The 57671-nt window shown below is 42.2% G+C and carries 58 protein-coding genes (2 of these 58 running past the window's edge); 31 read left to right on the forward strand and 27 right to left on the reverse strand.

The window, feature by feature from the left end:
- The 5 genes from asd to MST18_RS15115 all read right to left on the reverse strand — a co-directional run.
- On the reverse strand, positions 1-587 hold the 5' portion of the coding sequence (asd, locus tag MST18_RS15095) for an archaetidylserine decarboxylase (RefSeq protein ID WP_078193251.1). It extends 265 nt beyond the left edge of the window; the window shows 587 of its 852 coding nt (coding positions 1-587); its start codon is at positions 585-587; its stop codon lies off the left edge, out of view.
- Positions 584-1432, reverse strand: a complete 849-nt coding sequence (locus MST18_RS15100; protein WP_180132856.1) for a sulfurtransferase — start codon at positions 1430-1432, stop codon at positions 584-586. Before MST18_RS15100 ends, asd begins: the two co-directional genes overlap by 4 nt.
- A 153-nt stretch (positions 1433-1585) precedes the next feature.
- On the reverse strand, positions 1586-2794 hold the full coding sequence (pncB, locus tag MST18_RS15105; protein ID WP_180042294.1) for a nicotinate phosphoribosyltransferase: 1209 nt from the start codon (positions 2792-2794) through the stop codon (positions 1586-1588).
- Between the two features lie 147 nt (positions 2795-2941).
- The gene (locus tag MST18_RS15110) at positions 2942-3442 is read right to left on the reverse strand and encodes an ankyrin repeat domain-containing protein (RefSeq protein ID WP_078193253.1); all 501 of its coding nucleotides are present in this window, start codon (positions 3440-3442) and stop codon (positions 2942-2944) included.
- A 181-nt stretch (positions 3443-3623) separates the two neighbouring features.
- Positions 3624-5141, reverse strand: a complete 1518-nt coding sequence (locus tag MST18_RS15115) for a catalase (protein WP_180132817.1) — start codon at positions 5139-5141, stop codon at positions 3624-3626.
- 229 nt (positions 5142-5370) lie between these two features.
- Here MST18_RS15115 and dtd point away from each other — a divergent pair, with 229 nt between their 5' ends.
- Positions 5371-5811: a D-aminoacyl-tRNA deacylase gene (dtd, locus tag MST18_RS15120; RefSeq protein ID WP_180132818.1), complete on the forward strand. Its 441-nt coding sequence runs from the start codon at positions 5371-5373 to the stop codon at positions 5809-5811.
- A gap of 60 nt (positions 5812-5871) precedes the next feature.
- On the opposite strand, the gene MST18_RS15125 is transcribed toward dtd, so the two are convergent.
- The 4 genes from MST18_RS15125 to serB form a co-directional block, all read right to left on the reverse strand.
- Positions 5872-6381, reverse strand: coding sequence for a hypothetical protein (locus MST18_RS15125; protein WP_180132819.1), 510 nt, complete (start codon positions 6379-6381; stop codon positions 5872-5874).
- A 67-nt stretch (positions 6382-6448) separates the two neighbouring features.
- A complete protein-coding gene (locus MST18_RS15130; protein ID WP_078190615.1) occupies positions 6449-6928 on the reverse strand; it encodes an SCP2 sterol-binding domain-containing protein in 480 nt (159 codons plus the stop codon).
- A gap of 156 nt (positions 6929-7084) precedes the next feature.
- Positions 7085-7417, reverse strand: coding sequence for an AciT family ciprofloxacin tolerance protein (gene aciT / locus MST18_RS15135; protein WP_078190616.1), 333 nt, complete (start codon positions 7415-7417; stop codon positions 7085-7087).
- A 414-nt stretch (positions 7418-7831) separates the two neighbouring features.
- On the reverse strand, positions 7832-9052 hold the full coding sequence (gene serB / locus MST18_RS15140; protein WP_078193257.1) for a phosphoserine phosphatase SerB: 1221 nt from the start codon (positions 9050-9052) through the stop codon (positions 7832-7834).
- Positions 9053-9129: 77 nt separating this feature from the next.
- On the opposite strand from serB, the gene MST18_RS15145 reads away from it, so the two are divergent.
- The gene (locus tag MST18_RS15145; protein WP_078190618.1) at positions 9130-10386 is read left to right on the forward strand and encodes a hypothetical protein; all 1257 of its coding nucleotides are present in this window, start codon (positions 9130-9132) and stop codon (positions 10384-10386) included.
- A gap of 49 nt (positions 10387-10435) precedes the next feature.
- Here MST18_RS15145 and ppk1 read toward each other — a convergent pair whose 3' ends face one another.
- The 5 genes from ppk1 to mhpT all read right to left on the reverse strand — a co-directional run bounded on the left by ppk1 (position 10436) and on the right by mhpT (position 16216).
- Positions 10436-12499 (reverse strand): polyphosphate kinase 1, encoded by a 2064-nt coding sequence (gene ppk1 / locus MST18_RS15150; RefSeq protein ID WP_180132820.1) that lies wholly within the window; start codon positions 12497-12499, stop codon positions 10436-10438.
- A 201-nt stretch (positions 12500-12700) separates the two neighbouring features.
- Complete coding sequence (locus MST18_RS15155; protein ID WP_111885107.1) at positions 12701-13669, reverse strand: bile acid:sodium symporter family protein; 969 nt, start codon at positions 13667-13669, stop codon at positions 12701-12703.
- A 73-nt stretch (positions 13670-13742) separates the two neighbouring features.
- Positions 13743-14393: a bifunctional nicotinamidase/pyrazinamidase gene (gene pncA / locus MST18_RS15160; RefSeq protein ID WP_078193259.1), complete on the reverse strand. Its 651-nt coding sequence runs from the start codon at positions 14391-14393 to the stop codon at positions 13743-13745.
- A 70-nt stretch (positions 14394-14463) separates the two neighbouring features.
- Positions 14464-14853, reverse strand: coding sequence for a hypothetical protein (locus MST18_RS15165; protein WP_180132821.1), 390 nt, complete (start codon positions 14851-14853; stop codon positions 14464-14466).
- Positions 14854-15004: 151 nt separating this feature from the next.
- Positions 15005-16216: a 3-(3-hydroxy-phenyl)propionate transporter MhpT gene (gene mhpT, locus MST18_RS15170; protein ID WP_078193261.1), complete on the reverse strand. Its 1212-nt coding sequence runs from the start codon at positions 16214-16216 to the stop codon at positions 15005-15007.
- Positions 16217-16939: 723 nt separating this feature from the next.
- Between mhpT and dapA the strand changes: the two genes are divergently transcribed.
- From dapA to purC, 3 genes are read left to right on the forward strand one after another with little or no spacing between them, the layout of a single operon-like run.
- Positions 16940-17839, forward strand: coding sequence for a 4-hydroxy-tetrahydrodipicolinate synthase (gene dapA / locus MST18_RS15175; protein ID WP_078193262.1), 900 nt, complete (start codon positions 16940-16942; stop codon positions 17837-17839).
- 15 nt (positions 17840-17854) lie between these two features.
- Positions 17855-18460 (forward strand): lipoprotein-34 precursor (NlpB), encoded by a 606-nt coding sequence (locus MST18_RS15180; RefSeq protein WP_078193263.1) that lies wholly within the window; start codon positions 17855-17857, stop codon positions 18458-18460.
- Positions 18461-18496: 36 nt separating this feature from the next.
- On the forward strand, positions 18497-19216 hold the full coding sequence (gene purC, locus MST18_RS15185) for a phosphoribosylaminoimidazolesuccinocarboxamide synthase (protein ID WP_078190626.1): 720 nt from the start codon (positions 18497-18499) through the stop codon (positions 19214-19216).
- A gap of 336 nt (positions 19217-19552) precedes the next feature.
- Here purC and MST18_RS15190 read toward each other — a convergent pair whose 3' ends face one another.
- Positions 19553-20824 (reverse strand): replication-associated recombination protein A, encoded by a 1272-nt coding sequence (locus MST18_RS15190; protein WP_180132822.1) that lies wholly within the window; start codon positions 20822-20824, stop codon positions 19553-19555.
- 252 nt (positions 20825-21076) lie between these two features.
- Here MST18_RS15190 and MST18_RS15195 point away from each other — a divergent pair, with 252 nt between their 5' ends.
- Together MST18_RS15195 and MST18_RS15200 are read left to right on the forward strand one after the other, a co-directional pair.
- The gene (locus tag MST18_RS15195; RefSeq protein WP_180132823.1) at positions 21077-22873 is read left to right on the forward strand and encodes an EAL domain-containing protein; all 1797 of its coding nucleotides are present in this window, start codon (positions 21077-21079) and stop codon (positions 22871-22873) included.
- Between the two features lie 20 nt (positions 22874-22893).
- On the forward strand, positions 22894-23370 hold the full coding sequence (locus tag MST18_RS15200) for a DUF523 domain-containing protein (RefSeq protein ID WP_078193265.1): 477 nt from the start codon (positions 22894-22896) through the stop codon (positions 23368-23370).
- Positions 23371-23397: 27 nt separating this feature from the next.
- On the opposite strand, the gene MST18_RS15205 is transcribed toward MST18_RS15200, so the two are convergent.
- On the reverse strand, positions 23398-23850 hold the full coding sequence (locus MST18_RS15205) for a YcgN family cysteine cluster protein (RefSeq protein ID WP_180036044.1): 453 nt from the start codon (positions 23848-23850) through the stop codon (positions 23398-23400).
- 167 nt (positions 23851-24017) lie between these two features.
- Between MST18_RS15205 and MST18_RS15210 the strand changes: the two genes are divergently transcribed.
- On the forward strand, positions 24018-24176 hold the full coding sequence (locus MST18_RS15210; RefSeq protein ID WP_005006601.1) for a DUF1328 domain-containing protein: 159 nt from the start codon (positions 24018-24020) through the stop codon (positions 24174-24176).
- Positions 24177-24343: 167 nt separating this feature from the next.
- On the opposite strand, the gene murJ is transcribed toward MST18_RS15210, so the two are convergent.
- Positions 24344-25885, reverse strand: a complete 1542-nt coding sequence (gene murJ / locus MST18_RS15215) for a murein biosynthesis integral membrane protein MurJ (protein WP_180092649.1) — start codon at positions 25883-25885, stop codon at positions 24344-24346.
- Between the two features lie 86 nt (positions 25886-25971).
- The gene (gene ampD / locus MST18_RS15220) at positions 25972-26544 is read right to left on the reverse strand and encodes a 1,6-anhydro-N-acetylmuramyl-L-alanine amidase AmpD (protein WP_180132824.1); all 573 of its coding nucleotides are present in this window, start codon (positions 26542-26544) and stop codon (positions 25972-25974) included.
- A gap of 198 nt (positions 26545-26742) precedes the next feature.
- On the opposite strand from ampD, the gene nadC reads away from it, so the two are divergent.
- Positions 26743-27588 carry a carboxylating nicotinate-nucleotide diphosphorylase gene (nadC, locus tag MST18_RS15225; protein ID WP_180132825.1) on the forward strand — a complete coding sequence of 282 codons (846 nt, stop codon included), beginning with the start codon at positions 26743-26745 and terminating at the stop codon, positions 27586-27588.
- A 72-nt stretch (positions 27589-27660) separates the two neighbouring features.
- On the opposite strand, the gene MST18_RS15230 is transcribed toward nadC, so the two are convergent.
- Positions 27661-27906 (reverse strand): hypothetical protein, encoded by a 246-nt coding sequence (locus MST18_RS15230; protein ID WP_180132826.1) that lies wholly within the window; start codon positions 27904-27906, stop codon positions 27661-27663.
- Positions 27907-28056: 150 nt separating this feature from the next.
- Positions 28057-28773, reverse strand: a complete 717-nt coding sequence (gene rph, locus MST18_RS15235; RefSeq protein WP_111885099.1) for a ribonuclease PH — start codon at positions 28771-28773, stop codon at positions 28057-28059.
- A 176-nt stretch (positions 28774-28949) separates the two neighbouring features.
- Between rph and MST18_RS15240 the strand changes: the two genes are divergently transcribed.
- On the forward strand, positions 28950-29627 hold the full coding sequence (locus MST18_RS15240) for a TetR family transcriptional regulator (RefSeq protein ID WP_180004330.1): 678 nt from the start codon (positions 28950-28952) through the stop codon (positions 29625-29627).
- A gap of 37 nt (positions 29628-29664) precedes the next feature.
- Here MST18_RS15240 and MST18_RS15245 read toward each other — a convergent pair whose 3' ends face one another.
- A complete protein-coding gene (locus tag MST18_RS15245; RefSeq protein WP_180132827.1) occupies positions 29665-30282 on the reverse strand; it encodes a thiol:disulfide interchange protein DsbA/DsbL in 618 nt (205 codons plus the stop codon).
- A gap of 182 nt (positions 30283-30464) precedes the next feature.
- Between MST18_RS15245 and ubiG the strand changes: the two genes are divergently transcribed.
- The 15 genes from ubiG to MST18_RS15320 all read left to right on the forward strand — a co-directional run bounded on the left by ubiG (position 30465) and on the right by MST18_RS15320 (position 43813).
- Positions 30465-31175 (forward strand): bifunctional 2-polyprenyl-6-hydroxyphenol methylase/3-demethylubiquinol 3-O-methyltransferase UbiG, encoded by a 711-nt coding sequence (gene ubiG / locus MST18_RS15250; RefSeq protein WP_078190637.1) that lies wholly within the window; start codon positions 30465-30467, stop codon positions 31173-31175.
- Positions 31175-31873, forward strand: coding sequence for an HAD family hydrolase (locus MST18_RS15255; protein WP_078193272.1), 699 nt, complete (start codon positions 31175-31177; stop codon positions 31871-31873). The genes ubiG and MST18_RS15255 overlap by 1 nt, the downstream gene beginning before the upstream one ends.
- Positions 31874-31909: 36 nt before the next feature.
- Entirely contained in the window at positions 31910-32659 is a 750-nt protein-coding gene (locus MST18_RS15260; RefSeq protein ID WP_078190639.1) for a YciK family oxidoreductase, read from the forward strand.
- Between the two features lie 169 nt (positions 32660-32828).
- Entirely contained in the window at positions 32829-33248 is a 420-nt protein-coding gene (locus MST18_RS15265) for a hypothetical protein (protein ID WP_180036039.1), read from the forward strand.
- Positions 33249-33480: 232 nt separating this feature from the next.
- On the forward strand, positions 33481-33636 hold the full coding sequence (locus MST18_RS15270) for a hypothetical protein (protein ID WP_180036040.1): 156 nt from the start codon (positions 33481-33483) through the stop codon (positions 33634-33636).
- 310 nt (positions 33637-33946) lie between these two features.
- The gene (locus tag MST18_RS15275; RefSeq protein ID WP_078193274.1) at positions 33947-34357 is read left to right on the forward strand and encodes an RcnB family protein; all 411 of its coding nucleotides are present in this window, start codon (positions 33947-33949) and stop codon (positions 34355-34357) included.
- A 239-nt stretch (positions 34358-34596) separates the two neighbouring features.
- Complete coding sequence (locus MST18_RS15280; protein ID WP_168379728.1) at positions 34597-35007, forward strand: RcnB family protein; 411 nt, start codon at positions 34597-34599, stop codon at positions 35005-35007.
- Between the two features lie 178 nt (positions 35008-35185).
- The gene (locus tag MST18_RS15285; RefSeq protein WP_180107836.1) at positions 35186-36247 is read left to right on the forward strand and encodes an RNA-guided endonuclease TnpB family protein; all 1062 of its coding nucleotides are present in this window, start codon (positions 35186-35188) and stop codon (positions 36245-36247) included.
- A gap of 86 nt (positions 36248-36333) precedes the next feature.
- Positions 36334-37686 carry an amino-acid N-acetyltransferase gene (argA, locus tag MST18_RS15290; protein ID WP_078193276.1) on the forward strand — a complete coding sequence of 451 codons (1353 nt, stop codon included), beginning with the start codon at positions 36334-36336 and terminating at the stop codon, positions 37684-37686.
- Between the two features lie 405 nt (positions 37687-38091).
- The gene (locus MST18_RS15295) at positions 38092-38988 is read left to right on the forward strand and encodes a sulfonate ABC transporter substrate-binding protein (protein ID WP_373686662.1); all 897 of its coding nucleotides are present in this window, start codon (positions 38092-38094) and stop codon (positions 38986-38988) included.
- A gap of 26 nt (positions 38989-39014) precedes the next feature.
- On the forward strand, positions 39015-40004 hold the full coding sequence (locus tag MST18_RS15300) for an aliphatic sulfonate ABC transporter substrate-binding protein (RefSeq protein WP_180132829.1): 990 nt from the start codon (positions 39015-39017) through the stop codon (positions 40002-40004).
- Positions 40005-40037: 33 nt separating this feature from the next.
- The gene (gene ssuD, locus MST18_RS15305; RefSeq protein ID WP_180132830.1) at positions 40038-41213 is read left to right on the forward strand and encodes an FMNH2-dependent alkanesulfonate monooxygenase; all 1176 of its coding nucleotides are present in this window, start codon (positions 40038-40040) and stop codon (positions 41211-41213) included.
- Entirely contained in the window at positions 41213-42028 is an 816-nt protein-coding gene (gene ssuC, locus MST18_RS15310) for an aliphatic sulfonate ABC transporter permease SsuC (RefSeq protein WP_078190647.1), read from the forward strand. The genes ssuD and ssuC overlap by 1 nt, the downstream gene beginning before the upstream one ends.
- A 10-nt stretch (positions 42029-42038) precedes the next feature.
- The gene (locus tag MST18_RS15315; RefSeq protein WP_180036115.1) at positions 42039-42845 is read left to right on the forward strand and encodes an ABC transporter ATP-binding protein; all 807 of its coding nucleotides are present in this window, start codon (positions 42039-42041) and stop codon (positions 42843-42845) included.
- A gap of 347 nt (positions 42846-43192) precedes the next feature.
- On the forward strand, positions 43193-43813 hold the full coding sequence (locus MST18_RS15320) for a TetR/AcrR family transcriptional regulator (RefSeq protein ID WP_078190649.1): 621 nt from the start codon (positions 43193-43195) through the stop codon (positions 43811-43813).
- Between the two features lie 69 nt (positions 43814-43882).
- Here MST18_RS15320 and MST18_RS15325 read toward each other — a convergent pair whose 3' ends face one another.
- The 3 genes from MST18_RS15325 to MST18_RS15335 form a co-directional block, all read right to left on the reverse strand.
- A complete protein-coding gene (locus MST18_RS15325) occupies positions 43883-44449 on the reverse strand; it encodes a 5'-nucleosidase (RefSeq protein ID WP_180024672.1) in 567 nt (188 codons plus the stop codon).
- A gap of 118 nt (positions 44450-44567) precedes the next feature.
- The gene (locus MST18_RS15330; protein WP_180132831.1) at positions 44568-45644 is read right to left on the reverse strand and encodes an aromatic ring-hydroxylating dioxygenase subunit alpha; all 1077 of its coding nucleotides are present in this window, start codon (positions 45642-45644) and stop codon (positions 44568-44570) included.
- A gap of 258 nt (positions 45645-45902) precedes the next feature.
- Positions 45903-47051 (reverse strand): TDT family transporter, encoded by a 1149-nt coding sequence (locus MST18_RS15335; protein ID WP_180132832.1) that lies wholly within the window; start codon positions 47049-47051, stop codon positions 45903-45905.
- 207 nt (positions 47052-47258) lie between these two features.
- Between MST18_RS15335 and ribF the strand changes: the two genes are divergently transcribed.
- The 5 genes from ribF (at position 47259) to MST18_RS15360 (ending at position 52864) form a co-directional block, all read left to right on the forward strand.
- Positions 47259-48260: a riboflavin biosynthesis protein RibF gene (gene ribF, locus MST18_RS15340; protein WP_111886018.1), complete on the forward strand. Its 1002-nt coding sequence runs from the start codon at positions 47259-47261 to the stop codon at positions 48258-48260.
- Positions 48261-48323: 63 nt separating this feature from the next.
- Positions 48324-51170 (forward strand): isoleucine--tRNA ligase, encoded by a 2847-nt coding sequence (gene ileS, locus MST18_RS15345; protein WP_180132833.1) that lies wholly within the window; start codon positions 48324-48326, stop codon positions 51168-51170.
- Positions 51163-51702, forward strand: a complete 540-nt coding sequence (lspA, locus tag MST18_RS15350; protein ID WP_180084480.1) for a signal peptidase II — start codon at positions 51163-51165, stop codon at positions 51700-51702. The genes ileS and lspA overlap by 8 nt, the downstream gene beginning before the upstream one ends.
- Positions 51695-52177 (forward strand): peptidylprolyl isomerase, encoded by a 483-nt coding sequence (locus MST18_RS15355; protein WP_180132834.1) that lies wholly within the window; start codon positions 51695-51697, stop codon positions 52175-52177. The genes lspA and MST18_RS15355 overlap by 8 nt, the downstream gene beginning before the upstream one ends.
- Before the next feature lie 144 nt (positions 52178-52321).
- Entirely contained in the window at positions 52322-52864 is a 543-nt protein-coding gene (locus MST18_RS15360) for an NADPH-dependent FMN reductase (protein WP_180132835.1), read from the forward strand.
- A 285-nt stretch (positions 52865-53149) separates the two neighbouring features.
- Here MST18_RS15360 and MST18_RS15365 read toward each other — a convergent pair whose 3' ends face one another.
- Positions 53150-54442, reverse strand: a complete 1293-nt coding sequence (locus MST18_RS15365) for a glutamate carboxypeptidase (protein WP_180132836.1) — start codon at positions 54440-54442, stop codon at positions 53150-53152.
- Between the two features lie 489 nt (positions 54443-54931).
- Complete coding sequence (locus MST18_RS15370) at positions 54932-55327, reverse strand: tautomerase family protein (protein WP_180132837.1); 396 nt, start codon at positions 55325-55327, stop codon at positions 54932-54934.
- Between the two features lie 471 nt (positions 55328-55798).
- Here MST18_RS15370 and MST18_RS15375 point away from each other — a divergent pair, with 471 nt between their 5' ends.
- Positions 55799-56839: a TauD/TfdA family dioxygenase gene (locus MST18_RS15375; protein WP_180107844.1), complete on the forward strand. Its 1041-nt coding sequence runs from the start codon at positions 55799-55801 to the stop codon at positions 56837-56839.
- Positions 56840-56931: 92 nt separating this feature from the next.
- Here the strand turns inward: MST18_RS15375 and MST18_RS15380 are convergent, their stop codons facing one another.
- A protein-coding gene (locus tag MST18_RS15380; protein WP_180132838.1) for a PQQ-dependent sugar dehydrogenase crosses the window boundary here: on the reverse strand, positions 56932-57671 show its 3' portion. 436 nt of this gene lie beyond the right edge of the window; the window shows 740 of its 1176 coding nt (coding positions 437-1176); the start codon falls outside the window, past its right edge; the stop codon is at positions 56932-56934.

Raw genomic sequence — 57671 nt, forward strand, 5'->3', positions numbered from 1 at the left:
GTATCAAATAAGCAGACCATGCGTTCATTACGAGCGAATAAACCCGGAATATTTTCAGCAGTGGTCTGGTTTACTGAGAACAATTCACCCGGTACATACAGGGTTTCTGTCAATGTTCCTGCAAATGGCATATGTACACGGTGGTAGTCTTTTGGTGACAAATAAACCGTAGCAAACTGCCCATTTTTAAACGGCTCTGCCAATTGTGGATCGGCAATCAGGTTTTCAACGGTGAACTTCTGCCCTTTGGCCTGAAATACGTCACCATTTTCAATTTTACCTAGTTGTGAAATCGCACCATCTGCGGGTGAAACAACACTGTTGGCATTTGCATCAACTACACGTACACCTTCTTTTAAAGAACGAGTGAAAAATTCATTGAATGATTTAAATTTCAGGGCATTACTTTGCTCAGCAATCGACATGTCGATGCCATACTGTGCTTTAAATGCGGTAATCACAGCATTTTTCACCACAGGGTTTTCACTCGCAGCCAATTTACCGACGATACGTGATAATTTGTGCTGTGGAACAACACGCTGAGCTTGAATAAAAATTTGTTTTTTTAACTGAGATGTAAGGCTCAAGACGGCAACTCTCCGGTGATCACAGGACTATCGAGTCGGTTGCCCCACTCGCTCCACGCACCATCATAAGCTCGAATATTCCAACCGAGTAAACGTCCCAGTATATAAGCTAGGCCCGACCGATGATGGGACTGACAATATACCACCACAGGTTCGTTTAAATTGAATCCCAATTGTTCTAAGCGTTGTTGTGTGCGTTCTAAAGGATGCAATTTTAAATGATTTTCTCGGTTAAGGGCAGTACTCCATTCGAAATGTCGTGCTCCCGGAATGTGACCGCCGCGTCGCGCTGCTAAACGTAAGCCTGTATATTCATCTTCGGTACGGCAGTCCCATACTTGGATCTGCTCCTGCTGTACACGAGCCAATAGCTCATCATAATTTGTTTGATACTGAGCACGCGCCTCCGCACTTACTTCAACCAACGGGCTCACGGGTTCAAATTGCTCAATTTCAGACGAGGTCGGTAAGCCTGCCCCAAGCCAAGCATGGATGCCACCATTGAGGAGACTGGTATTTTCAAAACCGAGGCAATGTAAGTTCCAAATCAGTCGACCAGCCCATGCCCCACCTTCATCGTCATACACTACTACATGATGTTCTGGACTGATATTCAGATAGCTGATGAGCTGTTCTAAACCGGCTTGGTCAGGTAAAAGCCCCATCGCTTGTTCTTCTTGGCGCACTAACAGTTTCGGCTGCACATGCAGTGCATGTGGAATATGCAATTGGTCATAAACCGAACGACGACTCAAATCGACGATCCGTAGTTTTTCATTACCAAGATGTGGAACCAATTCTTCCGCTTCAATCAGCAGACCAAAATTCAGTGTAGATACTGTCATCGTTGTTCGTGTTGTATTTTGTGCGATTAAATTCGATCTTAGCATAAGTCATTTTCACTATTATTCTGAATTTTTGCATTCCTTTAGCAATATTTTAGATATAAAAAAGCCGAATCATTGATTCGGCTTTTTTATTTTTATCTAATGCTGTGTTTAAGCGCTAACTTCAGAGATGTCAAACACCTGACGTAGATACGCTAAGAAAGTATCATTATCCGTCATGGTTTTACCCGGACTATCTGAAATTTTTGCCACAGATTGACCATTACATTCAACCAGTTTCAGTACGATGTTCAGCGCAGTTTGCCCCATATCATTGGTCAAGTTGGTGCCAATACCAAAGCTAACTTGGAAACGGTCTTTGAAGTAATTATGCAAATCCCACGCTTTTTCGATATTTAGACCATCACTAAAGGTCAGCATTTTACTTTTGCTATCGACTTTAAGCTTTTTGTAATGTGCATAGGCTTTATCGCCCCATTCATACGGGTCGCCACTGTCATGACGTAAACCGTCGAATAGTTTGGCAAAGTACAAATCGAAGTCACGTAGGAACGCATCCATACCGACAACGTCCGTTAAGGCTATTCCTAAGTCACCGCGGTATTCCTGCACCCATGTTTCTAGCGCAGACTTCTGGAAGTTACGTAGACGAACATCAAGCGCTTGGAATGCTTGTAGGAACTCATGCGCCATCGTACCAATTGGAGTAATGTTCAAGTCTTTGGCAATCAGAACATTACTTGTACCGCGGAAAATATACGGTGAAGCCTGATTTAATTCTTCAATTACATGCTTTTGCCATGCATAACTATAACGACGACGCGTGCCAAAATCAGAGACCAAGAATGGTGGATCATTTGGATTTTGCCGTGCTTCATACTGCTTCAGCAAGGCAATCTTATGTTGCAAACGGCGCTCACCTTCGGCTAAAACTTCGGGTGTACGAATACGTTGGAAATATAATTCATTGACGATGGCTAAAACAAAGATTTCAAACATCATCGCTTGAACCATTGGGCCTTCTACCCAAATGTCGAGTCGACCTTCATCATCAATACCCGCTTTAATAAAACGGCGTTTAAGCTGAAATAATTCAAGATAATCAACAAAATCGCTTTTAATAAAACGTAAACTGCGTAAATACTGCAATTCATCATCTTTAAACTTCAACTGACAAAGCATGTCGAGCTGCATGTTTAAATCATCCAAAATTTCAACCAGTGGATAGGCTGTATCATCCAAGTTACGGCAACGAAAGTGATACACACTATGGGTTTGCGGAAATTTGTGTAACACCACCTGAAGCATGGTGAATTTATACAGATCTGTGTCTAATAAGGATTGGATGATTGGAGACATAAAGACTTTCAGTTTTTTATCAACTCTTTGCATTAAAGCATACTTTATTGATAAAAAGCCGATTGATTTAGTGGAATAACTTATAAATCACCGCGATTCGTCGACTTTTTTCAATTTTTTTGCTGAAGCTGAGCGCGATCAAGCTCACTATTTTTTGAGTAACTGTCGATATTTTTCTTCTTGACCAAATTCACGCGCAAACTGTTCTGCAGTCTTTTGCCCCATTTTTTTGGCATTTGCATCGCAATCCACTTGGCGTAATTGCTTTGCAATCGCCCATTCTAATTTAAACATGGCACCCATCAATGCGGTGTTGCCTTTATTGTCACGTGCGCAGCGGTCTGCACCTTGTTCTAGCAAACGAGTCACAATATTTTGATGACCATAATAGGTCGCCATCATCAGTGGTGTAAAACCCGAAGCATTGCGCACATCGACCGGAAAACCGTGCTTAAGAAATTCATTGATGACTTCTTCATTGCCAGTTTTGGCTGCAGCAAAGAAAATTGCGATCAATTCCTGTTGTGAGGTCATCTGATCGCTTGCAGTTGCTTTAGCGGGGGAGATATCTTCCGCGATTGCCACGTTTGCGAATGCGGAACCAAACGCTAGAAGACTGGCTAAAGTCAAATGTTGCATAACTTTCATGATGAACTCCAACAGAAATCGAATGTAGAATTGAATTAGAAATAATTCATTTCATAAAAATGAATATTTAAGGAGTGCCTATGAAACTCCCCCTAGGGTGCAGGAAAGGTATGGAGCTTCATAGGACTTTTTTGAGGTAACGTTCTAGACCCTAGTTACCAATCCTTCAGACTGATCGAAATTAGTCTTTCAGTTGTGCTGCTTTTGCTTTCACAGTTGCGATGTTGCCGTTTACTGCTTTAGTCATACGCGTACCGTAGTCAGCGTCTGCTTTGTAGAAGTAAGACAGCATGATGTGCTTGGTTTCTGAATCTTCCACGTTGCCAAGGTCAGCCGCCAAGTTCATGATCAAGTTTTCTTTCTCTTTCGCAGAGTATGAACGGTAAAGCTCACCCGCCTGCTTGAAGTTTTGCTCTTTCACGCCTTTTTGCTGAACTGTGCCAGAAAGCGGCGTTTCAACCGCACGCGCTTTCGCAGTCGCTGGTTTTGGCTCAATACGGCTTGGCTCGTAGTTCACATTTGATGAAGTGCCGCCAACATTCATGTAACCATCTTGGTTGTTGTTGTTTACAGCAACTAATGGACGGTTGACTGGAATTTGTTGGTGGTTCGCACCTAAACGGTACATTTGTGTATCTGAGTAAGAGAAGATACGACCTTGTAATAGACGGTCTTCTGAAGGCTCGATACCTGGAACTAAGTTACCTGGAGCCAATGCCACTTGTTCAGTTTCATTGAAGAAGTTTTTCGGCATACGGTTCAGCGTTAACGTACCGACTTTAGTTTCTGGAACTAGGTTCGTCGGCCAGATTTTTGTTGGATCAAGCGGGTCAAAATCAAAGCTGTTTAAATCTTTAGGATCTAACACTTGGATATAAAGATCCCATTTCGGGAATTTACCAGCGTTGATGTTGTTATAAAGATCGTTAGTCAAGTGATTAAAATCTTTACCTTGTTGCTCAGCAGCTTCTTTAACATTCAGACCTTTCACGCCTTGTTTAGAGCGGAAGTTGAATTTAACGTATTTGTATTCGCCTTTGTCGTTATAAAGCTTGTACGCATGTACACCAAAGCCGTCTTGTTCGCGGTAGCTGGTAGGCACGCCTTGGTTACCATACACATAAGTCAACATGTTGGTTGCCCATGGCTGGCTAGACAAGAAATCAAATACGCGGTTTGCGTCTTGAACGTTGTTGATTGGGCTAGGCTTCATGGCATGGATGAAGTCTGGGAATTTGATCGCATCACGGATGAAGAATACTGGAGTTTGGTTACCCACTAAGTCCCAGTTGCCTTCTTGTGTATAGAACTTGATCGCAAAACCGTGCGGGTCACGTAAAGTTTCTGGAGAACCTTTACCATGAATTACAGTCGAGAAACGTAAGAAAACTGGAGTCTTAGTACCTGCTTTGAACAATGAAGCAATGGTGAGATCAGATAAATCTTTAGTTGCAACGAATTCACCATAAGCACCTGTACCACGGGCATGTACCACACGCTCAGGAATACGCTCACGACCAAAACGTTGTAATTTTTGAACCAATTGTACGTCTTGAAGTAGAACTGAACCATTTGGACCCGCAGTAATCGAGTTTTGGTTATCGCCTACTGGTGCACCATTGTCTTTAGTTAATGGCGCTGCTTGAGTCGCCACTGTTGCTGTTGCTAACATCGCAACCAATAAAGAACGCTTAAACATCGTCTTAATCTCTCTGTTAAATACCTTTCCTGCCCCGCAAAGATACTGATATTTAATAAATAGATAAAACAGATTATTTTCATAAATTCAATCGTATTATTAGATTTATAAAAAATATACATTTCATTTTCAAATGTTTGAGCCCAAAATTTTCTAAACATCGCTTCGAAAGAATGCTGTCTTTGCTACAATCCCTGCCCTATGTTCAATTTTCTACTCGGAAGAATTTATGCGGGCCTTGTTACAACGTGTTTTGGAAGCCAAAGTGGTGGTCGATGGTGAGATCACGGGTGAAATCAATCACGGTATTTTAGTGTTTTTAGGACTTGGTAAAGATGACGATTTAGAAAAGGGCAAAAAACTGATCGATAAGATCTTGAAATACCGTTTTTTTGATGATGAACAAGGCAAGATGGGCTGGAATGTCAGTCAAGCTGGCGGCGGTATCCTCTTGGTGTCTCAATTTACTCTGATGGCACAAACGCAAAAAGGCCTGCGCCCTGATTTTGGCCCTGCCATGCCGCCAAGCGATGCCAAAGCACTGTATGAACAGCTGGTCGATTACACCAAGCGCCAATATGACCATGTACAAACAGGTATCTTTGCTGCCGACATGAAAGTACATTTAGTTAATGATGGGCCGGTCACTTTTAATTTAGAAATTGAATAAAAACGAAGTAATAAAAAAGCCCTCAGTTGAGGGCTTTTCACAAGCTAGAATAATACGGTCTTAAATGGTTGTAATCAGTTTTGCACGTTGCATTACTTCCACAGGGATATCTTTCACAAGCATGACTGTTAATGACTGATCATTTTTCTTTGACGTTGTTGTTTGATTCGCATCTAATACCGCATTTACATCAGACGGATTCAATGTATACATTGCACCCGTTGCTGGATCAACAATTAACAAACCAATAAGTCCACCAAAAATAATATTAGCGACATACCAACCATTTACCGTTCCTGTTACCTGTACAGTCTTTGTTTGATAGCCATCTTTTTTAAATGTCACATCATAAGCTGCAGGTTTAAAGTATCCAGTGCCACGTTTTAAAGTAACAGTTGCAGGTGTGATGCCAGTATGTACTTTTTCTCCAGCTTTATTTGTAATCGAAATCGATGCTTCATCTGGCACTGACTTAAAGGTTAAAGTTTGAGTCGATCCAGAAATGATACTTGCACAACCTATCATTGTTAATGATGCGGCAATTAAACCCGATGTAATTAATTTTTTCATAAAAATACCCCCTAAAAAGCGGAGGTATTGTTACCAAAAAAGCGTTAAATTTCAATGAAAATTAAATTTATTTACCAGTTTTCTCTTTAATAAACGCACGTGCGATTTTGATTTTTTCTTTAACCGGTTTTGGAAGTTTAGGTGGAATTAACTTCGCCACTTGGTTAAACCAAACCAGTAAACCAAAATCACCTTCCATTTTAATACTGCCATTTTGCATACCCGTCATGAATGCAGTTGGGTCACCTTTCATTAGGGTTTTTACGCCCTGTTCGCTGTCCGCAAATTGCAAAATAAAGTCTGCTTTTTCAGCATCGCCTGAAACAGTATCAATCTGTCCATTATTTACAATAATTTGACGTGCAACACCTAAATCCGTGCCGATTTGAATACGGAATTGACGTTCATGAACCAATTCAATGAATTTAGGGCTAGTACGTGCAAGCTGTTTCATACGAAGCGCTAAACCTGCCACGAGTAAATCAAGTGGATCCGTACTGACATCAACTAAAGGTAGTTTTACGACAGGAATTGATGATAGTTTCATGACTTAAAGCCTATTGTAATTGTTGGAAAATTGACTGGTTTCATCCTACCATAACTTGGCTTTTGAGAAGTAAGGCTTTGTATCTCAAATCGGACTAATGCGTTCATAAAAAAATGCGCCCTTAGGCGCATTTTCATTGAAATTTTGTTCTGGCACTTATCGGCTCGAACATTGCTGTTCTTCATCATATACAGGCGTGTGCTCTATACATTGGCGCTTTGCCATCGCACGCTCTGCACGGCGGTCTTCACGTAACAATACTAAAGTGAATACCACCATTGCGGCCATTAATGCCGTTAAATAACTATAAGTCACTGATAATTCAAACATGGTTTGTGTACCAAATCGAATCACTTCAATGAGTCCCCACACCAGCATCCCCGCCAGCATAAAACTTAACCAGCGACGATAAGGCGAGAAGAAAACAGCAATCACAGCCGCCGATACCAAGCTCAGGCCAACGATTGTTGCTAAATTCGCTGTTAACATAAAAACCTCCGTCATTTGACAACTGACATCTCTTGTCTTACAGGATGCTGAGCCGTCTCACTACTGTATCTTCAGTAAATAGATTTGGTCGATCTCAATCTCTTGCAAGCATTATGCTGAGTTTTTTGCATAAAAAAAGTCTCGTTTTTTGTTCATGCGACACACCTTGTCGCAACATTATTTTGTCATTACATTTTTTCTTTTTAAAGAATTTCTAGAACAATGATGACATCTCGTTTCGAGTGTCATTACAAAAAAAACAGCTGGTTTTAGGCTAAAAAAATTAATTTTTCGAATGCTGTTAATCGTTGTTTTTATCGACAATTTTCTTCTACCGTTCATCGGATGAGCGGAATTTTTGGCATAAAAAAACGCAGCCTTTTGGCTACGTTTTTGACTGTGCCTTAAATGGTTTTAAGCACGATTTAAATCTTTATCATGCACACCAAGCAGGTAAAGAACACCATCTAGACCCACGCTTGAAATGGCTTGATTGGCATTTTGACGCACTAAAGGTTTCGCACGGAAAGCAACGCCTAAGCCGGCTAAAGACAACATTGGCAAATCATTCGCACCATCACCGACTGCAATGGCTTGTTCTAATGAAATCCCCATTTCTTCAGCGATTTGTGTCAATAAGAAGGCTTTGCGAGCACCATCCACAATATGGCCTTTCACTTCACCTGTTACCGCGCCATCTTGGACGTCCAGTACATTGGCATGCACTTCATCGATACCCAGTTTTGCTTGTAAATATTCGGCAAAATACTGAAAACCACCTGACAAAATAGCTGTGCGATATCCCAGTGATTTCAGCGTTGAAATCAGACGTTCTGCACCTTCTGTGACAGTCAGACGTTCTGCAATTTTAGGCAATACCGAAGCATCCATACCTTTGAGCAGTGCCACACGTGCACGGAAACTTTGTTGGAAATCGAGTTCCCCTTGCATAGCACGTTCAGTGATTTCAGCCACTTGAGCGCCGACACCCGCTTCAATCGCCAATTCGTCAATCACTTCTTGCTCAATCAGCGTTGAGTCCATATCAAAGCAGACCAAACGACGATTACGACGGTAAGCATTGTCCTCTTGAACAGCAACATCTACCCCAAGTTCAGTAGATAGACGTAAACATGCTGCACGCATCGCAGTGGCATCCAACATTTGGCCTTTTAAACCAAATTGAACGCAGGCACGGCGCGGACCTTCGCTTGATCCATCTAACTCTGGACGGCCAGATAAACGAGTCACAGTTTCAATATTGAAGCCTTGGCTCGACACAATATTTGTAACTGCCTGTAAATGAGACGCCTGTAATTCTGGCGCAAGTGCCGTAACGATATAGCGTGTGCGGCCTCCCTCATTTACCCATTGTTGATATTCTGTTGTAGAGATTGGTTTAAAGCGCACAGTTAAGCCAATATCATGTGCTAAAATCAACATCTCCTTCATGGCTAATGCTGTCGCAGTCTGGTCTTCCGACGAAACAACAATACCTAAAGTCAGCTGATTGTGGATGACTGCTTGTCCGACATCTAAAATCTGTAAGGAATGTGCGGACAAAACCTGCATTAATCGTGTAAATTGATTAGGTTGGTCAGGTCCTAAAAGTGATATAAGAATGATTTCTCGCATGAATTGACTCGGGTCTGAGCTACAACTAATGTAAGAATCATAATCTAAATTGAATAGAATTGCCTTGGAAGTTTACGTTGAATGCGCCTAGACAAGGGCTATTTGCTAGCCTATTAGTAGTTTGTTTTGCTTTGCATACCTTTTTATTGGTATTGGCAACAACCCACCAACTGAACGAAAACCGTGCCAGTCAGGGACAACTGATGACCAGTCAATTGGTTACAGACAGCCTATCTGAGCTTGAGCCGGCCAATACCGTATCATTAGCCTTACTTGCTGACCGCTATGCAACCAACCCGAGCGTGGCTTCCATCCGCATCTTAAATGCCAATAATCAAGTCTTGGCTACAGGCGGTTTGACCAAAACCCGTGACGGTGAAATCTTTGTTCGTGATGCGCTGCAAAACGAAAAGAAAGTTGGAACGGTTGAAATCACCTTAATTAAACCAAGTATTGGTGAAATCTTACGTACGCAATGGGCTGCGATTCTATTTTCATTATTCTTACATGGCTTGTTATGGTTGGCGTATCGCGCTATTGCGCGTCCAAGTCGTACTGAATATTTAGCGCGAATCAACAATGAATCACGTCTAAAACACGAAATTCAAACGCTAGCGCAGGCTTTAGAACAAGAAAAACATAATGCCGCTGTGGCGATTGCTCAAGCGCAGCAAAATGCGCAAGCCAAAGCAAAACAGCATAAAGACATGAAACCAGTGGTTCTAGACAGCAACAGCTTGGCATTAAATATTCAATTTTATGATCCGAAACAGCTGCTCGATAGCGTCAACAAAACCGTGTCTGTGCCGTATTTCAATCTCTGCCAAATTTTCTTGAATAAAACCACAGAACTCTGTGTTCAACATTATAAATTGAACAGTTCTGACATCAGTACAGTGCATAAGTTTGATGAACATGGCGCAACCATCAGCATGACTGCTGACACTCCAGATGCGCTGCGTTGCCTCACCATGATCAGCTCAGTATTCCAATTGCTTTCAGATGTTTTATATAAACGCTACCGTGAAGAAAAACGTTTCGTTTTACAAACCCGTAGCGCGATTTCAAGCTCTGTCGAAGCCATGCAATTGTCTTCTGTACAAGCGGCTGAGCGTTTAGTCCAACAATTGGTTGCCAAAGAAAGTGCCATTCATGTGCCGACAACTTTGCTCAAAGAGATTTCGGATCATTTCCAATTGGTCAGTTTGCCAAATCCGACCAATGTGCTCACTCGTCACGCATTTATGCTCAATGGTATGGACAGTGATGCCGCTGAATTGGCTCAAAACTTCAGAACTGAAATTTTAAAATCCAAACAGTCAAAAGCCTCGTAAAGGTTTTAGCGCAATCAAAAATCCCGACTTGAGTCGGGATTCTTTTGTCTTAAACGGTCGAAATTTTCTGTGCAATCAAATATTTTTGCGCGTTATGCGGTTCGGTACCTGCTTCAATCGCGACTTTCTCCCATTGCCCATTCGACTGCATTTCCCATGCATTTTGATTATCTTCCAAATAGTTAAGTAAACCATCTTTCATAATGCGTTTTTTCAAACGGCTTTCTAAAATGGGAAAACACGTTTCGACCCGTGAAAATAAGTTACGTCCCATCCAATCGGCACTGGCACAGTACAATCGTTTTTCGCCTGCATGCTCAAAATAATACACTCGAGTATGCTCTAAGAAGCGTCCGACGATAGATCTCACATGAATATTCTCAGACATGCCTTTGACCTGAGGAATCAAACAACAAATCGAACGGATAATTAAATCTACAGATACCCCTGCTTGCGATGCACGATACAAAGCAGCAATCAGTTGCGGTTCCGTGAGTGCATTGACCTTCACAATAATTCGTGCGTATTTTCCCGCTTGTGCGGCAACAATTTCCTGTTCAATCAGTTTCAGTAATTCAGTATGCAGAGTAAATGGTGCATGCAGTAAGGCTTTCAGCTTCGCCATCTTGCCCATACCGGTCAATTCCTGAAACATGCGATGCACATCTTCGCAAATATCGGGATGCGTCGTCATCAGGCCATAATCGGTATACATCCGCGCATTGCCTGCGTGGTAGTTACCTGTTCCCAAATGGGCGTAGCGTAACAGCTGATTATTTTCACGGCGTACAATCAAAATCATCTTGGCATGGGTTTTATAGCCCACAATGCCATACACCACTACAGCGCCCGCTTCTTGCAATAAGTTGGCCACGGTAATATTGGATTCTTCATCAAACCGCGCCCGAAGTTCGATGACGGCGGTTACTTCCTTGCCGTTGCGTGCCGCCTCCGCTAAAACTTGTACGATGTCCGAATCTGGCCCACTACGATAGAGCGTTTGCTTAATGGCTAATACCTGCGGGTCTTTTGCAGCTTCACGTAATAAGTTGATGACCGGTTGAAAGGAGTCAAACGGATGATGTAACAACACATCTTGTGTTTTTAATACATCAAAAATCGCGGTTTGTTTACGAAAAACTTTAGGAATAATCGGTGTATAGACCGGATATTTCAGTTCAGGTCGATTAAAACTGGTACTGAGACGCGATAAATTGATCGGGCCGTCAATGCGATAGAGCTCCTGCTCACTCAAATCAAATTCATCTAACAAATAATCAATAATGCTTTGCGGACAATCATCTTCAATTTCTAAGCGAACTGCCCGACCAAAACGCCGTGAAGACAATTCATCTTTTAATGCCACCGCCAAGTCATCCACATCTTCAGCCAGAACTAAATCTGCATTGCGTGTCACTCGAAAGGCATAACAGCCCGTCGCTTTCATCCCCGGAAATAGGTCATTGATGTGTTGCTGAATAATGGCGGTCAGGAAAATTTGTGTCTCTGCACTGCCTTCAACCTCGGCGGGCATTTTGATTAAACGCGGCAATGAGCGTGGCGCAGGCACAATTGCCATTTCAATGGCACGACCAAAGGCATCTTTGCCTTCTAGACTCACAATAAAGTTGAGGCTTTTATTGACCAAGCGTGGAAACGGATGCGATGGATCTAAGCTAATTGGTGTTAAAACTGGTTGAACTTCTTTACTAAAATAATGGCTAATCCACGCCCGATGTTTTTCTAAAATATCTTTAAATTGAATAAAGCGAATGCCTTCACTTTGTAATGCAGGCAATACAGCATGATTGAGGGTCTGGTATTGCTGTGCAACCGTGTCATGAATCACTTGGGAAAGTTCATCTAAGACCACTTCAGTCGGAATGGCATCTGGCGTCCGTGCAATCGCATTCAAATCTCGTTGTTTCATCAGCCCCGCAATGCGAATTTCAAAGAATTCATCTAAATTGCGTGAAAAAATGATAAGAAAATTTAAGCGTTCAAGTAACGGTAAACTTGAATCAAGTGCCTGAGCCAAGACCCGCCGATTAAAATCTAAAAGCGACAATTCACGATTATAATAGGTCTCTGATGAATGCTGAAAATGTTGCATACCCTCTCAATGCTGCTTGAAACAGTCTATATCTAAAGTGGTTGCCGGCATGTTAGGCAGCGGAGATGACACTTATGTTACAAATAGCATTAATCAATTAAAAAAGCATGCAATTCCCTAAAACACTGTTCATCAAATCGTAAAATTTATTTTCGACATCAAAAAAGAGGGAGATTACCCTCTATTACTGAATTTTTTTGTTTATTGCACAGGCTTGTCTTGTTCCGATGCTTTGGGCTCACTCGTCCGTGCTGCCCAATAGGTTGCCAGTGCAGGACCCGAGATATTGTGCCACAAACTAAAAATCGCACTCGGCACAGCGGTCAAAGGTGAAACGGCAAAATGGGTCGCCGCCAATGCCACACCTAAACCTGAGTTTTGCATCCCGACTTCAATTGATACTGCTTTACAGTCTGCATAGGGTAATTTAAATAGGCGGCTGGCCCAAAAGCCCAATAGATAGCCCAAGCCATTATGTAAGGCCACTACCCCAAGAATCAGTAAACCTGATTGCAAAATCTGTGTTCGGCTACCCGCAATGATTGCCGCCACAATCGCCACAATTGCCACAACAGAAACCAGTGGCATGACCTGTATATAGGCATCCACTCGGTGCTTAAAGACAGTTCGAATCATTAACCCCACAATGATCGGAAATAAAACCACTTGTAAAATTGAAACCAACATCGATGCCGCATTAATTTCAATCCATTGGCTTGCCAGCAAATAGAAAATCGCAGGGGTTAAAACCGGGGCGAGTAATGTCGAAACAGAGGTACAGGCAACAGATAATGCGGTATTACCTTTTGCCATATAGGTGATGACATTAGAAGCCGTTCCACCCGGACAGCAACCGACAAGAATGACCCCGATCGCGATTTCTGTCGGCAGTTGTAATAATTTACACAAGAAAAATGCCAATCCCGGCATCACAATAAACTGTGCCAAAACCCCGATCATCACAGCTTTAGGACTTTGCAATACACTTTTAAAATCTTGCAGTGTCATGGTCATGCCCATACCCAACATAATGATGCCTAGCATCCATGGGATATATGCTTTTAACCAAACAAATACATCAGGAAAAAACATGGCGAGCGCTGCAAACAGCACCACCCAAATCGCAAATGTTTTCTGCACAAATTGAGTGAATTTTAAGAAAGCCGACATAGGCATCTTCCATTTAAATACAGGGACAAAAAAAGGCACACCCTTGTGCCTTTTCTCAACTGAGCCCACTGGGTCATGCCAAAGATAATGCCTGTGCATGCTGCTGCACAATATCTTTCAGGTAAATACGCTTCACCCCATTCGCCAACATGTCTTGCCATGCATGCTGTAAAGAACCCTGTAAATCGATCCCTTTGGTCAAATCAGCAATCACAAAAGTTTCAAAACCAAGCTTACGTGCATCCATTGCCGTCCATGCAACACAGAAATCCGTGGCAATGCCCACCACAAAGACTGTATCAATACCACGTTCGCGCAAATAGCCCGCCAAACCTGTTGAAGTTTTCTGATCAGCTTCCATAAAAGCAGAGTAGCTGTCGATATGCTGATGAAAACCTTTACGAATAATTAGCTGCGCCGTTGGTAAATTTAAATCAGGATGCAATTCGGCATCCTGTGTGCCTTGTACACAATGCGTCGGCCACAATACTTGCGTTCCATAATTCAGCTCTATGCTGTCATAAGGTACATGCTCAGGATGATTTTCAGCAAAAGAAATATGGTCGGCTGGATGCCAATCTTGAGTCAGCACAATATTCGTAAAGTATTGTCCCAGTTGATTAATCCCTGGAATAATTTGATCGGCATTGGCAACAGCCAACTGACCACCTGGGGTAAAACCATTTTGAACATCGACCACAATCAGCGCTGTATTTTTTTGCATATCTCTCCATCCGTTGTCATGCATTGTCGGCGACTCTACTGATTCGCTCATGTTTTAAAAGCCTTAGTATTCAGTCCTGTGCATAAAAATAAAATGACTGTCCTTCCTGACAATACCGATACTTGGGCAAATGCTCAACCAAACGTTGTGCAAAGCGTGGGTAAATACGGGCTTTTCGCCGAGTCGAAGCATGAAAATAAAAATATCGCGGTTGATGTTGAAAGATATATTTTAATAAATGGCTGCGTGTCTGTTGCATGACCTCAGACGCATTAATATTTTCAGCAACATCTTCTAGGGTAGGTTCATCGGCAAAGGCCAACCACGCATTTTTTCTCGGCTGTTGGCGATTTCTTTGAAATACAGGTTTGAGTTCCAAGATAAATTCGTATTGATGTAGATACAAACTAAATTCACGTTGATCAACTTTAAAAATTGCGACCAGTTTTCTTGCTGACATAACCCCTCTACGTTGATTTTTTATTTTTTCATTCTGCTGTATTTTTACATCAAATACGTTTATTTATCTTGGCTTAAAGCATTAGTGCGACTTCTATTGTCGCCATAAAAAAGCCCGCAATATGCGGGCTTTTTTTGATATGGCATGTTCCTTATGATGGAATACGACGTACCAATAACAACATAAATATTGCAGAGATTGCGATACATGGAATTGCCGCGGTAATCACCCCTGCCGCACCAAAACCTGCTGCCAATAACTGACCCGCAATTGCAGGGCCTAACATTGCACCGACACGACCAACGGCTGAAGCTACACCAACACCCGTACCACGTAACTGTGTCGGATACACGATACCACCGAAGGCATACAATACACCTTGGCAACCAATCACGAATGCACCGACTAAAGCTGACGCCATGTACATTTGAGTCAATGAACCTGCACCATTCAGCGCAAATAGACCTGCCAAAATACCGCCGTACATCAAAATGATCACATAAGCTTTCTTCCAACGATCAGTCAACATACCTAAAATGATCGTACCAATGGTTGCACTCACCATGAAGTAGAACTGCGCAGTTGCACCATCTTTACGAGTGAAACCGAGTTCGGTGAACAACGACGGTAACCAGCTCAACATGATGTACACCACCATCAAGGTGAAGAAGTAGCTCACCCAAATTGAGAAAGTACGTAAACGGTTTTCTGTGTTAAAGAGGTTTTTGAAAGCACCTTGTTGCACTTCGCCATTGGCAGTCGCTTGAACCGCTTGATCTTTGGCTTTCAAGAATTCACGCGATTCGGGCAGGAACCAAATCATCAATGGAATCACAACAATCGGTAATAAACCGCCTAAATAGAAAATATTTTTCCAGTTTGCACCGAAGTCCGTCATTGCAACCAATGACAAGATTGCCGCACCCACAGGCATACCACAGTACATCAAACCGACTGCACGACCACGATTTTGTGGCGTTACCGCTTCAGATGCCAAGGTAATTAAAATTGGCATTGCTGCACCTAAACCTGCACCTGCAAGAAAACGTACAGCGAGTAAGCTATGGAAGCTATTTACCCATACCGTACATAAGGTAAAGATGGCGAACATCCCCGTAGACCAAATTAATACTTTTTTACGGCCCATTCGGTCTGCAATCCGACCACCTAACAAAGCACCAGGTAATAATCCTAAAATACCGGCACTAAAAAACACCCCTAGCTGCGAGCTATCCAGCCCGAAATATTCACGAATCCCTGCTGCTGCAATACCTGCAGCCTGAATATCCAGACCTTCGATTACGGCAATAAGGAAGCAGATTGCTACCGTGACAATAGCATGCTTATTATCTGACTTTTCCATTGGAGAATCCTTGTTGTCATCAGCGTTCAAATTAAGTCGCATCATCGCTGAGCCTTATAAAGGATATAACTACCAATAAGTTGAAGCCTTTCGTCCAAAATTGGATTACGTGCATGGTGTAATAGTTTTTGTGCTTTAAGTCACAAAGTCGTAAAAACAATTAAAAATTTAAAATAAAAAAATATGAATCGTGCAATGAACAGTCAAATCAAGCGATCTTTTTAAACACTCATAAAAACATGCCTATTTCTATTAGATATAAAAAAGATTATTACCCAAGTTTTTAACAATCATTTGTAATAAAACCCGAGCGAATTGATATAGTTTTTAAATCTTTAGTCATTGTTATTTAATCTTAAATTCTGATTAAAAAGCACGGAATACACATAGATCAACCTTTTGCTGATGATTTAATCAATCCCATCAACCATGCCAACCCTCTCGATTGAATAACACATTTTCAAGATTCAGCCCTTGCTGAACAATTTTCAGGCTGCAAAAAAACCGCTATTTTACACTTGATTGTTTTAAGTTTGATTTGTATAAAGAATTTTATGGCTTTGACCAAAGCATATTGTTCTTATGCGTTTGATCAGTCATAATTTGCGTAAGCATTATTCAATTTGGGTATAGCCCAATGAACATGCTACAAATCAAAATTCGAAACCATCCAGAAATCAATATTTCATCTTGTCGGATGGACAAATAGGATAGCTTTTCAAAATGACTCAGCAAGCTCAGACCATTCAAGGTTCAATTGTCGCAATCGTCACCCCAATGTTTGAAGATGGCAGCGTAGATTGGAAGAGCCTCGAGAAGCTGGTTGAGTGGCATATAAAGCAAGGTACTAACAGTATTGTTGCTGTAGGGACTACAGGTGAAGCTTCTACCTTGAGCATGGCCGAACACACTCAGGTGATCAAAGAAATCATCCGTGTGGCGAACAAACGCATTCCAATTATTGCCGGCACAGGTGCAAACTCAACCCACGAAGCAATTGAACTCACCAAAGAAGCCAAAGAATTAGGTGCAGATGCGGCATTATTAGTTACACCATACTATAACAAACCTACCCAAGAAGGCCTGTATCAACACTACAAAGCGATTGCTGAAGCTGTTGATTTACCTCAAATTTTGTACAACGTACCTGGCAGAACCGGTGTAGACATGCACAATGACACCGTGATCCGTCTTGCTGATATTCCACAAATCGTGGGCATTAAAGACGCCACTGGCGATGTTCCTCGTGGTCAAGAACTCATTGAAGGCCTTAAAGGCAAAGATATGGTGGTGTACTCAGGTGATGATGCAACGGCTTATCAGTTAATGGGTTTAGGTGCTAAAGGCAACATTTCGGTTACTGCGAACGTGGCGCCAAAAGAAATGAGCGAAGTGTGTGCAAGCGCTTTGGCGGGTGACGCAGTCCAAGCCGAGCAACAAAACAATACTGTTGCAAATTTACATCAAATTTTATTTTGCGAATCGAACCCAATTCCTGTGAAATGGGCACTTCATGAGATGAACCTGATTGAAACAGGCATTCGCTTACCATTAACACCCCTTGCAGAACAATATCGTACTCCGCTTCGTGAAGCACTCATCACTGCGGGCGTTATCAAATAAAGAAGAGCAAACATCATGCAATTACGTTTAGGACTTAGCCTGGCACTTTCAGTATTTACATTAGCCGGTTGTAGTTCACTTGCTTTTAATAATGGCACACTGGACTATAAACAAACCACAGATGTTGAACCGCTGAAATACCCTGAAGGGTCAATGGTTCGTCCTGCAACGCCTTTGTATCCTGCTCCATCAGTTGACCCGCTAGCAATTGAGCATGCACCAAAGCTTGAAAATAAGCGCGGCAATCGCTATGCCCTTCCGCGTCCAGCCGCGGAAAAAAATAATGTCGTTGCAGATTCCTCAACAGACAGTACAAATATTAGCCGCCCTCAACTATTGGTGGATGGAAATCAAAATCCACTGATCAAAGTTGAAGGAAATTCTGCTACAATTTGGCAATACACACTTGCTACCCTCAGCAGCCTTAACCATACCATTGTTGGTCAGAGCAAAAACCGTTACGAAGTAACCGTCAAGGTCGATCAGCAGACCTATGTCTTAAGACTTTCTTCTGTAGGTTCAAGCAATAACATCGCTGTGTTCAATGCCGATAACAGTTTTGCAGACAAAGAAAAAGCTGCAGATCTGTTAGCTCAGATTTACCAAAATTGGCCAGCCTAGTCGTACTAGGCATTTTTTCTCGAAAAAGGTTCCCTCATGTTAAAACAAACCTTGCTCTATACTGGTAAAGCGAAATCTGTTTATGAAACAGATAGTTCTGACCACCTCATCCTAGTTTTCCGTGACGATGCTTCTGCATTCAACGGTGAAAAAATTGAACAACTGGATCGCAAAGGTAAGGTGAACAACCGTTTTAACGCCTTTATCATGGAAAAATTGGCTGCGGCTGGTATCGAAACTCATTTCGAAAAACTTCTTTCTCCAACTGAAGTTTTAGTGAAAAAATTAACCATGGTTCCTGTAGAGTGCGTAATTCGTAACTATGCAGCAGGTTCACTTTGCCGTCGTTTAGGCGTTGAAGAAGGTAAAGAACTTACTCCGCCAACTTTCGAATTGTTCTTCAAAGACGATGCGTTAGGCGACCCAATGGTGAATGAATCACAAGCGATTGCATTAGGTTGGGCGACTGCAGAACAACTCGCTCAAATGAAAGAATTGACTTATAAAGTAAACGAAGTACTTAAAGGTCTATTCGATGCAGGCAACATGCTACTTGTTGACTTTAAACTTGAATTTGGCGTGTTCCACGACCGTATCGTACTAGGTGACGAATTCTCTCCAGACGGCTGCCGTCTATGGGACAAAGACACTAAGAAAAAACTCGACAAAGACCGTTTCCGTCAAGGTTTAGGCGGTGTAGTTGAAGCTTATGAAGAAGTTGCTGCACGTTTAGGTATCGACCTTTCTGATATCTAAATCGTCCATCGATTATAAAAACCGAGCTCTTTAGCTCGGTTTTTTAATGAAATATTACTCGATTAATCCATGATCGAAAAAACAAATGTTAACCATAAAAATCCTCTGTTTCACATTTACCCACGTTCACACTAAGATAGCTACATATCTGGCAGCACCAGGATCTATACTTCTCCAATGTGTATGCCGACCAGATTTTCCATCTACCCTCTAGGATGTATCTCCCCCAAAGACATCCTATTTTTTCAGCCCAGCTCGCCTTGAGTTGGGCTTTTTTTTGCATGAAATAGACATAAAAAAGGGCGCCGAAGCGCCTTAGCATTATGATCATTCAAATCATTGTTGCTGTTGTTGCATCCAACGTCGTTGCTGCAAACGCTCACCTTCAACTTCACGTTTATTACGTGCAGACTCATACAGCTTAGTGCCTTTCAGTTCAGGCGGCATATAATCCTGCATGACAAAATGCTCAGGATAATTATGTGGATATAAATAGTCCACGCCATAGCCTTGCTCTTTCATCAATTTGGTTGGTGCATTTCTCAAATGTAGTGGCACAGGTAGATTCGAGGTTTTTTCTGCCAAATCTAAGGCTTTGTTGATGGCCAAATAAGTACTGTTACTTTTAGCACTGGTTGCCAAATACACCGCACATTGCCCCAAAATGATTCGACATTCAGGCATACCAATTGCCTGCACAGATCGGAAACATTCTCCAGCCAACAGTAAAGCATTTGGATTTGAGTTGCCAATATCTTCAGATGCCGCAATCAACATACGACGGGCAATAAAAACAGGATCTTCACCACCTTTGAGCATTCGAGCCATCCAATACAAAGCGGCATCTGGATCACTGCCTCGAATCGACTTAATAAAAGCCGAAACTAGATCATAATGCTGTTCGCCCGATTTGTCATAGCGTGCAATATTTTGCTGCGCAACTTTGACTACTACCGCATTGTTAATGATATTCTCTAAGTCTGGCTCAAACGTACTGGCGATTAAATCTAAAAGATTTAATGCTTTACGAGCATCACCTGCGGCAAATTGAAATAAAGCTTCATATTCTTCGATTTGAATATAACGCTCTTTTAAAAACGAATCTTGCTGAATGGCTTGATCCAATAAGCGCTGAATTTCGTCATTATCCAGAGCATTTAAGGTATACACCTGACAACGCGACAATAAGGCATTATTAACTTCAAATGAAGGGTTTTCTGTGGTTGCACCAATCAGGGTAATTTTGCCCTTTTCAACTGCATTCAGTAATGCATCTTGTTGTGACTTATTAAAACGATGAATTTCATCAATAAACACCACAGGTGTCAATAAATCTCCACCATCGGCGATGATTTCACGTAACTCTTTCACCCCAGTATTGAGCGCAGATAAACTAATAAATGGTCGGTCAACAGCCTGCGCCAACAACAATGCAATCGTGGTTTTACCTACACCCGGAGGTCCCCAAAAAATAATCGATGGCAAATGCCCTTGGTCAATCATCTGGCGTAACGGTGCATCTTCACCCAGAAGGTGATCTTGTCCAATAATTTGAGATAAATCATGAGGACGCATGCGTTCAGGAAGAGGAATTTGGCTGTCTGACATCTTATTATTTCGTTTCCGGCAATTGGGGACGTTTTTTCTATTCTAACACTGCCTTGGCAGAATCTTTGCTTTATTCGGTATTCAATTTAGGAGGGTGGTTTAATGTCGTTATTTAAGTATCTTGCATGTAAAAAAGCTTAGGCGAATGTTAACTATAATGTAACAAGACATCCTAGCCCTTATTGATCAAATTAAAGTATCATCGGCAAGATATCCCATTTTAGACTTGCCTGACCCAATTGGACAGATTGTATGAAGCAATCAACAAAGCAAAAGCGAATCGTTCAAGTTCAACAAGGCATTGATCTACCTATAAATTTATTTCAAAAAATGCCCCAAGCCAAGAATATACAATTACAAGATAATCAATTCGCTGAATTACGAGAAAAACTGAATAGTCGTAATCAAATGTTAGATGCTAGTGTCGACTGTATAAAATTATTAAGTCTAGACGGTCAAGTTCTGCATATGAACCGCGCGGGATGTTTAGCTCTGGGCGTACCTCTAACTGAAACTGAGTTTGGTATGTCTTGGCATAAATTACTGCCTGAAGAAGTCCGTGACGCGTGTTTGAATGCTTTTGCCGAAGCCAAAGAAGGCAAAATATCTCGCTTTGTCGGCATGAGCCAAGTAGCAGATGAACCCTTGGCTTATTGGGATAATATGCTCAGCCCAGTATTCAACGAATATGGCCAAGTCAAAGAAATCCTCTGTGTATCACGTGATATTACGATACAGCGACTTGCAGAAAATAAACTTCAACGCATCATTGAACGAGATGATTTAACAGGTTTATTAAACCGCCGTGCGTTTAGTCGAGTATTTAAAAGCCAATTAAAAGTGGCGCGAGAACATCAGCAACAACTGGGTTTGTTATTAATCGATCTAGATTATTTTAAGCATATTAACGACACCTTAGGTCATAGTGCAGGAGACCATTTACTGCATACCCTTGGGCAGCGTTTTCAGCAATGTTTTGATACAAATATTGTAGTTTCACGTTTAGGTGGCGATGAATTTGCCATTTCTATTCCAAATTTAAAATCGCAACAACAATTACAGAATTTTGCCAGCATCGCCTGTCAGCAAATGGACATGCCCATTTTCTATAATGGGCAAAGTATCAATATTGGTATGAGTATTGGCTGTGCGATCTACCCTCGCGATGCACAAAATACCTCCAATTTACTTAAATGTGCTGATATTGCGCTAAATGATTTAAAAAGCAGTGGTCGTGGTGGTGTACGAATGTTCAACCATACTATGTTCAAAACCCTTGAAAATACTACTCGCCAATTAACGCTTGCACGCAGCTTGATTAAGTCCAATCAAATTATTCCGTTTTATCAACCCAAAGTTCGTCTTTCTGACAGTCAAGTTATCGGCTTTGAAGCCTTGTTACGTTGGTATGATAAAGACCAACAATTACAATTACCTTCTCAAATTTTTGCTGCATTTCAAGATTATGAATTGGCTTCACGCATTAGTGAAACTATGCAAATTAAAATCTTTCAAGATATTCAAAAATGGATTGAACTTGGACTGCAACCGCTACCGATTTCAATAAATGCTGCACCTGTCGAATTTTTACGTGATGATTATGCGGAAAAACTACTGAATCGCTTAAAGCAGTTTGGTATATCACCAGATATTATTGAGGTCGAAATTACCGAACAAAGCCTGTCAGAACGTGGCTCAAATTATGTGATTCGCGCTCTCCATTTATTAAAAGAGCATGGCATACACATTTCTCTAGATGATTTTGGTACAGGTCATTCATCATTAACACGTTTGAGTAATTACCCTGTCGACTGTATTAAAATAGACCGTAATTTTGTGGAACGCATGCATACCGACTGTTCAGCACTTGCCATTGTCAAAGCGATTACCCAAATTGGTGCGAGTGTTTCCCTGAATATATTAGTCGAAGGTATAGAGAAACCGGAACAGGTCGATACCTTAAAAGAATGTAATTGTCATACTGGACAAGGTTTTTACTTTTATCGTCCGCTCAGTTATGACCATGCGATGGAACTTTTGAGTCACTAAAACTTGTGGAGCATGACACGATGACACTGAAGTATTTAGTCAGTGCCTGTCTGGCAGGCCAACCCGTTCGTTATGATGCCAAATCGAATACACAACAAGCGATTTGCCAACTGATGCAGACTCACCAAGTCATTACGGCCTGCCCAGAAATGATGGGCGGCCTGAGCTGTCCACGTTTTCCTGCAGAAATTCAAAATGGTCAAGCCACTGATGTGCTCAATGGTACAGCTCAAGTTAAAGATGTTTTGGGGACAGACGTTAGTGCTGAATTTATTGCAGGTGCTCAACGAATGTTAGAATTGGCCCAATTACACAAAGTTGATGTTGTTGTCTTGAAAGATCGCAGCCCGTCTTGCGGCAGCCATTATATTTATGACGGCAGCTTTACCCGTACGAAAATTGAAGGCTATGGGGTAACCACAGCACTCCTCAAACAGCACGGTTTTCAGGTTCTGTCAGAACAAGACTTTCTGGCTATGATACAAGATCAACTCTAGATCCAAGATAGAGCGTATCTGTGTCCTTTAGCGTACCCAACGTACAATATAATCTTCAATATCGTCAGGGTTGACGTCTTCTTCACTGATGCAACGCCCTGCGGCAGACTTTCTTGCCTTCAAAATACTGTCACGATTTCCCGTCACTAGATGATGCCAACGTGGTAAATCTTTACCCTCAGAAATTCTACGATAAGCACAGCTCGGTGGTAGCCAATGAAATTGGTGAATCTGATGTGGCGTCAGCTGTATACAGTCTGGAACATGTGATTGACGATTTGGATAATCGGAGCAAGATGCCTTTTCACAATCTAAAAGTTTGCATGCCACTTTGGTGTAGGCAACCTCATGAGTATCTTCATCTTCAAGCTTAATTAAACAGCAAAGTCCGCAACCATCACAGAGTGACTCCCACTCCAAATGGGTGAGTTCAGTCAAAGCATGCTTTTTCCAAAAATGTGGGCGTAGAGTATCGGTCATCTTCTCGCTCGCAACAAAGGTGGCAGGCATATTAACTGAACCTGCACATTAATTCTTTGTTTAAGTTACCGAATATTGAACATTAAATAAACAAAAGACTACATAGTAGGTTTTTTTAGCCTCTTATAATGGGCATACAGAATAAAAAATCACATGGAGATAAAACTATGTTCCGCTGGGCTATTATTTTCGCTGTAATTGCATTGATTGCGAGTTTGCTAGGTTTTGGTGGTGTGGCAGGCTTATCCAAAGACTTTGCTGTTATTCTTTTGGTTATTGCAGTTATCCTTGCAATTGTTGGTTTCCTCTCTCGAGGAAAAGTTTAGGCGACGGATTGTATGTCGTTTTAAAATACAAATTACCCCCCCCCCTTAGACTCATGGATAAGAAACGTACGTTTTTATCATCTTGAGTGTCAATGAAAAAAATAAGAGCCTATGAGCTCTTATTTTTTTACATCCACGTAAACTTACTACGTTATATGGTTTTAGCTTTATGGTTTTAAATGACGTGGTCTAAAGCCTGTTGCAATTAAGGCGATACCATAAGCAGCAACACCAATCACACATAAGATGATCACTTCCGCGACACGCATCCACGCAGATACATCACCGTTGTACCATGTTAAGCCATACCACAGTGCAGCAATCATCACAGCATTGGCTATCGCAAACTGAATCACCAACTTTTTCCAATGTGCGCCAAAGCGAAAAATATTGCGCTTATGTAAATAAAAATACAGCATCCCTGCATTCACTAATGCGGAACCAGAGGATGCCAATGCCAAGGCCATATGCTCAGCATGCCAATCAATCAGTTTAAAGAACCCAATAAATACCACGTTAAGAATGGCATTGGCTGCGACCGCCATTAAACCTACACGTACTGGAGTTTTGGTATCTTGCTGCGCATAAAACCCTGGTGCAAACACTTTGATCAACATGAATGAAATCACACCAGCACTCATACATTGCAATGCCAATGCAGTCATCTGTGTATCTTCAAAGCTAAATTGACCACGTTCAAATAAGGCCTGAATAATAGGTGTCGAGAGCATGAACAGTGCAATACTGGCAGGCACACCCACCAAGATAATGACCTTAGCTGCCCAATCAATCATACGGCGGAATTTGTCCTGATCTTGTTCAGCGTGGCGTGCAGACAATGACGGTAAAATCACGGTACCAATAGCTACCCCAATCAAACCTAAAGGTAGCTCGGTCATACGTTCAGCACTATATAGCCATGATACTGAACCATCTTGCATGAAAGACGCCCAAATGGTGTTCAACAGTAGGTTGATCTGCGTCACTGAGACACCAAACAGTGCTGGCAGCATCAACTTCATGATGCGATCAACACCTTCGTGTTTGAAGTCAACTTTCGGTGGAATCAGTAATTTTTTACGCCACAGCTCTGGAATCTGAATCGCCAATTGCAAGAATCCTGCCGCGACAACAGACCAACCCAAAGCCATAATTGGCTCAGCCATATAAGGGGTTAACCACAGCGCACCGGCAATCATCGCGACATTGAGTAACACTGGAGCGAACGCAGGTGTACTGAATGAGCCATAACTATTCAAAATACTGCTGGCAAATGCCGTTAAAGACATAAACAGTAAGTAAGGAATCGTTAGGCGGAACATATCGGTAGCTAACGCAAACTTGTCTGCATCACCATGGAAACCCGGTGCATAGATATAAATAATGGCAGGTGCCGCAACCATCGCGATGAACGTCAAACTAGTCATCACCAGACCTAAACAGCCAAAAACACGGCTAATCAGAATCTGGACTTCGGCATGGGTTCGACTGGTTTTATATTCAGTCAATACAGGAATAAAGGCTTGTGAAAATGCCCCTTCTGCGAATAAGCGCCTAAAAAAGTTAGGAATACGAAAGGCAACCACGAAGGTATCGAAGTCTTTACCTGCACCAAATACATTTAACAGGACAATATCCCGTACCAGTCCCAATACACGGGACAACATAGTCATTGCACTGACAATGACTGTCGAACGCCAAAGCGCCATCGGTATTTCTCACTTTTGAAAGTGCGCCTATTGTAATGAAACTCGTCAAGGAATTTCATTGGTTTATTAAACGCAGTATGTATTGTTTATTTGTTTTTAAAATGATGCAGCTGTTGACGAAAAGCGTTCCACTCAAAAAATGGACCCGGATCAGTTTTACGTCCCGGTGCAATATCTGAATGCCCTGCAATATGTTGTTGAATTTTTGGATAAACCTGTTGTAAACACGCCACGATCTCGGTCAGCACGGCATATTGTGCAGCTTCAAAAGGTAAATCATCACTTCCTTCGAGTTCAATGCCTATCGAATAATCATTACATTCTTTTTGTGCTAAATAGGTAGAACGCCCTGCATGCCAAGCACGATCGTTAAAATTGACAAACTGTAGAACTTCGCCTGTGCGCAGGATCAATAAATGTGTCGATACTTGCATCCCTTCAATAGTTTGAAAATAAGGATGTTTCGACCAATCCAACTGATTTTGGAAAAATTGTTCGATATACCCACCGCCGAACTGAGAAGGTGGCAAACTAATATTATGAATGACGACAAGCTGAATTTCGGTATCTTCAGGACGCTGGTTAAAATTCGGTGATGGAATTTGACGCGCACCTAGCAATTGCCCATCCTGCACCTGAAATGTTGTTGCTTGTGACATAAAAAAATCCTGTGTCTAAGCCGGCCTGCAATGCTGCAGATCAAAACGCCGAGCCCTACTTGAAAGGTTTAATGCTAAAACTTTCACATTGAAATCTCAATTCAAGTCTGTGAAAGGAGTTAAAAATCGCTCATTTTTAAGGAACAATGCTAATATAACGCGCACATTTTCCTGGGTTAAAAAGATACGGAATTTCTTATGAGCATATCGCAATCTTTGCTTGAACAATCTATCCAAATCAATATTCAACACGCACTACAAGAAGATATTGGCGAAGGCGATATCACTGCCCTTTTAACTCCAGAAGATGAACAAGCGACCGCAACAATTATTAGTCGTGAAGATATGGTGCTAGCAGGGCAACCGTGGGTCAATGCGCTCATTCAAACTTTTGATGCAAGTGTACAAGTCTCATGGTTAAAAAATGATGGGGAACGTGTCTCAGCAGGTGAGGCTTTCTTAAAATTAGCAGGTTCTGCGCGTAGTTTACTCACGGTTGAGCGTCCAGCCTTAAATTTTATACAAACATTATCTGCAGTAGCGACCAAAACTGCTGCCTATGTCCAGCAGCTTGAAGGTTTGAATACTCGTCTACTCGATACCCGTAAAACCTTACCAGGCCTACGTATTGCACAAAAATATGCAGTTGCTGTTGGTGGCGGTCAAAATCATCGTTTAGGTTTATTTGATGCCTTTTTGATTAAAGAAAACCACATCATGGCTGCTGGTGGCATTCGCCAAGCTATTGCTAAAGCGCATACCATTGCTCCGGGTAAACCCGTTGAAGTGGAAGTAGAAACTTGGGACGAACTCAACCAAGCGTTGGAAGCAGGTGCGGATATTGTGATGTTGGATAACTTTAGTCAGCAACAAATGATTGATGCCGTCAAACATGTGAATGGTCGCTGCAAACTTGAAGCCTCAGGCAATATCACCATTGCAAACTTACGTGAAGTGGCAACGACAGGGGTCGATTATATTTCGATGGGTGTACTCACCAAAGATGTCACGGCGATTGATTTATCGATGCGCTTTAATGCCTAAGCTCTAGGCTTACTCTAAACATAAATAAAGGGTGCTGTCGCACCCTTTTTTCTGCTTAACCTCTAGCATGACTTAATCATCATCTTGCTGTTGTTTTGAACTTCGTCGAGCTTCATCTTCATGCTCGGAGTCCTTTTCATGCGCCAAATCGTCTTCATGCTGCTCGCGCTCATCTTGATCATCGTCCTGATCTTTTGATTTTTCACTTTGTTCAGAAAAACGACCACCTTCTCGCTCTTGAACCTGATTTCCCAAAAAATCACAACCACTGATCAAAAATACGCTGAATAAAGAAAAATACATCATCCAATTTTTCATTTTTAGTCCTTCAAAGCATCCTGATTCTATTAATTTGAGTCAAAGACACGCTACTGAATAGCCGATTCTTGTTGGATTTTCTATATTCAGCGCATAAAAAAACGCATCCGAAGATGCGTTCTTTATTCAGTTTAAACTGAATCAAACAACTTACCAGCCTAAAGCTTCTTGTTGTTTTTTGATCAATTCTTGAATGCCTTTTTCAGCCAATTCAAGCATTTCATTACACTGTGCACGCGTAAATGGCTTGTCTTCAGCTGTGCCTTGAAGTTCAATGAACTCACCTGCTTGTGTCATGACCACATTTAAGTCAGTTTGGCAGTTCGAATCTTCTTCATAGCAAAGATCAAGTAATGCTTCATCTTGATACATACCTACAGAAACTGCTGCAACTAAGCCTTTAAGCGGATCTTGTTTGATTTTTTTATTTTCAAGCAAGACATTCATCGCATCGACCAAGGCAACTGCTGCACCTGTGATTGATGCTGTGCGTGTACCGCCATCTGCTTGAATCACATCACAGTCGATGCTGATGGTATTTTCACCCAATTTTTTCAAATCAACCATGGCACGTAAGCTACGACCGATCAAACGTTGAATTTCTTGTGTACGACCACTTTGTTTACCACGTGCTGCTTCACGGTCACTACGGGTATGTGTAGAACGTGGAAGCATGCCGTATTCCGCAGTTACCCAGCCTTGACCTTTCCCTTTAAGGAAACGTGGCACTGAGTTGTCGACACTTGCAGTACAAAGAACTTTTGTATGACCAAATTCAACCAATACAGAACCTTCCGCATAACGTGTGTAGTTACGGGTAATTTTTACTTCACGTAATTGATCTAATGCTCGTTGGTCGATACGCATGATGAGTCCTTAATCTGACAAAATTGATTGCGGTACATTATAACAGAAGGTACAGCCAGATTCGGGACGCATTCGTGCGCATTTACAAAATCCATTCATCCAAGTTTTGATAGGCCCATCGTACGACATCAGGAAATTTGTTAGACTGAAGCCACGCAAAATTCAGGACGAATTGCATGTCGATACGGGAAGAACGTAAGCAACAAAGTCGTAAAGCTATCCTTGATGCAGCGCTTGCATTGAGTACCACAGGCCGTTCTTTTAGCAGTCTGAGCTTACGCGAAATTTCCCGTCATGTCGGCTTGGTTCCTGCTGCGTTTTATCGCCATTTTCAGGACATGGATGAGCTCGGTTTGGAACTGGTCGACCAAATGGCCCTGCACCTTCGGAATGTCCTCAATCAACTGAGTCAGCAATGCTTTCAAGCACCCGATGCACGCACACGACAAAGTCTGGATTATTTATTTCATGCCGTTGAGCAATTTCCTGAGGCATGGATGTTTCTTATTGCTGAACGTTGGGGTGGTTCAGCATTCTTAAGACAAGCCATTACACGTGAGTTTAATTTTCTCAGTACCGATTTGGCCCATGCACTGGCTCAAGTTGAAGCGACTCAACATATTCAATCCGAACAAGACCTCAAAGTATTGGGACAAATTTTGTTTGAATTGGCCTTGAGTTGGGCAATGCAGTGGATTGACATACATCGACATATTGACCTTCCACAACGTACGGATGCGCTACAACAATTTCGCCGCCAAGCTCAGACCCAAGTTCAGCTCTTATTTCGTGGCATCTTACATTGGGATCGATCTTTGGCTCAAATCTCTGATCCGCAAAATTTATCGCCATAAAAAAGCCGCATTGAGTGCGGCTTTTTTATGACATCTGTTATTTCGCTTTGCGTTCTTTATCAACAAGGAATTTCACGATTTCAACAGTACGTGCATCTTCACCTTGTACGATGTATTTACCATTGACGGTAATCGCAGGCACGCCGCTCAATTGATATTGAGCCGCTAAGTTTTTCGCTTGAGCAATTTTTGAAGACACAGCAAATGATTTAAATATGCTGTTAAATTTCGCTTCAGGAACACCATAACGGGTGTAGAACTTAGCAAATGCGCCTTGTTCTAAGATATTTTTTTGACCCACATGAATATCATGGAACAATTGTAAATGTGCTTTTTGACGAACACCCAGTGCTTCCGATGCATAGTAAGCACGCGCGCCTTGTTCCCAAAGTGGATTCATTGCTGCAGGTGTACGGACAAAACGTACATCTTTAGGCAATTGCTTTAACCACGTTTGCATATGCGGTTCTAATGTAAAACAATGTGGGCAGCCATACCAAAAGAACTCACGGACTTCGATTTTACCCGGACGTTCGACTTTAATCGGTTTTGGAATAACCGTGTAATCAGTCCCCGCGACAAATTGTGCTGCCATCGCACTGCCGGAAAAAGCCAAAATAGCTGTTGTAATCGTGCCTAAAAGGAATTTTTTCATTGAACTTATCGTCCTCAAAATCATTATGATTAGTTTATGGCAACACTATAAATCAAATCTGTCGATTTCGTTTTCATTCTGTGAACTTTTTTAAGGCTTTTATCGCTTTTTTTTCAGGACGCGCTACACTAACTCCCATAAACTTTTTTCTAAAATATAAAGACTTGATTGAGGTGCAACCGATGTCGCAATTGAATGTTGATCCACAAGAAATTGCCAAATTTGAAGCTTTCGCAGCCATATGGTGGGATCAGCATTCTGAGTTCCGCCCTTTGCACATGATTAATCCCCTGCGTTTGAACTGGATTGATGAGCATTCAAATGGTATCACTGGCAAGAAAGTATTAGATGTGGGCTGTGGCGGCGGTATTTTAGCTGAAAGCATGGCACGTCGCGGTGCGCAAGTATTGGGTATCGACATGGGCGAAGCGCCGTTGAATGTTGCACGCTTACATGCCGAACAAGAAAATGTACAAAATATTGAATATCGCCAAGTACCTGTAGAGCAATTGGCAGAAGAGCAAGCAGGTCAATATGACGTCGTCACCTGTATGGAAATGCTCGAACACGTACCCGATCCAGCTTCGATCATTTTAGCCTGTCAAAAGCTGGTAAAACCGGGTGGTCATGTGTTCTTCTCGACCATTAACCGTAATCCTAAAGCCTATTTGTTTGCGATTATTGGTGCGGAATATGTTTTACGCATGTTGGCTAAAGGCACACATGATTATTCGAAGTTTATTAAACCTTCAGAATTAGCTCATGATATTCGTCAAGCCGAGTTAAAACTCAAAGATATGACAGGTTTACATTATAACCCGATCACCAAACGCTATTGGCTCGCACCGAATGTGGATGTGAACTACATGGTTCATACGGTGAAAGAAGCCTAATGAAAGCTGTACTCTTTGATCTTGACGGTACACTGATTGATACCGCGGCTGATTTTATTCGTATTATTCAAGACATGTGCCGTGACAAAGGCATTGCGGTGGTCAGTGCAGAAGACATTCGTGTACAAGTATCTGAAGGCGCGCGTGCGATGGTCAAACTGGTCTATCCAGAGTTAGACGTTGAAGATCCTGTCTTTCTGGCACATCGTCAACGCTTTCTAGATCTGTATGGTGCTGATATTGCAGTTGATACCGATCTGTTTGAAGGCATGTATCCACTACTCGCAGAGTTAGAACAACATCAAATTCCGTGGGGCATTGTCACCAATAAGCCACGTTCACTCAGTGAAGCGTTGCTCAAAGCGTTGAATTTAACTGAACGCTGCTCGGTATTGGTTTGCCCAGACGATGTCAGTAAAACCAAGCCAGACCCAGAGCCGATGTATTTAGCAGCCAAGCACATTCATCTAGATGCTCAAGACTGTATCTATGTCGGTGATCATCCACGTGATATCGATGCCGGTCGTAATGCGCAGATGTACACAATTCTTGCGGCTTATGGCTATTTACCTTTACAACACAAAGATGACTTAACAGCTTGGCATGCAGATTGTATAGTGAAGACTGTTGCTGAATTGCATGAAGTCATTCATGATTTGGTCATCAAACCGAAAACGCTCAACACAGCGACTTTATAACGATAGAACACAACACAATAAAACGAGGAGGTACGGATGAAATATTCAGAATATCAACCTCGCCCCGATCTGCTCAAAGATCGCATTATCCTGATTACAGGTGCGGGCGATGGTATTGGCCGTGCGGCTGCCCTCAGCTATGCCTTACATGGCGCAACCGTGGTTTTACATGGACGCACACTGAATAAACTAGAAGTGATTTACGATGAAATTGAAGGATTGGGTGCCCCCCAACCGGCGATTTTACCGCTACAACTGTCTAGTGCCTCTCCTCGTGACTATGAGCTATTGGTCGACACCTTAGAAAAGCAATTTGGTCGCCTAGACGGCATTTTGCATAATGCAGGGATCTTGGGTGAGCGAACTGAACTAGAACATTATCCTGTGGATGTTTGGGATGATGTTATGGCGGTGAACCTTCGTGCGCCTTTTGTACTGACTCAAGAGCTAATGCCATTACTGCAAAAATCTGAGCATGCCTCAGTGGTCTTTGCCAGTTCGGGTGTGGGACGTGAAGCCCGTGAACGTTGGGGCGCGTACTCGGTCTCAAAAATTGCCATTGAAGCCGTGAGTACATTGTTCGCCAAAGAAAATGAACACCCCAATATTCGTTTTAACTGCATTAATCCCGGTGCGACACGTACTGCCATGCGTGCAAAGGCGTATCCAGACGAAGATCCAAAAACTTTGCCTACGCCTGAAAGCATCATGCCTGCATATTTATATTTAATGGGTGACGACAGCTTGCATTTAACCGGTGCCAGCATAGATGCCCAAGATGAATAGCGTGAAAACCCAATTTAAAAAGGAAGATCGCGCTTCCTTTTTTTATGTCTTGAATCTTTACAACGCATCATTAACCGACTGATTTTGCAGTGACCACGCGAAAGTCGACTTGAGTTTTTAGCAAATTTGCCGATACTTGGGGCATTCTTTAAAAACATTGGATTGATACATGTCTGACTTTAGCAATATTACAGTGACTCCAACTGAGGATGGCATGGTTAACCTACTGGTCGATGGTCAACCGATTTCAGCAAAATATGGCATGAAATTCGACCCGAGTATCGTGGACGATTTAAAAGGCTTAGATGTTGGTCAAAATGCAAAATTATTTGAACAATTTATTTTTTCACATACTGACTTAAACTTTGAGCATGCCTATTTCTATGTCACTTGCATTCAAAAACAAGAAACAGGCTATCAAGTGATCACTAACTTTGTTTATCGCATCATTGCGCAAGATCAAGCACCGTTTGAGCATGTGATTACCAAACAAGGTGCAGCAATGACACCTGAAGATATTAATGAATTTATTCAAGCTCATATTCAAAAATCATTAACGGATTATACCGACCTGAAATACGCATACTAATTACGTTCCAAGTGACACATTTAGAACTAAAAAGGGCCATTTGATGCCCTTTTTTTAAACTCTTAGATTAGCATTTGAAATTCAATAAGCTTTGATCAATAGACAGCTTCATTACCCAATTTGCCTTTGATCGTATTTTTAAATTATTTTTATAATAATATTCGGTTTTTCAAATTAAATATAAAAGCATAGACTGTTGGCCATGACATAGACCGACGGCAAGGAGACCCAAATGGCTGATCAAAAACGCAAAATTGAAACCATTCGTTCAATTGAAACCTTACAACTGACTGAAAATTTGATCTCTGCAATGGACGATGCCGAGCAAGCTGAATCTGTGGCTCAAGCGATTTATTCACTCCAATGCCTCAATGAGCAGTGGTACTAAAACCCGAATTTACCCACCGTTTTCATTCCAGTATCTCTACCCTATTTGCCCATCAAGACTTGATGGGCGTTTTTGATCGTGCTTACAATAGACCTCAAATTTGATCAAGACTGCATTGCAAGGATAAAAAGCACGCATTATCGGACCATCGCTTTCAAGATGGAAAAATTGTTCTCGGCGCCAAATTTATCGCATAATATCCGCAATCTCTTCGTTTTATTTAAAGAAATATTCATCTTTCTTCACAGTTTCTCTGCATTTAATGCGTACAGTAGTGATATTGAAGATAAATTACTCATGAGGGTTGAACATGAAAAAGATTTTGCCAATTTTGGCTATTTCTTTCAGTGCTTTAATAGCAAGCAGCATCACGTCTGCAGCGCCTCACTTCAAGAACGATGAACGTGGCTTTGATGGCCCACGCGGCAATGCATATGGTCAAATGAAAAAAGATCGTGATTTCCGTGGTTATCAGGACGATGACGATCTTGAAGATCGACGCCGTATGCGTGAACAACGTGGAGTCAAACGTTTGCAACAACATAAATGGCAAACGGGCTATGTGATGCCACAGCATTATCGTGGTAATGGTTATAAAGTCGATTATAAAGACCATAACTTACCTAAACCATCGCGTAATCAGCAATGGTATAAAATCAATAATGACTACATATTGGTCAACTCAGATAGTAACAGTATTCTGAAAATTTTAGGTATGTAAGCCGTTTTAAATTTAATTTCGCCATATTTTAAAGCCCAGATCAACTCTGGGCTTTTTTATGAGGTTTTTTAATGTTTAACCGCAAAAGCTGATGCTGCCTAATGTTCAGATCATTTACACACCTTCAAATTTCCTCCATACATTTCACAATTCAACTATATTGCCCCCACGCTTTCTCTGAACTTTCTCGCTAATTTTGAATCATCAAAAAACAGATTAGAAATGTATAGAGGTGTCTCATGAACAAAATCGTATCGAGTTTAGTTCTTTCCGTATCGGCTTTGATGGCTACAACAGCAGCCATTGCTGCGCCAGACCATCGTCAAGATGACCGCCGTTACCATCCGTCATACCAACATCAAGACAACCGTTGGGACAAAGATCACCGTCCGAGCAATTGGAATAACAACAACCGTTATGACAATAATCGCTACGACCGTAATGACTTTCGTCGTGTAAATCCAAGCCGCGATTGGCGTGTTGGTCAAAGCTTTCCTCGTTATTTCGATTCAAGCCGCTACAAAGTGAGTGATCGTGAAGCGCGCCGTTTACCGAACACCGGTCGTTATCAACAATGGTACAAAATCAATGGTGACTACGTGCTAGTCAATGATCGTACCGATCGCATCATTCGCATTAAGAATGGCTAATCATTCGACGATCTCTTAAGTCCCTTTCCCAACACCTGAACACTGTTCAGGTGTTTTTTTATCAAATGGAGGGTAAAACTCTGTCCTTCAGGTCAGAGATATAAGCGACACGACATGAAGTGTCGTTTGATTTAACTAAGGACTATTTTCCTTGAGTTTTGATTGTTAATATAAGTACATGAAAACCCTTAAATTACGTATAAAAGACAAACATTGCAAGGTGTTAGACCAACTAGCATCAGAAGTGAACTTCGTCTGGAATTATGTCAATGATTTAGGGTTTAGGCATTTGAAGCGGAAAGGTGAATTTCTCTCTGCTTTTGATATGGCCAAATATACGAAAGGCACATCCAAAGAATGTAATTTACATAGTCAAACCATTCAGGCTGTAACTGAAGAATTAGTCACCCGAAGAAAGCAATTTAAAAAGGCAAAGCTGAAATGGCGTGTCAGCAATAAAAAATCAGCAAGGCGCTCTTTGGGATGGGTTCCCTTTAAAAAGGTGGCTATCAAATATGCCAATGGATATGTCCAGTATGGAAAACACCAATTTAAGCTTTGGGATAGCTACGGTTTAAGCAAATACACGTTAAAAACAGGTTCATTTGTAGAGGATAGCCGTGGGCGTTGGTATGTATGTCTTGTTGTTGAATCGCCTAAGCAAGATAAATCGACAGCAACCAAAGCGATTGGTATTGATCTAGGCTTAAAAGATATTGCCACCTGTTCTGATGGCACTGTAATTTCAAATCCAAAATTCTATCGAAAATATGAGCAGAAATTAGGTATTGCTCAGAGAGCCAGGAATAAGAAGCGTGTTCGTGCATTACACGCCAAGATTGCAAATAGCCGAAAAGATCATTTGCATAAAGCAAGCACCAAGCTTGTGAATGAAAATGCATTGATTATTGCAGGTGACTTGAGTGCTAAAAAATTAGTAAAAACCAAAATGGCAAAATCTGTTTTGGATACAGGATTTTCTGCACTAAAAACAATGCTCAAGTATAAATGCGAGAACGCAGGCGTATTGTTTGAAGAAGTCCAAGAAGCCTATACCACCCAAATCTGTTCGTGCTGCGGTGAGATCACCTCAAGTAGTCCAAAAGGTAAGACAGATCTTGGAATAAGAGAATGGGAGTGCATGAGCTGTGGTACAGCTCATGATCGAGATATAAACTCAGCTCTAAACATTCTTGCGCTTGGGCATAAGCGTCTAGCTGTAGGAATCACCCTCGTTTAAGGGGGTGAGGATGTCAAATTTGCTTTCCGCTGTCATATGTTTTTGTTTAGAATCATCCATACCAGAGCGAATAAACAGGCATAGGCATGCAAACGAATATCACTGAACCATCTTCCAGCACAACCTTACAGTATGTGCATTGGTTCCGTCATTCTGCACCCTATATTAATGCGCATCGCAACAAAACCTTTGTCATCATGTTTGATGGTGAAGCGCTGCAACATGAAAATTTTCAACACATTATTCACGATATTGCCTTATTACACTCGCTTGGTATTCGTCTAATTTTGGTGCATGGTGCCCGTCCGCAAATCAATCATAATTTACAAAGCAGCGGCATCCAGACACCATTTCATCATCATCGTCGCATTACCACTCGCGAATCCTTACCTGCAGTGATGAATGCTGTTGGCTCCATCCGTCTGCAAATTGAAGCCCTCCTATCTATGGGTTTAGCCAACTCACCGATGTACGGCGCGCGTATTGATGTGGTCTCAGGTAATTTAGTCACGGCAAAACCGTATGGCATTCGTGATGGTATCGATTTTCAACTGTCTGGTGAAGTTCGTTCCGTCGATATCGATGCAATTCAACGTCATTTAGATAGCCAAAATATTGTGGTGCTTGGGCCGACAGGTTATTCCACTACAGGAGAAGTGTTTAATTTATTGGCTGAAGAAGTTGCGACCAAAACCGCCATAAGCTTAAAAGCGGATAAGTTGATTTTCTTGGGCAAACAACACGGTTTGCACAATGAACATGGGCAGCTACAACGTGAAATTACACCTCATCAACTTGATCAGCATATTTTGCAATATCAAGATTCTAATCCCGATATTGCCCTGCATTTAAGCGTTGCCAAAGATGCCTCCCTACAAGGCGTGCACCGTGTTCATCTTATTTCCTATGCTTATGATGGCGCATTGATCGAAGAATTGTTCACGCGTGACGGTTCTGGCACCATGATCACTGATGCGCATTATGAAGAAGTGCGTACTGCCGATATTCAAGATGTGGGTGGCTTAATCAATCTGTTACGCCCTCTCGAACAAGAAGGTATCTTGGTTTATCGCTCACGCGAACGTCTGGAAAATGAAATTGGACAATTTGCAGTGATTGAACGTGACGGTACGATTTTGGCCTGCGCTGCGTTATACCCGATTCCTGTCACAGGGAATGAAAAACGCTCTGCTGAAATCGCATGTGTGGCTGTGCATCCGGGGTATCGAAAATCGAATCGTGGCAGCCAAATTTTGCATTATTTAGAAGAAAAAGCGCGAGATTTAGGTATTGAACAATTGTTTATTTTGACCACACGGACAGCGCATTGGTTCCTTGAACAAGGATTTGAACAAGTCAGTGTCGATGACTTACCTAATGCCCGTCAGGCCTTATATAACTATCAAAGAAACTCATTGGTTTGTAAAAAGTCACTTTAAAGTGGCTTTTTTTATGTGCTGAATAGCATTATTTTGCATAAGGTTATGCCGAATCCCTTGGCTATCCCCCTCAAATCACTTTGCAAGCCACAGAATAACCATATCTACCATTTAAATAACCATAATAAATAAAATAATTTCAATAACTTAAAATAACACTTAGACACATTATATGTTTTTCTAAAATCATATTTTTTCATAACTTTTGCTAATTTTTATTTATCTTTTTTCCTGATTTTAAATTTAAGTTTTCTTATTTTTTTCGAAAAAGAAAACTCTTTAGCTTATGTGTTCATAAATCAACAGTTCTGCACATTTAGACCTTTATAGGAGCAACACATGCGTACTCACAAAGCAAAACTTTGGACAAAAACACTTGTACTGTCTGCAGCGGTTGTGGCTGCCATGATGATGTCGGGCTGTGGCAAAAAAGAGGCTGAAGAAAATGTCACCTTAAATATCGGCTTCCAAAAATATGGCTTATTGCCAATTTTAAAAGAACGCGGAACCTTAGAAACAGCCTTAAAAAGCCAAGGTGTAAATATCAAATGGGTGGAATTTCCTGCGGGTCCACAGCTGCTTGAAGGGCTCAATGTGGGCAGCGTGTCATTTGGTGAAGTCGGTGAAGCACCGCCTATCTTTGCTCAAGCCGCTCAAACCGATTTGGTTTACATTGCCAACCAACCTGCTGTTCCAAAAGCTGAAGCGTTAATTGTGCAAAAAGATTCGGCTATTCACAGTATTCAGGACTTAAAAGGTAAACGTGTGGCCTTAAACAAAGGCTCAAACGTGCATTACCTGTTGCTCAAGTTGTTGGAAGCTAATCAGCTTAAATTTAGCGACATCAATGTCGTGTATTTACCACCTGCCGACGCACGTGCTGCTTTTGAAAAAGGTGCAGTTGATGCATGGGTAATTTGGGACCCGTTCCTTTCTGCCGCTGAGCATCAACTTAATGCTCGCACCATTGCCAATGGCGAAAACTTGGTGAAGAACTACCAGTTCTATTTGGCCGATCGTAAATTTGCTCAGGAAAATCCAAAAGTCCTGCAAGCTGTGGTGAATGAGTTGAATTTGACCACGCAATGGGTCTCAAAAAATCAAGATGAAGCGGCCAAGTTACTCGAAGGCAAAACCGGCTTAGGTCTAGATGTACTTAAAACATCAATTTCTCGTTTAGGCAATCAAGTGACGCCGATTACTGCACAAGTGGCGCAAGAGCAGCAGCAAGTCGCTGATGCGTTTTATAACGAAAAATTAATTCCCAATAAATTAAATATTGAGTCGGCCATTATCAAATAAGCCGACCACAGCATAAGGGCGATGCCATGCGTATTCTAAGAACATTTTCCATACTGACTTTAACCACTTTTGGCCTTGGACTCAGTGCCTGCCAAAAACAAGAAAAAGCACAGCAGGATCGTGAAAAACCAGCTGAAACAGCCGTAAAAACCTTGGTTATCGGTTTCCAAAAATCAGCCTTAAATTTGCTGGTTGCCCGTGAACAAAAGCTCTTTGAACAACAATTTCCCGGCGCTCACATTGAGTGGAAGGAGTTCCCTGCTGGCCCACAAATGTTAGAAGCCCTTGCGGTCGGTGCGGTGGATTATGGCTATGTCGGCAACACCCCGCCTATTTTCGCCCAAGCTGCCAATAAAGACCTGAATTATATTGGCTATGAAGTGGTGCCTGAACAGTCGCTTGCTGTCGTGATTCCAGCGGATAGCTCAATCAAAACCATTCAAGAATTACGTGGCAAACGCGTTGCTGTACAAAAAGGCTCGAGTGCGCATGAGTTATTAGCCAAAACTTTAGAAAAAGCCGGTTTGACTTGGAATGACATTCAACCGATTTGGATTCCACCAGCAGATGCACGTGCCGCATTTGATAAAAAATCAATTGATGCATGGGCCATTTGGGACCCGTTTTTATCTGCAGCGGAGTTGGATGCTCAAGCTAAAGTGCTGATTCAATCTGGTGATTTTCCAAAGACCTATTCATTTTATGTGGCAAATCCAAAAGTCGTTCAAGCGCACCCTGATGCCCCAGCTAAATTTTTAAAGGCCTTAGACGCTTCCGATCAGTGGATTGTGAAGAACCAAAATGTGGCTTTAGAGATTTATAAAAACAGCACAGGGCTGCAAAAGAATATTGCTGCACAAGCCTTTTTACGCCGGTCTAAACCATCTCCTGTGCGCTCGCTGACACCCGAGGTCATACAAGCACAGCAAAATATTGCGGACTTATTTAAACAAGTCCAACTGATTCCAAACAACATTCAAGTCCAAAAGCAAGTTTGGACACCTTCATCACATTGATACCCGAGCCATCAAAAATACAAGGAACTGAACATGAAAATTTTCTGGTTTATCCCTACCCACGGTGACAGTCGCTACTTAGGAACAAGTAAAGGTGCACGCCAAGTCGATCATGCCTACATGAAGCAAATTGCAGTAGCGGTGGATAATCTTGGCTATGAAGGCGTTCTGATTCCGACAGGTCGTTCATGTGAAGATCCATGGCTTACAGCTGCAAGCTTGATTGATGCCACTAAAAATCTAAAATTTCTAGTCGCTCTACGTCCGGGGGTGACAACGCCTGCACTGACTGCACGTATGGCTGCAACTTTTGACCGTTTATCTGGCGGTCGTATCTTACTAAACTTAGTCACAGGCGGTGATGAGCAAGAACTCAAGGGTGATGGTGTCTATGAAGATCATGCGACGCGTTACCAAACTGCCGCAGAATACACCACGATTTGGCGTGAAATTTTAACCCGTTCACATACTGGTGAAAGCTATACCTTCCATGGCGCACGCCTGAGTGTGGACGACGCAAAATTACTTTATCCACCGGTACAAAAACCGTATCCACCACTATGGTTTGGCGGTTCTTCAGAGGCAGCTGTTGAACTGGCAACGGATCAAGTTGACACCTATTTAACTTGGGGTGAGCCACCTGCTGCGGTAAAAGAAAAAATTGCAGTGGTGCGTGAAAAAGCCAAAGCCAAAGGACGTGAACTGAATTATGGCATTCGTTTACATGTCATTGTGCGCGAAACCAATGAAGAAGCATGGAAAGCAGCAGAAGAGCTGATCCAATATGTCGACGATGCCACCATTGCAGCCGCGCAAGCCAAGTTCAAAACCATGGACTCTGTTGGTCAACGCCGTATGGCTGAACTGCACAATGGCGACCGTAGCAAATTAGAAGTATCGCCAAACTTATGGGCAGGTGTTGGATTGGTTCGTGGTGGTGCAGGTACGGCACTCGTTGGTGATCCTGAAACTGTAGCCGCACGTATCCAAGAATATGCCGATCTCGGGATTAATACCTTTATTTTCTCTGGTTACCCACACCTTGAAGAGTCGATCCGTTTCGCAGAATTAGTGTTCCCACTACTGCCATTGGAAACGCGTCAGAAATTGGTTCAACCTAACTTAACCGGCCCATTTGGTGAGATCGTCGCGAACAACTACACCCCAGATGAAAATAAAAAAGCTGGAAAGATTCAGGAGCCGGCCTAATGTCCAAAACTGTTTCTGTTGAAACCTTCAAAGCACCGAAGGTTTCACGTGGAACACAACTCGGGCAGCGTTTGCTGCCTTGGTTGTTTCCTATTGCATTAATTATTGTATGGCAAATTGCCTCTGTTACAGGGCTGTTAGAAAGTCGCATTTTGCCTGCGCCAAGTGCGGTGGTGGTGGCCTTCTGGAACTTACTGATCAGTGGTGAACTGTGGAAGCATGTCCAAATCAGTGCGGGTCGTGCTTTGGTTGGGCTTTTAGTTGGGGGTGGATTAGGTCTTTTTTTAGGGCTGCTAAATGGTTCATCTAAAACAGCATCGACGCTACTCGATACCACGCTGCAAATGATCCGTAACATTCCTGCTCTTGCCCTGATTCCCTTGGTGATTTTATGGTTTGGGATCGATGAATCGGCCAAGCTTTTTTTAGTTGCTATTGGCGTATTCTTTCCCATTTATATCAACACCTATCATGGTATTCGCTCTGTAGATCCTCAACTGATTGAAATGGGCAAAAGCTACGGTTTGAGTGGCTGGCAACTGTATAAAGAAATTATTCTGCCCGGGGCTATGCCATCTATTTTAGTTGGTCTGCGTTTTTCACTCGGTCTCGTTTGGGTTCTGTTGATTGTGGCAGAAACCATTTCTGCACAAGCCGGCATCGGTTATATGACCATGAACGCACGCGAATTCCTGCAAACCGACATCGTCTTGGTCGGGATTTTATTGTATGCCCTACTCGGTAAATTAGCCGATGTACTGGCTGTTGCCTTAGAAAAATATTTACTCCGTTGGCACTCGGGTTACCAAAAATAAGGAGCATGTGATGACCGATTTAAGCATAAGCCGTCATGCAGACGACTCAACCCAACCTCAGCGTTCTTCTGTCGAGGATATCAATCCCCATGCGGTGTTGGGCGCAGAGATCCTGATTGAACAACTACACAAATTTTATGGCGATGTTAAAGTCCTTGAAGACCTTGACCTGCATATTCAACCCGGTGAATTCTTGGCGATTGTCGGTCGTAGTGGCTGTGGTAAAAGTACCCTGCTTCGCCTCATCGCCGACTTAGAAAAACCGAGTTATGGCGAAATTAAATTTAAGTCTGCTCGTCATATTCGTGAAGGCATCACCAGTGATGATATTCGTGTGATGTTCCAAGACCCTCGCCTCCTGCCTTGGCGTAGCATTGAGAAAAATGTGCAACTCGGTTTAAGCAAAGACCAACATGCCAATGCCACAGCACTCCTCGAGAAAGTTGGTTTAAAAGACAAAGCGGGGCTTTGGCCAACACAGCTATCAGGGGGGCAACGTCAACGTACTGCACTGGCACGTGCTTTGTCACATAAACCACGCATTTTGCTGCTAGATGAACCACTGGGTGCGCTCGATGCCTTAACACGTTTAGATATGCAGAATTTGATTGAAAAACTCTGGACTGAACAAGGGTTTACCGCGATTTTGGTCACGCATGATGTAAGTGAAGCCGTGCAGTTGGCAGACCGTATAATCTTGCTCGATAAAGGCCATATTGCCAAAGAATTTAGTGTCGATTTGCCCCGCCCACGAAAAAAAGGCATTGAATTTACTGAACTTGAACAACAAGTCTTACAAGCGGTCTTGGCCACTTAAGCTGTACTTGTGCAGGAAATCATCACTTAAACCGTGTGACTTCCTGTACTATTCAAGAACAATATCGCAACAAAACCATGTTTAGCATTGAGGGTAGATTTATCGCTTGTTGACAAATACATCACAAAAATTACGACAAATCATATAAATCCATGACTAAAAATAATGATTTATTTAAATTTCACCCTAAAATGATTATTTGAAATATTATGGCATTCGTCGTATTTATTTAACCGTTGAACAGAATAAACTGCCAAAATTCATAAAATTAAAAACGATGATTGTGCACAAATCTGTTGATTTGCCGTACAATTCAATATTCCCTTTTCATTTTCTTAAAAGAGCTAATGGAACAAAAAAAGAGTACCCAGAAACGCCACCAGTTGCTTAATGCAGCACTGGATGTCTTTTCCCTGTATGGCTTCAATGGCGCCAGCTTGGATGAGATCGCACAGATTGCAGAAATGCATAAATCGAATATTTTCTATTACTATGAAAATAAAGAAGCGCTTTATGTTGAAGTTCTGACAACGGTTCTACAAAAGTGGCTTGCTCCGCTACAAATGTTGGAAGCAGACCTTGAGCCTGAAGAAGCGATCACCAATTATCTATTGCAGAAAATTGAAGTATCTCGTACCCAACCGAAAGCCTCACGTTTGTTCGCACTTGAAGTCATTCAGGGCGCACCACACATTCTTGAAATTTTAAAAGGTCCACTAAAAAAATTAGTGAAACGCAAAGCCAAAGTCATTAGCAACTGGCAAGAACAAGGCAAAATTTCAAAAGATATTGATCCAGAACTTTTAATTCTGAACATTTGGGCAATCACGCAAAACTATGCTGACTTTGCAACCCAAATGGAAATGGTCACTGGAAAAACCTTACGTAATCGCAGTATGCAACAACGGATTATTCAACATACCGTCCATATGATGCTTTACGGTGTAATTCCACGCCCAGAAAAGTAAATTGAATTGGGTCGAATTGGCATACGACCATAGCATTCTATGGTCGCCGACCGAAATTAGCTGAATGCCTTATTTTACTGTTTGATATAATTCCAATAATTTCTTTGCGCCGAATAATAAATTTTCTTCCCAATCCAGATGTGCTGTGTCATTCGCACCATCGGTAATATATTTTACCGACACAAAGCGAACACCCAGTTTTTTACATACTTTAGCGATTGCGTAGCCTTCCATATCGACAAGATTACACGGTACTTTCGGCAGCCCAGTTTCAAAGCTGTCGCCTGTACCACAAATTCCTTTAGGCAAATGGCTAAACATGCTCTCTGGCTGAATTTCAGCAGGATGATCGGTATCCATCGGCGTCACCCCGACATCAAAACCCAAAGGCGATACATCCATATCCCGTTGTACAAATTTAGCCACTTCAACCAAAGCATGTGCATCAAAATGTGAACTTCCCGCTGTGCCCAAATTCAGTAAAGTACGACATCCGGTTTTTTGAATCACATCAAAGGCTTTAAATGCGGCATTGACTTTACCAATACCACTGTAATGCACTTCAATGCCTGCGGCTTCAAACAAGCCTTTAGATTCACTCGGCAGTGCCATAATTAAAGCGATTTGCTGACGCATAGCGGTCTCCTCAAATTGATGCCTTCATATAGCATACATTTGCACGTGCGCAGAAAAAATCAGCTTCAAAAATCACATTGCTCAGAAAAATAAACTCCTCAAGCAGATTCAACTGCTATCAAATTTGAAATTGCATCGGACGTTTGCCAATAAAAGATGGTGCCAATTGTTGGTCGTGACGTAAGGCATCTAAAATCTTCTCTAAGGCAATATGTGCCATATCCCCTCGTACACTATGCGAATGGGTCATCGGCATATGCTCGATGCCAGCTCTTCGCGCTGACAAAATTTTAATGTCTTGTTTGTTGACCACCCAAGTATAGGCATTCACAGCCGGCATCAATGCCTTAGACAACAATTTTGGAATCGGAAATTTATAACTAACACAGGTATAAACCCTTGACTCATACGGTCCCACAGGGCTAATCAGACTATTAAACACCATGCCCGACGGCTCTCCCCAATGGTATTCCACCAAGGTAATATTCGGCGCGATAAAACTGTCGCGGTGGACTTGTTCAGCACCATGCGGATTGGTCAGCCATGGCATCATGCCAACATCTGCATCATGGTCATGATAGTCAACGACTACTTTGCGCGGCCCCACATCTATGGTGGCATACACGGCTTTTCCCGACTCTGAACGAAACCAGCCTTCATGCACAAATATGGTATGGGTCACATCCATAATATTTTGTGCAACAGCGCCCATCTCGCCATCATAACTGCCGACCATGTAATAACTGACCCAGCCGGCTTGATCATAAAACGGTAATTTAAATATTTCTGGGCGTTCTTGTTTTGGCTTTTCACCGAGATAAATCCATACCACCCCATCTTGCTCACACACATCAAAACTACGCTGTTTAAAAGGATGCGGTTTTTCTGGAAAAAATTGTCCATTGACACTAGGAATATGCGCCACATGCCCATCGCCCTGATACGACCAGCCATGATATGGACACGTCACGCAGCCATCAGTCATTTTACCCTGAGACAAAGGCACGCCACGATGCACACATTGATCGAGCAATGCTGCGGCAGTTCCATCTTTTTGTCGGAACAGGACAATTTTTTTACCATACAGGGTGGCTGAAAAAGGCTGATCTTTTTTGAGTTCTTTAGAGGTACAAGCGACATACCATTCTTCTAATAATCCTTTGGCATCATCCCAAAAACTGGTTTGATTACACATAATTCGATCCTTATTTTTATCTTTTTGTTTTAATCCATATGCCTTGCTCTAGTTCCTAAATTTCAAGCAAGTTTATATCTCGAAGCCAGTTGATCTCTCGAAAATACGCGCAAATTTTATACATGAATGTTTTGCTTGGATAGCAAAATAACGTAACTGCATCACACGCTTGCACAAGCTCTATATTTGTTTGCTGAAATCCGTCAAAGCCAACGCGCTATATTTTTCTTCAACGGATTTACATTCACCCGACATCATTTAAGATGCGCGCTGAGCATCACAATACGCTTTTAAACACGGAGAAAAAAATAAGCTACCGCGATAAAACCCTTGTATGGTTTTCAGCATCACCAATAACCAAAGCGTACAGAGCAAAACTGCAAAAAAGGTGCCGCACTGTTGGATAGCATTTAATTGCGTATGTTCCGCCAAATGGATGACCGCCAAACTAAAAACGCCGAATGGAAATGTCATCGCCCACCACCCGAGATTAAAGGGTAAATCTCGCAAATGTTTTAGCGTGATGAGTATAGCGATTCCAAACCACCATACACCAAATCCAAGCAGAACAAGGGCTGCGAACACGCCGCCTTGAAGCAACACCTGTCCTAAATCAGCCAAGTCTACCGCTGTCAAAATACGTGGGGCTTGCTCGCCCAAAACTAACAGCGCTAAAGCCCCTGTCCCAATCGGTCCTAAGGCCAACCAACTGCTGATCGCCATATCCTTGCTTGGCAATTGATGTAAAGCCAGACGCAGCAACAAAATGCTTAAGATGGCAAATGCTGGAAATACTGAGATCCCCCAAAGCAGATAACTCCCCAGCAAAATATGGACAGCATGGGCCTGTGCAGGTAAATGCGCCAACAATAAACCGCCTGAACTGGCAGCCACCTCGCAAGCCACTATCGGCAATAACCATACTGCAGTCATGCCTTGCAGCGCATGTTGCTGACGACTAAACATCAGAAATGGAACACACCATGCAATCGCAATTGCCATCAACACATCGACATACCATAAATATTCAGCCCATGTGATGATGCTTACGCCCAAAAACTCAGTGTACAGCGTGGCGCCAAATTTCAATGCGCCATTGATCAGGGTTGCCAGTGCCATGGGAATTGCCCCCAGAAATAAACTCATCACCGGATGCTGGAAAATCTGCTTGGCTTCTTGTGGGTATAAGATCCATCGGCTGAGATACATCCCACTAAACAATATGAACAACACGATGCTGATCTGCCACAACCCTGCTCCGATGGACCACATCCACTGCGGCGCCAACGGTATAGATGGTAAAATGAGGGCCACCACACCTGTGCCCATCACCACCGTAAACCAGTTTGGGGTGAAATGACGAATCAAGTCTTGTTTATGCTGGAGTTGATAAAATGGCATTTTCATCGCATGATGCTCATCAAAATGGAATGTCTATAGTTTAAGCACACCATTAAATAAGAAAAATTGATTAATATTTATTTTTATAATTTATTTTACTGATAATAAATTCATCTCTGCATAAAAAAACTTGAGTAAAAACACAACAACAAGACGAACGCAGAAGATTATGGCAATATATACCCTCAAACATTTTCAACAATTGATTCGCCCATGAAGCTGCTCCGTCTAAATGCTTTAGCGCCCCACTTAGAACTCCCCAAAACTGCCGTGACCATTGGCAATTTTGATGGCGTACATTTGGGTCATCAAGCGATGGTCAGCCAGCTCAAAGACATAGCACAGCAACAAAACTTAAAAACAGCTGTGATGATTTTTGAGCCACAACCACTTGAATTCTTTAAAGCTTATGACGCTCCACCTCGAATCAGTTCACTACGTGAAAAAGTCGAATATTTAACTGAACTGGGCGTCGACTATATTGTGGTGGCGAAATTTGACAATGCCTTTCGTAATCTCAGCGCTGAAGAATTTGCCGATATTTTAAAAAATAAACTCAATACACAAAGTTTAGTTTTGGGCGAAGATCATCACTTTGGCAAAAACCGTCAAGGCAATAGCGAATTTTTACGCCAATACGGCTTCCAAGTCACAGCCCTGCAGAATGTCGAAGTCGATGGCGAACGTGTCAGTTCGACACTGGTTCGTCAGACTTTACAAGCAGGTGACCTTGCCCATGCCGCAAAACTTTTAGGTCGTCCTTATAGCATCACCGGTCGTGTGCAATATGGTGATCAAATCGGTCGCACGATTAATTTTCCTACCATTAATGTGCGTTTAAACCGTCATAAACCTTGTTTAAATGGCATTTATGCAGTCGATGTCATTTGTGAAACCGAATCTTTAACAGATAAAGTAAAAAGCGAAAATGCTGACAAATTAGGGGTTGCAGGTTATGCACCCTCTGCCCTGTTTGGTGCAGGGCATGTTGGTACGCGTCCCGCGATTAAACAGGAACATCCTGAATGGCGATTAGAAGTACATTTTCCTGATGTTTCTGCTAATCTGTATGGCCTGTTAATGCGGGTGACGTTCTTGAACTTTTTACATGGCGAAAAGGACTACCCTTCGCTTGAAGCACTGAAAGCAGGAATTGATGACGACGTCGAAAAGCTCCTTGAGTTTCGAGGTCAGCACCCTCATTTCCCCTTTTAAACCCCGATTATTTATTGTAAAACGCGTCAGTCAACGGGCTGATAAATTTGGAAGACAACTTGCATGAGCGATAAGCAAACTCCTGAAAATGCAGTGGATTATAAAGCCACGCTAAACCTCCCAGGTACTGAATTTGCGATGAAAGCAAATCTCGCAGTACGTGAAGCGAAATGGTTAGAAGAGTGGTATGCCGACAACATTTATCAGCAGATTCGTGCATCGCGTATTGGCAAGAAAAAATATGTGCTTCATGACGGCCCTCCATACGCAAATGGCCAAATTCACTTAGGCCATGCGGTGAATAAAGTCCTGAAAGACATCATCATCAAAAGCCGTGTGATGGACGGTTTTGACGCACCGTATGTACCAGGCTGGGACTGTCACGGTCTTCCAATCGAACTGAAAGTTGAAGAAAAAGTCGGTAAAGTCGGCGTAAAAGTAGATGCCTCAACTTTCCGTAAAGCCTGCCGTGAATATGCTTACACCCAAGTCGAATTACAGAAAAAAGACTTCGTGCGTATGGGCGTATTTGGTGATTGGGACAATCCTTACCTCACCATGAACTTCAAACAAGAAGCCGACATCGTTCGTTCGCTCGGTGAAATTGCCAAAGCAGGCCATATTGAGCCGGGTCTTAAACCTGTGAACTGGTGTTTGGACTGTGGTTCTGCCTTAGCTGAAGCTGAAGTGGAATACGAAGACAAAAAATCAGATGCGATTGACGTTGGTTTTAGCGTTGTTGATTTAGCTGATTTATCTGCACGCCTAGGTGTTACAGTTAGCGATTCTACAGATATCGTGATCTGGACAACTACGCCTTGGACCATGCCTGCCAACCAAGCGGTTGCTCTACACGCTGAACTTGAATACCAATTGGTGAAAGCAACTGGCGAAGACAAAGCAGCGCAAAACTTCATCCTTGCAAAATCATTGGTTGAATCTGCAACTCAGCGTTATGGTTTTAACGCAGTAGAAGTGATTGCTGAATTTGCTGGTGCAAAACTTGAAAATCTAGTACTACAACATCCGTTAATTGCTGAACGCCAAGTGCCAGTGATTTTGGGTGAGCATGTCACAGACGGCAGTGGTACAGGTGCTGTACATACAGCGCCAGGCCATGGTGTGGACGACTATAAAGTTGGCTTACAGTACAACCTGAAAGTCGACAATCCAGTCGGCGGCAACGGTGTGTATTTACCAACTGCGCCAATTTTTGCAGGCGAACACATCTACAAAGCTAATCCAAAAATCATTGCTGCTTTAACCGAAGCAGGCAAACTTTGGGCACATGTGGTGATCAAACATAGCTATCCACATTGCTGGCGCCATAAAACACCGATTATCTTCCGTGCAACACCGCAATGGTTCATCAGCATGGATGCAAAAGGTTTACGCCAAGGTGCATTGAACGCGATTGAAAATGACATCAGCTTCGTACCGGATTGGGGTAAAAACCGTATCCAATCGATGATTGAAGGTCGTCCAGACTGGTGTATCTCACGTCAACGTACATGGGGCGTGCCAATTCCATTCTTCGTGCATAAAGACACCAACGAACTTCACCCGCGTACGCCTGAGCTGATCGAAGAAGTGGCGAAGCTGATTGAACAAGAAGGTATTGACGGCTGGTATAACCGTGATGCGTCTGAGTTTATCGGTGCAGATGCAGAGCAATACAATGCAGTTCGTGACACTCTAGACGTTTGGTTTGACTCTGGAACAACACACTTTGCAGTACTCCGTGAACGTGAAGAATTGCAAGACCCTGCTGACTTGTACCTTGAAGGTTCTGACCAACATCGTGGCTGGTTCCAGTCTTCATTGTTGACGTCTATGGCGATTAATAACCGCGCACCTTACAAAGGCTTATTGACTCACGGCTTCGTTGTTGACGAAAAAGGCCGCAAAATGTCGAAGTCGATCGGTAACGTGATCACTCCACAAGACATCATCAAAGACATGGGTGCAGATGGTCTACGTTTCTGGATCGCCTCTGCAGACTACCGTTATGAAATGACTGCGGGTAAAGAAATCTTCAGCCGTGCATCAGATGGTTACCGCCGTATCCGTAACACATTGCGTTTCTTGTTGGCTAACTTGAATGGCTTCAAACCATCGACGGATGCGTTGCCTGTTGATCAATTGATCGCACTGGATCAATACATCTTGCAACGTGCTGCGGAAGTACAGAAAACCATTCAGCAAGCCTATGAAGATATGAACTTCCATATCGTGACCAGCGCATTGACCAACTTCTGTATTAATGACTTGGGTGGTTTCTACTTAGACATCATCAAAGACCGTCAGTACACTACGAAAGCGGACTCTCAAGCACGCCATTCTGCGCAAACTGCGTTGTATCACTTGGTACAAGCATTTGTTCGTTGGATGTCACCAATCTTAAGCTTTACAGCACAAGAAGCTTGGCCATTGATCCCTGAGCAATCAGAGAAATATGTATTTACTGCTGAATGGTATGACATTCCAGTCGCATCTACAGCAAATTTAGTGACTGAAGCTGAATGGCAAACCTTGATCACCGTTAAATCTGCAGTGAACAAGTTTATTGAAGCTGCACGTACTGCAAAAACTGTGGGTTCAAACTTGTCTGCTAAAGTTGAACTTTGGGCCAATGCTGAGCTGAAAGCTGTTTTAGACAAATTCGGTGAAGAACTGCGTTTTGTCCTCATCACTTCTCAAGTGATTGTCAATGAGTTTGATGCAGCGCAAGGTGAAGCCTCTGACCTTGATGGTTTAAATGTCAAAGTCTCTGCTGCTGATGGTGAAAAATGTGCACGCTGCTGGCATGTACTGCCAGATGTGAATACACATCACGAACATCCAGGTCTTTGTTCTCGTTGTATTATTAACCTTCCTACAGGTCAAGGCGAAGAGAGAAAATATGCCTAATCCACAAGAAAAAAAGGGCTTCTTTCAATTCTACCCACACAATTTAGTGTGGGTGGGCTTATCCATTGTTGCCATTATTTTAGATCAATGGACCAAATGGATTGCAAGTACACATCTGAACTACGCAGATCCTGTACCTGTCATGCCCTTTTTAAATTGGACATTACTACATAACTATGGCGCAGCCTTTAGTTTCTTGTCCGATGCCGGTGGATGGCAACGTTATTTCTTTACTTCACTCGCAGGACTTGTGTCTGTCATTTTTGTATTTTGGCTCATGCGTATGCCAAAAAACGTGAAAGTTTTACCACTTGCGATTGCCCTCATTTTAGGCGGCGCAATCGGTAACTTAATTGACCGTGTATCTTTAGGTTATGTGGTGGATTTCATTCACGTGTATTACAACAACAGCCACTTTCCTGCATTTAATATTGCAGACAGTGCCATTACTTTAGGCACGATTCTGCTTCTTATTGATACGTTTTTCTTAGAAAAACACCGAATTCAACGTGCGGAAGCGCAAAATGACTGATTTTATCAATCCTAACGAGGAAACTCGTATTGAAGAAGGCTCTAAAGTAGACCTTCACTTTTCTGTTGCTATTGAAAATGGCGTAGAAATTGACAATACCCGTAGCCGTGCTGAACCTGTCAGCCTTGTCATGGGTGATGGCAGCTTATTACCGGGTTTTGAGAAGGCTTTATTCGGTTTACGTGCAGGTGACCGCCGTACCGTGAGCCTTCCTCCTGAAGATGCTTTTGGTCCTTGGAACCCTGAAAATGTTCAAAAATTCGATACTGTAAAATTCGAACAACGCCCTGTTGAAGGACAAATGATTGAATTTGAAGATAAAGCCAAGCAAAGCTTATTTGGTGTGGTTAAAACTGTGGGTGAAGACATCACTGAAGTTGACTTCAACCATCCTTTGGCCGGCAAAGACATTACTTTTGAAGTTGAAATTTTTAAAGTGACGCCTGCGGGTCAACAAGGCATCAAAATCATGTAAGGAATTTCCATCCTATAAAAAGCTCCTTCTGGAGCTTTTTTTAAAGCTTGGGATTTGTCGTCTGTTCAGCATTTCAATACAATAATCTTGTTTTCAGAGATAACATGTTTTGATGTTAAATAAATCAATTGAAAAGGATAATAAATGAATATTTTTATTGTGGTGGGTAGTGTTCGTGAAGGTCGTACTGCGATCAAAGTGGCTGACTGGATTCAAAAAACGATTCAATCTTATGATTACAGTACCGTCAACACTGAAATTATCGACTTAAAAGAATGGGATTTGCCTTTTTTTGCTGGCGCAAACCCTCCTTTGACCGGTATTTATGATCAGCCTAAACAACAAGAATGGGCAGATAAAATCGCACAAGGCGATGCATTTATTTTCATTAGTCCTGAGTACAACCATGGCTACAGTCCAGTACTGAAAAATGCTTTGGATTACCTAGGTAAAGAATGGCAAGGTAAACCTGCGGGTTATGTCAGTTACGGCGGCAGCAATGGGTCACGTTCGATCGATCAGATTCGTCAGGTGGCAACACAGTTAGGGTTGATTGACTCGAATGCTGTGGTTGAGATTCGCGATATTTTCGCACGTAACCGTGCTGAAACCTTTGAAGGTAATGAGTTTGATAACAAAGCTCTAAAATCTGTGTTTGATAAATTGGTGCAGTATGTCAGTGCTTAACTCATGTCATGCGTTCGATGTAAGAAAATGCTTACAGCAGATGGCGTCCTTGACCACTATGCTAATTGAAGCACCTTATTTATAGTTAAACCATACAGAGACAGGAAGTTTCTAGAATAAAAAGAATGGAACATGCAGGAAGCGATTGATTTGACAGGAGTTGAATCTTAGCAATATACGAAAAAGCCCCAACAGGACGTTGGGGCTTTTTCATTTCGTTCTGTATGCTTAATCATAATGAAGCCCACCTAGGTAGGCTCCTTCTAATCATTGCGATATAGAATATTATCTTGCTTTCGACACATCCACAATTAATCGTGTTGCCAAATACAAACGCGGAATAATACTGTCTTTTAAAATATATTCTGCATTGCTTGAGTGAGCCCCATCTCCTGATAATCCCATTCCCTCAATTATAGCAGCTTTCGACTTTACTCCAGCAAAAGCAGCATCAGTACCGCCTCCTGTTGGAGTCAAAGAAACAGTCAATGGAATGTTTAACTCATTTTTATAGATGTCTTGCGCTTTTTCAGCCAAATTTTTAGAGGCATCATTTACAGCCAACGGTGGACGGCGGACTTCAAATTTCACACTGACTTGGCTATCTGATAACTTTTTATTTTTGATTTTCTCATTTAACGTTTTTTCCACGGCCTCAAAGTCTTGGACACGTAGTGCTCTGACATCCGCCTGTGCAGCAGCATGTTCTGGAATGACATTGCGTGTTTTACCCGCTTCCGCCACAGTCCAATTCAGCTTTAACCCAGTGTTAGGATCAGATAGATTTTGCATTTGTGCGATTTGGTGAGAGAGCTCAGTGAGTGCATTCACCCCTGCCTCAGGTTTCACACCGGCATGTGAAGATTTTCCTTTAATTTCTAAATAGGCTGCGCCAATGCCACTGGTTGCCAGACGTAAGTTACCATCTTTACCGCCCCCTTCAAAAGACAACACCACATCCTGATCTTGTGCTGTTTCTGTAATCAACTTACGTGAGGCAGGTGAGCTGATTTCCTCATCTGAATTCATCAAAACAGTGATCGTGCCATAGTCTTTATAATTCAATTTTTTAAGGGTATTCAAAACATGCAAAATTGCAGCTACCCCTTGTTTATCATCAATGATACCTAAGCCATAGACCTGATTACCGTCAATTTTAAACGGTTGGTTTTTAAGCATTCCCCGTTCATAAACCGTATCCATATGCGCGATCATCATGATTTTACTTTTACCTTGACCTTTCAATACCCCTTTAACTATTGGTCCCATTTTCTCAGGTGTATCGTCCATGCGATAAATATCTGTACTTTCGATCACACTCACTTCAGCACCGACATTCTTCAACTGATCTGCCACCACTTTGGCCATTTGATTCAGGCCTTCAAGATCCTTACTGCCGGATTCAATATTGACCAAGGTTTTCAAGGTCTCTAAATAACTTTGCTTTTGACTTTCCGCAATTTGCATAATCTCTTGTGGAGATGCTGCCCAACTTGCTGAAGCACTAAGCGCAATGACGCAGCCTAATGCGAGCTGAAGTTTTGATGTCGTCCGTTGTTGTGTAAGTGTTCTTAGCATCGATCTTATTCCCTGTATATTTTTCATTATGAATTTTTAATGTCTGATAAATTAATTCACCATTCAACCAATTAATCGCAAAAATATGTAACACCGCTGATGAAGATTTTAATCTCATCAAAACCAGCTTCCCGCTGTTTTAAAACAGGTTTAGATCGATTTGGGTCAATAGTTCTATCGGTCGATAGCCTTAATGCTGTGCAATACATTGACGCGACGGACAAAATGATAATTTAGGTGTTGTACGTTTTGGCTTACATCAGATACGGATAATAGACACTATTCACGTTATTGGATTACTTTTATATTAAGGTCATACAGCGACAGGATGTCACTGAACATAAAACAACAATGATAAGACGATGAGCAGGAAGCTTACGGTAGGACAGGAGTTATACCGCTAGAATGAATCCGAAAAAGCCCCGACGGGATGTCGGGGCTTTTTTCGTTTAGGCTCCGTGAAAGCAACAATCCATGTATTTGCACAGACTAAACATCCACCTGAAAACCTAAATCAACATCACAAGCGGCTTGACCACCTCGAATCCCCCAGTTTTCTTGGGGGCTTTCACATAAGGTAATGATGATATGGTCGGCCGGAATGCCAAATTCCACCAAATTCTGCACGAACATTTGATATAACTTACACTTGGTTGCTACGGTTCGTCCCGCAAAACAATCAATGGTGATATGTGTAAAGCGCTCAGGCTGCGTCAAATGATCACATACCTGAAACCGATGTGGCGCATGCACTTGCAAACGTATATTGCGGTCATATCGAGGCAATTGAAAACTCTGTTGTATGGCGTCAAAGACAGCATTTATCAGCTGTTGCTCTTGTTCTATGCTGTATTGCATCCGTATATCGATTTGTGTTGCAGGCATGCGCGAAACTCATTGTTGTTATTTAAATCACTACACTAGCAGGATTTCGCGACGTTCTGCTGTAGGCATTTACCTACAGCGCTTGCAGTATTTACGCCTATGGCCTCAACAGCAACGCGCCTATAGTAAGAACATACAGAGACAGGATGTCTTGCAATAAAAATAAATAATGCACATGCAGCAGGAACGCTGATCGGTATGACAGGAGTCATATCTTTAGAATGAATCTAAAAAGCCCTCGATAGGATGTCGAGGGCTTTTTTCATGTCGTCATTCATTCAACGATCGCACTCTATTCGTCGAAAAATCGCAATTTATCAACAATTCTTACATCGCAACAGTAAAACTGTACTTATAATCGGCAGAGAATTTAGACAGAATAACGGCTGCGAGTTCAGCAGCTCGAACTGTCAGCGCTTAGGGATTAGGCGACAACAATAAAAATTGAATTAAAAAATTAGAGAATGACCTATGCAATTGCAACAGCAACAACTGAATAGTTTTACCCGCATTTTTCATGCCGCTCCAGAACACAATAGCCCGCAAGATCTTGCACAATATATTGGCGCGCATCGACAAGAGCTTTTACAACAAATCCATGAAAATGGCATCTTACTGTTTCGTGGTTTTAACATCGAGCAACCCGAACAATTTAACCAACTGATTGAACAATATTTCCAGTTTACCCCATGGAATGCATTTAACCCCAATATGCCCAGCTGGGTTGCATCTTGGATGCGAAAATACAGCGAGAAATTGCTCGGCGCAGGTGACTACCGTCGTTATATCGACCGTAACACAGTGCAATTGGGTCCAGTCGAAAACTCGGTACAAGGCCCGCATGTTGAAGGTGGCGTGCGCTCAGAACGCTCGCGTTATATCGCCTTATTCTGTCAGGAACCTTCGACGTATTTGGCAGAAACAGGATTTAATAACTTAGAGCAAATTTGGGAGAATTTTCCGAAACATCTACAGGAAAAATATCTCGGCGCATGGAACCATTTTTCTTATGTTTCGGCACGCGAGGTGGGTCTATTTGACCGATTATTGCTGAAAAAGAGCCCGTTTAGTTTAGAGATTCGACAAGATAAAAAAGCCAAACTGACCTTGCAGCGTTCGCCGCTGGTGATTCATCACCCCGATACGAAAAAGCATGTGATTCAGCCGTGGGCTTTTGCCAATAATACCAATCCATTTGCCCATCAGGCCGCGAAAAATTGCTTTGAAAATCGAGGGGAGATTGAAATCGATTCAACGGCGGACGGCATGCAACTGACATGGGAAATTTACACGCCAGAAGGTCAACAAATTGAATGGAACGATGCCGAAAAGCAGCAATTTTTTGATGCGATGTATAAAGACGCTCTGCTTTTACAATGGCATAAAGGCGATGTTGCTATTGTGGATAATATTAAAATTGCGCATTGGCGGATGAATGGAGAACAGGGAAATCGTAAATTGATTCAAATTCAAGCCAATGCATTTAATGCCGATGAGCACTATGCGGCTTAGCTGACGTATTTAAAATTCGTGTAGGCCTGTATGTGAGAAGCCCCGTAGGGGCTTTTTTTCATTTTTTGAATTTTTTGTTTATTTTTTATCCACTATTTCGGCTCAATTTTGAATAACCATGCCTTTTCTCCATCTTCAATGCCCCAAATACTGCCGTCTTTGGTTTCAATTAGTCCTCGAATACGCTGTGGCATGGCAATTCGTTGTATTTCTTGGACAGGTTTAAGCTCTGTATCAACAATCACAATCGCTTCTGAAGATAAGCCACCAATCAGCGCTTTATTTTTCCACAACGGGAACTTTTGCCCTTGGTAAAACATCAAACTTGACGGTGAAATCACCGGTGTCCAGCTGATGGCAGGCGCTTCAAATTCAGGCCGTGTATGATGATCAGGAATCGGTTGATCATCATAATGATCACCATTCGACACATGCGGATAGCCATAGTTTTTCCCACGCTGCACAAGATTTAACTCATCGCCGCCTTTCGGTCCCATTTCGGCCACCCAAAGCTGCTGTTTTGCATCAAATGCCATGCCTAAAGGATTACGGTGCCCGAAGCTCCAGACTTGCTTGGCAACTTCGCCTTGGGTCTGAAATGGATTATCTGCAGCAGGCGTTCCATCACTATTTAAGCGCAGCACTTTACCCAAATTTGACTGCAAATCTTGTGCAGGATCAAACTTCTGACGTTCGCCCGAACTCACCCATAATTTTCCATCTGTTCCAAATTGCATACGGTGTGAATAATGGCCTTGACCTTCTACTTTTGGAATTTGCCTCCAAATGATTATTCGCTGTTTTAAACTTGGCGCAGCTTCATTGAGGTTTA

Source organism: Acinetobacter sp. YH12068_T, assembly GCF_024606005.1.
GTDB lineage: Bacteria > Pseudomonadota > Gammaproteobacteria > Pseudomonadales > Moraxellaceae > Acinetobacter > Acinetobacter amyesii.

Coding starts and splice junctions, on each gene's coding strand:
- MST18_RS15100 (WP_180132856.1), bottom strand. CDS start 1,432: ATGACAGTATCTACACTGAATTTTGGTCTGCTGATTGAAGCGGAAGAA.
- pncB (WP_180042294.1), bottom strand. CDS start 2,794: ATGTCTCCAATCATCCAATCCTTATTAGACACAGATCTGTATAAATTC.
- MST18_RS15110 (WP_078193253.1), bottom strand. CDS start 3,442: ATGAAAGTTATGCAACATTTGACTTTAGCCAGTCTTCTAGCGTTTGGT.
- MST18_RS15115 (WP_180132817.1), bottom strand. CDS start 5,141: ATGTTTAAGCGTTCTTTATTGGTTGCGATGTTAGCAACAGCAACAGTG.
- dtd (WP_180132818.1), top strand. CDS start 5,371: ATGCGGGCCTTGTTACAACGTGTTTTGGAAGCCAAAGTGGTGGTCGAT.
- MST18_RS15125 (WP_180132819.1), bottom strand. CDS start 6,381: ATGAAAAAATTAATTACATCGGGTTTAATTGCCGCATCATTAACAATG.
- MST18_RS15130 (WP_078190615.1), bottom strand. CDS start 6,928: ATGAAACTATCATCAATTCCTGTCGTAAAACTACCTTTAGTTGATGTC.
- aciT (WP_078190616.1), bottom strand. CDS start 7,417: ATGTTAACAGCGAATTTAGCAACAATCGTTGGCCTGAGCTTGGTATCG.
- serB (WP_078193257.1), bottom strand. CDS start 9,052: ATGCGAGAAATCATTCTTATATCACTTTTAGGACCTGACCAACCTAAT.
- ppk1 (WP_180132820.1), bottom strand. CDS start 12,499: ATGCAACATTTTCAGCATTCATCAGAGACCTATTATAATCGTGAATTG.
- MST18_RS15155 (WP_111885107.1), bottom strand. CDS start 13,669: ATGTCGGCTTTCTTAAAATTCACTCAATTTGTGCAGAAAACATTTGCG.
- pncA (WP_078193259.1), bottom strand. CDS start 14,393: ATGCAAAAAAATACAGCGCTGATTGTGGTCGATGTTCAAAATGGTTTT.
- MST18_RS15165 (WP_180132821.1), bottom strand. CDS start 14,853: ATGTCAGCAAGAAAACTGGTCGCAATTTTTAAAGTTGATCAACGTGAA.
- mhpT (WP_078193261.1), bottom strand. CDS start 16,216: ATGGAAAAGTCAGATAATAAGCATGCTATTGTCACGGTAGCAATCTGC.
- dapA (WP_078193262.1), top strand. CDS start 16,940: ATGACTCAGCAAGCTCAGACCATTCAAGGTTCAATTGTCGCAATCGTC.
- MST18_RS15180 (WP_078193263.1), top strand. CDS start 17,855: ATGCAATTACGTTTAGGACTTAGCCTGGCACTTTCAGTATTTACATTA.
- purC (WP_078190626.1), top strand. CDS start 18,497: ATGTTAAAACAAACCTTGCTCTATACTGGTAAAGCGAAATCTGTTTAT.
- MST18_RS15190 (WP_180132822.1), bottom strand. CDS start 20,824: ATGTCAGACAGCCAAATTCCTCTTCCTGAACGCATGCGTCCTCATGAT.
- MST18_RS15195 (WP_180132823.1), top strand. CDS start 21,077: ATGAAGCAATCAACAAAGCAAAAGCGAATCGTTCAAGTTCAACAAGGC.
- MST18_RS15200 (WP_078193265.1), top strand. CDS start 22,894: ATGACACTGAAGTATTTAGTCAGTGCCTGTCTGGCAGGCCAACCCGTT.
- MST18_RS15205 (WP_180036044.1), bottom strand. CDS start 23,850: ATGACCGATACTCTACGCCCACATTTTTGGAAAAAGCATGCTTTGACT.
- MST18_RS15210 (WP_005006601.1), top strand. CDS start 24,018: ATGTTCCGCTGGGCTATTATTTTCGCTGTAATTGCATTGATTGCGAGT.
- murJ (WP_180092649.1), bottom strand. CDS start 25,885: ATGGCGCTTTGGCGTTCGACAGTCATTGTCAGTGCAATGACTATGTTG.
- ampD (WP_180132824.1), bottom strand. CDS start 26,544: ATGTCACAAGCAACAACATTTCAGGTGCAGGATGGGCAATTGCTAGGT.
- nadC (WP_180132825.1), top strand. CDS start 26,743: ATGAGCATATCGCAATCTTTGCTTGAACAATCTATCCAAATCAATATT.
- MST18_RS15230 (WP_180132826.1), bottom strand. CDS start 27,906: ATGAAAAATTGGATGATGTATTTTTCTTTATTCAGCGTATTTTTGATC.
- rph (WP_111885099.1), bottom strand. CDS start 28,773: ATGCGTATCGACCAACGAGCATTAGATCAATTACGTGAAGTAAAAATT.
- MST18_RS15240 (WP_180004330.1), top strand. CDS start 28,950: ATGTCGATACGGGAAGAACGTAAGCAACAAAGTCGTAAAGCTATCCTT.
- MST18_RS15245 (WP_180132827.1), bottom strand. CDS start 30,282: ATGAAAAAATTCCTTTTAGGCACGATTACAACAGCTATTTTGGCTTTT.
- ubiG (WP_078190637.1), top strand. CDS start 30,465: ATGTCGCAATTGAATGTTGATCCACAAGAAATTGCCAAATTTGAAGCT.
- MST18_RS15255 (WP_078193272.1), top strand. CDS start 31,175: ATGAAAGCTGTACTCTTTGATCTTGACGGTACACTGATTGATACCGCG.
- MST18_RS15260 (WP_078190639.1), top strand. CDS start 31,910: ATGAAATATTCAGAATATCAACCTCGCCCCGATCTGCTCAAAGATCGC.
- MST18_RS15265 (WP_180036039.1), top strand. CDS start 32,829: ATGTCTGACTTTAGCAATATTACAGTGACTCCAACTGAGGATGGCATG.
- MST18_RS15270 (WP_180036040.1), top strand. CDS start 33,481: ATGGCTGATCAAAAACGCAAAATTGAAACCATTCGTTCAATTGAAACC.
- MST18_RS15275 (WP_078193274.1), top strand. CDS start 33,947: ATGAAAAAGATTTTGCCAATTTTGGCTATTTCTTTCAGTGCTTTAATA.
- MST18_RS15280 (WP_168379728.1), top strand. CDS start 34,597: ATGAACAAAATCGTATCGAGTTTAGTTCTTTCCGTATCGGCTTTGATG.
- MST18_RS15285 (WP_180107836.1), top strand. CDS start 35,186: ATGAAAACCCTTAAATTACGTATAAAAGACAAACATTGCAAGGTGTTA.
- argA (WP_078193276.1), top strand. CDS start 36,334: ATGCAAACGAATATCACTGAACCATCTTCCAGCACAACCTTACAGTAT.
- MST18_RS15295 (WP_373686662.1), top strand. CDS start 38,092: ATGATGATGTCGGGCTGTGGCAAAAAAGAGGCTGAAGAAAATGTCACC.
- MST18_RS15300 (WP_180132829.1), top strand. CDS start 39,015: ATGCGTATTCTAAGAACATTTTCCATACTGACTTTAACCACTTTTGGC.
- ssuD (WP_180132830.1), top strand. CDS start 40,038: ATGAAAATTTTCTGGTTTATCCCTACCCACGGTGACAGTCGCTACTTA.
- ssuC (WP_078190647.1), top strand. CDS start 41,213: ATGTCCAAAACTGTTTCTGTTGAAACCTTCAAAGCACCGAAGGTTTCA.
- MST18_RS15315 (WP_180036115.1), top strand. CDS start 42,039: ATGACCGATTTAAGCATAAGCCGTCATGCAGACGACTCAACCCAACCT.
- MST18_RS15320 (WP_078190649.1), top strand. CDS start 43,193: ATGGAACAAAAAAAGAGTACCCAGAAACGCCACCAGTTGCTTAATGCA.
- MST18_RS15325 (WP_180024672.1), bottom strand. CDS start 44,449: ATGCGTCAGCAAATCGCTTTAATTATGGCACTGCCGAGTGAATCTAAA.
- MST18_RS15330 (WP_180132831.1), bottom strand. CDS start 45,644: ATGTGTAATCAAACCAGTTTTTGGGATGATGCCAAAGGATTATTAGAA.
- MST18_RS15335 (WP_180132832.1), bottom strand. CDS start 47,051: ATGAAAATGCCATTTTATCAACTCCAGCATAAACAAGACTTGATTCGT.
- ribF (WP_111886018.1), top strand. CDS start 47,259: ATGAAGCTGCTCCGTCTAAATGCTTTAGCGCCCCACTTAGAACTCCCC.
- ileS (WP_180132833.1), top strand. CDS start 48,324: ATGAGCGATAAGCAAACTCCTGAAAATGCAGTGGATTATAAAGCCACG.
- lspA (WP_180084480.1), top strand. CDS start 51,163: ATGCCTAATCCACAAGAAAAAAAGGGCTTCTTTCAATTCTACCCACAC.
- MST18_RS15355 (WP_180132834.1), top strand. CDS start 51,695: ATGACTGATTTTATCAATCCTAACGAGGAAACTCGTATTGAAGAAGGC.
- MST18_RS15360 (WP_180132835.1), top strand. CDS start 52,322: ATGAATATTTTTATTGTGGTGGGTAGTGTTCGTGAAGGTCGTACTGCG.
- MST18_RS15365 (WP_180132836.1), bottom strand. CDS start 54,442: ATGCTAAGAACACTTACACAACAACGGACGACATCAAAACTTCAGCTC.
- MST18_RS15370 (WP_180132837.1), bottom strand. CDS start 55,327: ATGCCTGCAACACAAATCGATATACGGATGCAATACAGCATAGAACAA.
- MST18_RS15375 (WP_180107844.1), top strand. CDS start 55,799: ATGCAATTGCAACAGCAACAACTGAATAGTTTTACCCGCATTTTTCAT.